This window comes from Kitasatospora azatica KCTC 9699 (assembly GCF_000744785.1).
GTDB classification, from domain to species: domain Bacteria; phylum Actinomycetota; class Actinomycetes; order Streptomycetales; family Streptomycetaceae; genus Kitasatospora; species Kitasatospora azatica.
On the sequence record NZ_JQMO01000003.1, the window covers coordinates 909,651 to 966,390 of the forward strand.

At 74.1% G+C, this 56,740-nt stretch carries 45 protein-coding genes and 2 pseudogenes (2 of these 47 only partly in view); 24 read left to right on the top strand and 23 right to left on the bottom strand.

Translation table 11 applies throughout. From position 1 onward, the window contains the following. Window positions 1-1,783 carry the 3' portion of a SpoIIE family protein phosphatase gene (locus BR98_RS15215; RefSeq protein ID WP_051969795.1) on the top strand. Its footprint begins 56 nt before the window's first position, so 1,783 of the gene's 1,839 nt are visible here — the last part of the coding sequence; its start codon lies off the left edge, out of view; it ends in the stop codon at window positions 1,781-1,783. A gap of 184 nt (window positions 1,784-1,967) precedes the next feature. Beyond that, window positions 1,968-2,789 carry a class I SAM-dependent methyltransferase gene (locus BR98_RS15220; RefSeq protein WP_035845149.1) on the top strand — a complete coding sequence of 274 codons (822 nt, stop codon included), beginning with the start codon at window positions 1,968-1,970 and terminating at the stop codon, window positions 2,787-2,789. 34 nt (window positions 2,790-2,823) lie between these two features. Here the strand turns inward: BR98_RS15220 and BR98_RS15225 are convergent, their stop codons facing one another. After that, window positions 2,824-3,342 (bottom strand): hypothetical protein, encoded by a 519-nt coding sequence (locus tag BR98_RS15225; RefSeq protein ID WP_035852337.1) that lies wholly within the window; start codon window positions 3,340-3,342, stop codon window positions 2,824-2,826. A 295-nt stretch (window positions 3,343-3,637) separates the two neighbouring features. On the opposite strand from BR98_RS15225, the pseudogene lnt reads away from it, so the two are divergent. Beyond that, window positions 3,638-4,987 (top strand): annotated as a pseudogene (lnt, locus tag BR98_RS37980) (apolipoprotein N-acyltransferase); the annotation flags it as partial. Between the two features lie 151 nt (window positions 4,988-5,138). On the opposite strand, the gene ligD reads toward lnt, so the two are convergent. Beyond that, the gene (gene ligD / locus BR98_RS15230) at window positions 5,139-6,149 is read right to left on the bottom strand and encodes a non-homologous end-joining DNA ligase (RefSeq protein WP_198042228.1); all 1,011 of its coding nucleotides are present in this window, start codon (window positions 6,147-6,149) and stop codon (window positions 5,139-5,141) included. Window positions 6,150-6,298: 149 nt separating this feature from the next. Between ligD and BR98_RS15235 the strand changes: the two genes are divergently transcribed. The 6 genes from BR98_RS15235 (at window position 6,299) to BR98_RS15260 (ending at window position 10,544) form a co-directional block, all read left to right on the top strand. Next, window positions 6,299-7,378: an ATP-dependent DNA ligase gene (locus BR98_RS15235; RefSeq protein ID WP_035845151.1), complete on the top strand. Its 1,080-nt coding sequence runs from the start codon at window positions 6,299-6,301 to the stop codon at window positions 7,376-7,378. Between the two features lie 43 nt (window positions 7,379-7,421). Next, window positions 7,422-7,655 (top strand): DUF3040 domain-containing protein, encoded by a 234-nt coding sequence (locus BR98_RS15240; RefSeq protein WP_035845155.1) that lies wholly within the window; start codon window positions 7,422-7,424, stop codon window positions 7,653-7,655. 115 nt (window positions 7,656-7,770) lie between these two features. Beyond that, window positions 7,771-8,385: a hemerythrin domain-containing protein gene (locus BR98_RS15245; protein WP_051969796.1), complete on the top strand. Its 615-nt coding sequence runs from the start codon at window positions 7,771-7,773 to the stop codon at window positions 8,383-8,385. 48 nt (window positions 8,386-8,433) lie between these two features. Next, the gene (locus BR98_RS15250) at window positions 8,434-8,727 is read left to right on the top strand and encodes a DUF6158 family protein (RefSeq protein ID WP_051969797.1); all 294 of its coding nucleotides are present in this window, start codon (window positions 8,434-8,436) and stop codon (window positions 8,725-8,727) included. Between the two features lie 60 nt (window positions 8,728-8,787). After that, window positions 8,788-9,429, top strand: a complete 642-nt coding sequence (locus tag BR98_RS15255) for a TIGR03086 family metal-binding protein (protein ID WP_051969798.1) — start codon at window positions 8,788-8,790, stop codon at window positions 9,427-9,429. A gap of 197 nt (window positions 9,430-9,626) precedes the next feature. Beyond that, the gene (locus BR98_RS15260) at window positions 9,627-10,544 is read left to right on the top strand and encodes an LPXTG cell wall anchor domain-containing protein (protein ID WP_232247970.1); all 918 of its coding nucleotides are present in this window, start codon (window positions 9,627-9,629) and stop codon (window positions 10,542-10,544) included. Window positions 10,545-10,701: 157 nt separating this feature from the next. On the opposite strand, the gene BR98_RS15265 is transcribed toward BR98_RS15260, so the two are convergent. Further along, window positions 10,702-10,917 (bottom strand): DUF2277 family protein, encoded by a 216-nt coding sequence (locus tag BR98_RS15265; RefSeq protein ID WP_035845162.1) that lies wholly within the window; start codon window positions 10,915-10,917, stop codon window positions 10,702-10,704. A gap of 86 nt (window positions 10,918-11,003) precedes the next feature. On the opposite strand from BR98_RS15265, the gene BR98_RS15270 reads away from it, so the two are divergent. After that, window positions 11,004-11,672: a helix-turn-helix transcriptional regulator gene (locus BR98_RS15270; RefSeq protein ID WP_051969800.1), complete on the top strand. Its 669-nt coding sequence runs from the start codon at window positions 11,004-11,006 to the stop codon at window positions 11,670-11,672. Next, window positions 11,669-12,808, top strand: coding sequence for an aminotransferase class I/II-fold pyridoxal phosphate-dependent enzyme (locus BR98_RS15275; RefSeq protein ID WP_035845167.1), 1,140 nt, complete (start codon window positions 11,669-11,671; stop codon window positions 12,806-12,808). Before BR98_RS15270 ends, BR98_RS15275 begins: the two co-directional genes overlap by 4 nt. Here the strand turns inward: BR98_RS15275 and argJ are convergent. Next, window positions 12,796-13,953: a bifunctional glutamate N-acetyltransferase/amino-acid acetyltransferase ArgJ gene (gene argJ, locus BR98_RS15280; protein ID WP_198042229.1), complete on the bottom strand. Its 1,158-nt coding sequence runs from the start codon at window positions 13,951-13,953 to the stop codon at window positions 12,796-12,798. The two genes, BR98_RS15275 and argJ, sit on opposite strands and share 13 nt — an antisense overlap. Window positions 13,954-14,048: 95 nt before the next feature. On the opposite strand from argJ, the gene BR98_RS15285 reads away from it, so the two are divergent. The 3 genes from BR98_RS15285 to BR98_RS36370 all read left to right on the top strand — a co-directional run bounded on the left by BR98_RS15285 (window position 14,049) and on the right by BR98_RS36370 (window position 16,860). After that, window positions 14,049-15,611, top strand: coding sequence for an ATP-dependent DNA ligase (locus BR98_RS15285; RefSeq protein WP_035845170.1), 1,563 nt, complete (start codon window positions 14,049-14,051; stop codon window positions 15,609-15,611). Between the two features lie 71 nt (window positions 15,612-15,682). Then, a complete protein-coding gene (locus tag BR98_RS15290; RefSeq protein ID WP_035845171.1) occupies window positions 15,683-16,333 on the top strand; it encodes an NAD(P)-dependent oxidoreductase in 651 nt (216 codons plus the stop codon). A 2-nt stretch (window positions 16,334-16,335) separates the two neighbouring features. After that, a complete protein-coding gene (locus BR98_RS36370) occupies window positions 16,336-16,860 on the top strand; it encodes a MarR family winged helix-turn-helix transcriptional regulator (RefSeq protein ID WP_051969801.1) in 525 nt (174 codons plus the stop codon). 57 nt (window positions 16,861-16,917) lie between these two features. Here the strand turns inward: BR98_RS36370 and BR98_RS15300 are convergent, their stop codons facing one another. From BR98_RS15300 to BR98_RS15310, 3 genes are all read right to left on the bottom strand, one after another. Next, the gene (locus BR98_RS15300; RefSeq protein ID WP_157537794.1) at window positions 16,918-17,562 is read right to left on the bottom strand and encodes an Rv1733c family protein; all 645 of its coding nucleotides are present in this window, start codon (window positions 17,560-17,562) and stop codon (window positions 16,918-16,920) included. A gap of 116 nt (window positions 17,563-17,678) precedes the next feature. Then, window positions 17,679-18,443 carry a VOC family protein gene (locus BR98_RS15305; RefSeq protein ID WP_035845176.1) on the bottom strand — a complete coding sequence of 255 codons (765 nt, stop codon included), beginning with the start codon at window positions 18,441-18,443 and terminating at the stop codon, window positions 17,679-17,681. A 116-nt stretch (window positions 18,444-18,559) separates the two neighbouring features. Further along, a complete protein-coding gene (locus tag BR98_RS15310; protein ID WP_035845177.1) occupies window positions 18,560-19,516 on the bottom strand; it encodes a helix-turn-helix transcriptional regulator in 957 nt (318 codons plus the stop codon). Window positions 19,517-19,606: 90 nt separating this feature from the next. On the opposite strand from BR98_RS15310, the gene BR98_RS15315 reads away from it, so the two are divergent. Continuing rightward, on the top strand, window positions 19,607-21,094 hold the full coding sequence (locus BR98_RS15315) for an MFS transporter (protein ID WP_232247423.1): 1,488 nt from the start codon (window positions 19,607-19,609) through the stop codon (window positions 21,092-21,094). 51 nt (window positions 21,095-21,145) lie between these two features. On the opposite strand, the gene BR98_RS15320 is transcribed toward BR98_RS15315, so the two are convergent. From BR98_RS15320 to BR98_RS42570, 3 genes are read right to left on the bottom strand one after another with little or no spacing between them, the layout of a single operon-like run. Further along, window positions 21,146-22,777, bottom strand: coding sequence for a SpoIIE family protein phosphatase (locus BR98_RS15320; RefSeq protein WP_051969803.1), 1,632 nt, complete (start codon window positions 22,775-22,777; stop codon window positions 21,146-21,148). A 10-nt stretch (window positions 22,778-22,787) separates the two neighbouring features. Beyond that, the gene (locus BR98_RS15325; protein ID WP_035852355.1) at window positions 22,788-23,246 is read right to left on the bottom strand and encodes a universal stress protein; all 459 of its coding nucleotides are present in this window, start codon (window positions 23,244-23,246) and stop codon (window positions 22,788-22,790) included. 10 nt (window positions 23,247-23,256) lie between these two features. Next, a complete protein-coding gene (locus tag BR98_RS42570) occupies window positions 23,257-23,688 on the bottom strand; it encodes a hypothetical protein (RefSeq protein WP_035845180.1) in 432 nt (143 codons plus the stop codon). 151 nt (window positions 23,689-23,839) lie between these two features. Between BR98_RS42570 and BR98_RS15335 the strand changes: the two genes are divergently transcribed. Continuing rightward, window positions 23,840-25,315: an MFS transporter gene (locus tag BR98_RS15335; protein WP_035845182.1), complete on the top strand. Its 1,476-nt coding sequence runs from the start codon at window positions 23,840-23,842 to the stop codon at window positions 25,313-25,315. 21 nt (window positions 25,316-25,336) lie between these two features. Here the strand turns inward: BR98_RS15335 and purB are convergent, their stop codons facing one another. Next, complete coding sequence (gene purB / locus BR98_RS15340) at window positions 25,337-26,767, bottom strand: adenylosuccinate lyase (protein WP_035845183.1); 1,431 nt, start codon at window positions 26,765-26,767, stop codon at window positions 25,337-25,339. Between the two features lie 48 nt (window positions 26,768-26,815). Beyond that, window positions 26,816-27,547 carry a sulfite exporter TauE/SafE family protein gene (locus BR98_RS15345; RefSeq protein ID WP_267886069.1) on the bottom strand — a complete coding sequence of 244 codons (732 nt, stop codon included), beginning with the start codon at window positions 27,545-27,547 and terminating at the stop codon, window positions 26,816-26,818. Between the two features lie 56 nt (window positions 27,548-27,603). On the opposite strand from BR98_RS15345, the gene BR98_RS15350 reads away from it, so the two are divergent. Continuing rightward, complete coding sequence (locus BR98_RS15350; RefSeq protein WP_035845184.1) at window positions 27,604-28,227, top strand: histidine phosphatase family protein; 624 nt, start codon at window positions 27,604-27,606, stop codon at window positions 28,225-28,227. A gap of 23 nt (window positions 28,228-28,250) precedes the next feature. Here the strand turns inward: BR98_RS15350 and BR98_RS15355 are convergent, their stop codons facing one another. The 3 genes from BR98_RS15355 to BR98_RS15365 form a co-directional block, all read right to left on the bottom strand. Then, window positions 28,251-28,682, bottom strand: coding sequence for a MarR family winged helix-turn-helix transcriptional regulator (locus BR98_RS15355; protein ID WP_051971074.1), 432 nt, complete (start codon window positions 28,680-28,682; stop codon window positions 28,251-28,253). Between the two features lie 96 nt (window positions 28,683-28,778). After that, a complete protein-coding gene (locus tag BR98_RS15360) occupies window positions 28,779-29,180 on the bottom strand; it encodes a DUF3037 domain-containing protein (protein WP_035845188.1) in 402 nt (133 codons plus the stop codon). After that, on the bottom strand, window positions 29,177-29,941 hold the full coding sequence (locus tag BR98_RS15365) for a HipA family kinase (protein WP_035845189.1): 765 nt from the start codon (window positions 29,939-29,941) through the stop codon (window positions 29,177-29,179). Before BR98_RS15365 ends, BR98_RS15360 begins: the two co-directional genes overlap by 4 nt. A gap of 134 nt (window positions 29,942-30,075) precedes the next feature. Here BR98_RS15365 and BR98_RS15370 point away from each other — a divergent pair, with 134 nt between their 5' ends. After that, window positions 30,076-31,434, top strand: a complete 1,359-nt coding sequence (locus BR98_RS15370) for an NAD(P)/FAD-dependent oxidoreductase (RefSeq protein WP_035845190.1) — start codon at window positions 30,076-30,078, stop codon at window positions 31,432-31,434. A 116-nt stretch (window positions 31,435-31,550) separates the two neighbouring features. Here BR98_RS15370 and BR98_RS15375 read toward each other — a convergent pair whose 3' ends face one another. Both BR98_RS15375 and BR98_RS15380 read right to left on the bottom strand, forming a co-directional pair. Beyond that, entirely contained in the window at window positions 31,551-32,735 is a 1,185-nt protein-coding gene (locus BR98_RS15375) for a GDSL-type esterase/lipase family protein (protein ID WP_083976606.1), read from the bottom strand. Between the two features lie 214 nt (window positions 32,736-32,949). Next, complete coding sequence (locus BR98_RS15380) at window positions 32,950-34,302, bottom strand: aminotransferase class I/II-fold pyridoxal phosphate-dependent enzyme (RefSeq protein WP_035845192.1); 1,353 nt, start codon at window positions 34,300-34,302, stop codon at window positions 32,950-32,952. Window positions 34,303-34,352: 50 nt separating this feature from the next. On the opposite strand from BR98_RS15380, the gene BR98_RS15385 reads away from it, so the two are divergent. From BR98_RS15385 to BR98_RS15395, 3 genes are all read left to right on the top strand, one after another. Continuing rightward, window positions 34,353-35,033: a pyridoxamine 5'-phosphate oxidase family protein gene (locus BR98_RS15385; protein WP_035845194.1), complete on the top strand. Its 681-nt coding sequence runs from the start codon at window positions 34,353-34,355 to the stop codon at window positions 35,031-35,033. Next, window positions 35,027-35,677 carry an FMN-binding negative transcriptional regulator gene (locus BR98_RS15390; protein WP_051969804.1) on the top strand — a complete coding sequence of 217 codons (651 nt, stop codon included), beginning with the start codon at window positions 35,027-35,029 and terminating at the stop codon, window positions 35,675-35,677. Before BR98_RS15385 ends, BR98_RS15390 begins: the two co-directional genes overlap by 7 nt. Before the next feature lie 114 nt (window positions 35,678-35,791). Next, window positions 35,792-36,475, top strand: coding sequence for a dienelactone hydrolase family protein (locus tag BR98_RS15395; RefSeq protein WP_035845196.1), 684 nt, complete (start codon window positions 35,792-35,794; stop codon window positions 36,473-36,475). Here BR98_RS15395 and BR98_RS15400 read toward each other — a convergent pair. Next, window positions 36,447-37,544 (bottom strand): hypothetical protein, encoded by a 1,098-nt coding sequence (locus BR98_RS15400; protein ID WP_051969805.1) that lies wholly within the window; start codon window positions 37,542-37,544, stop codon window positions 36,447-36,449. The genes BR98_RS15395 and BR98_RS15400 overlap by 29 nt on opposite strands. Before the next feature lie 132 nt (window positions 37,545-37,676). Between BR98_RS15400 and BR98_RS15405 the strand changes: the two genes are divergently transcribed. After that, window positions 37,677-38,990, top strand: coding sequence for an MFS transporter (locus tag BR98_RS15405; RefSeq protein WP_035845199.1), 1,314 nt, complete (start codon window positions 37,677-37,679; stop codon window positions 38,988-38,990). Between the two features lie 14 nt (window positions 38,991-39,004). Here the strand turns inward: BR98_RS15405 and BR98_RS41320 are convergent. Then, window positions 39,005-40,231: pseudogene (locus tag BR98_RS41320) on the bottom strand (MFS transporter); the annotation flags it as partial. 44 nt (window positions 40,232-40,275) lie between these two features. On the opposite strand from BR98_RS41320, the gene BR98_RS15415 reads away from it, so the two are divergent. Next, complete coding sequence (locus BR98_RS15415) at window positions 40,276-40,953, top strand: TetR/AcrR family transcriptional regulator (RefSeq protein WP_035845201.1); 678 nt, start codon at window positions 40,276-40,278, stop codon at window positions 40,951-40,953. 79 nt (window positions 40,954-41,032) lie between these two features. Then, window positions 41,033-41,272 carry a hypothetical protein gene (locus BR98_RS15420; protein ID WP_407639454.1) on the top strand — a complete coding sequence of 80 codons (240 nt, stop codon included), beginning with the start codon at window positions 41,033-41,035 and terminating at the stop codon, window positions 41,270-41,272. Window positions 41,273-41,277: 5 nt separating this feature from the next. Here the strand turns inward: BR98_RS15420 and BR98_RS15425 are convergent, their stop codons facing one another. The 4 genes from BR98_RS15425 to BR98_RS15440 all read right to left on the bottom strand — a co-directional run. Next, a complete protein-coding gene (locus BR98_RS15425) occupies window positions 41,278-41,976 on the bottom strand; it encodes a 4'-phosphopantetheinyl transferase family protein (RefSeq protein WP_035845202.1) in 699 nt (232 codons plus the stop codon). A 114-nt stretch (window positions 41,977-42,090) separates the two neighbouring features. Further along, window positions 42,091-43,221, bottom strand: a complete 1,131-nt coding sequence (locus tag BR98_RS15430) for an acyl-CoA dehydrogenase family protein (RefSeq protein WP_035845203.1) — start codon at window positions 43,219-43,221, stop codon at window positions 42,091-42,093. Window positions 43,222-43,275: 54 nt separating this feature from the next. Further along, on the bottom strand, window positions 43,276-50,106 hold the full coding sequence (locus tag BR98_RS36375) for a hybrid non-ribosomal peptide synthetase/type I polyketide synthase (RefSeq protein ID WP_051969806.1): 6,831 nt from the start codon (window positions 50,104-50,106) through the stop codon (window positions 43,276-43,278). Window positions 50,107-50,128: 22 nt separating this feature from the next. After that, window positions 50,129-56,740, bottom strand: the 3' portion of a protein-coding gene (locus tag BR98_RS15440) for a type I polyketide synthase (RefSeq protein WP_232247424.1). It continues 2,622 nt past the right edge of the window; 6,612 of the gene's 9,234 nt are visible here — the last part of the coding sequence; its start codon lies off the right edge, out of view; its stop codon occupies window positions 50,129-50,131.

Below are 56,740 nucleotides of genomic sequence, written 5' to 3' on the forward strand. Positions count from 1 at the left end.
TTCCCCGGACCCGCCCCGTTCCCCGGACCCGCTCGCCTTCCTCAGCGGCCGCGAGACCGAGCAGCTGCTCGATGCCCTGGCCCCCGGCCCCGACGGCCCGATTCTCGCGCCGCTGCTGACCGACTACCGCCTGATCCGCCAGATCCTGGACCGGGCCGGCCTCGGCATCGCCATCCTGGACACCCAGCTCCGCTACCGCTACGTCAACCAGACCCTCGCCGAGATCAACGGCGTCCCGGCCACCGAGCACACCGGCCGCCGGATCGCCGAGGTGGTCCCGGGCATCGATGTCGCCGCCGCCGAGAAGACCCTGCGCGCGGTACTCACCGACGGCTTGCCCCGGTCGCACACCGTCGAGGGCACCACCGCCTCCGGTCCCGCCGGCGAGCTGCGCTGGTGGCACAACTCCTACTACCGCCTCGACGACCCGGACAGCGCGGGCACGCCGAGCAGCACCCCGCTCGGGGTGGTCGCCATGGTCCTGGAGATCACCGAAGACCGCCGGATCCGCCAGGCCCTGGACCGGGCCCGCACCCGGCTGGCCCTGCTGGACGAGGCAGCCACCCGGATCACCACCACCCTGGACGTCGAACAGGCCGCCAAGGAGTTGACACGCCTGCTGGTCCCCCGGCTCGCCGACGCCGCCGTGGTGGACATCCTGGAACTCGATCCGCACCGCGCGGCCGAGCTGATGCTACGTCGGCTCGCCCTGAGCACGACCCCCGAGCTGATCCGGGCCGGCCGCTACGTCGGCGCGCCCGGCACCCTGGTCCGCCCGCAGGCCGGCTCCTCGCTCGCCCGCTGCGTGATCGAGCGGGTCCCGGTCGTGCTCAACCACCCCACCGACGAGGAGATCCGTCAGACCGCCGCCCATCCGCAGCGGCTCACCTGGTACCGCCGCCTCGGCCTGCACTCGGCCGCCTTCATCCCGCTCACCGTCGGCAGCACCGTGATCGGCGCCGTGACGCTCGGTCGGGCCGGCGCCTCCCCGGAGTTCACCCCGGACGACGTCGCGCTGATGGTCGAACTGGCCGATCGGGCCGGGCCCGGAATCAACAACGCGCAGCGTTACGCACACGAGCACGAGTCGGCGTTGGCGCTGCAGCGCGCGCTGCTGGCCGAGCCGATGACTCCGCATCCGAACGTCGAGTGTGCGCTGCGCTACCTGCCGGCCGGCGCCTCCGCCGAGGTCGGCGGCGACTGGTACGACACGGTGGCGCTGCCGGGCGGCCGCACCCTGCTGGTGGTGGGCGACGTGATGGGCCACGGCCTGGACGCCGCAGCCGCGATGAGCGAGTACCGCTCGCTGGTCCGCGCCCTGGCCCTGCAACGCCGGTCGCCGGCCGGGATCCTCAACGAGGCCGAGCGGATCGTCGAGGCGCTCGCCCCGGAACGGGTGGCGACCTGTCTGCTGGCCCTGGTCGACCCGGTCCAACAGCGCGCCACCTTCGCCAATGCCGGCCATCTGCCGCCACTGCACCTTCGGCCCAAGGCTCACAGCCACCTGCTCGACCTGCCGGTCGGCCCGCCGCTGGGCGCCGGCCTCGGCGACTACCAGCAGCTGACCGTGCCCTTCGCCCCCGGAACGGTCCTGCTGCTCTACACCGACGGCCTGATCGAGCGGCGCGGCACCGACATCGAGGAGTCGCTGCGCGCACTGCGCGACCTGCCGCTCGACCCGGCGGCCCCGTTGGAGCACCTGATCGACACGGCGCTGACCGGACTCGCCGCCGGCCATGGCGAGGACGACGTGGCGCTGCTCGCGGCCCGCCTCGCACTGTAAACACCCCCGACGCAACACCCCCGACGCAACACCCCCGACGCAACACCCCCGACTCAGCAACTCCTACTCAGCAGCCTCTACGTAATAACCCCTCAGCGCTCTTGCCACTTACCTCAGCATGCGCTTAGCTAGGTAATGCCTCCAGCGCCCAAGCACCCATTACATCCACCAGGAAGGCAGCGCCATGTCCGACCAGACCCTCACCGAAGCCGGCACCAACATCAACACCAACACGGAAGCCGACACCGGCGCCGACCCCGAGCGCGCCTACTGGGCCGGCTGGCAGCGCAGTTGGGACCGCCAGCAGGAGTGGTACCTGCCCGACCGCGAGGAGCGGTTCCGGGTGATGCTCGACCTGGTCGAGGCCGTCACCGGGCCCGCACCCCGGGTGCTCGACCTGGCCTGCGGCACCGCCAGCATCACCGGGCGCCTCCTGACCCGGCTTCCGCAGGCGAGCAGCGTGGGCGTCGACCTCGACCCGGCGCTGCTCGCGATCGCCGAGGGCCACTTCCGCGCGGAACCCCGGCTGACCCTGGTCACCGCCGACCTGCGCGAGCCCGACTGGACCGCCGCGCTTCCCGCCGGCCCGTTCGACGCTGTGCTGACCGCCACCGCGCTGCACTGGCTGAGCGCGGAGGACCTGCTGCGGCTCTACCGCGATGTGGCGGGCCTGCTCCGCCCCGGCGGGATCTTCATGAACGCCGACCACAGCCCGCACCCCGCCAGTGCGCTGCTGAACGCCGCCGACCGCGCGCTGCAGCGCCGCCGCCAGGCGGAAAAGCAGGCCTCCGGGGTGCCGGACTGGTCCCGGTGGTGGCAGCTCGCCGCCGCCGATCCCCGCCTCGCCGAGGCGGTGGCCGCCCGCTCCACGCTCTACCGCGACCACCAGGACGGCGCCACCCACTCGGCCGAGTGGCAGACCGCTCGGCTGCTCGAATCCGGGTTCAGCGAGGTCGCCGTCCCCTGGCGCTCACTCTCCGACGCCCTGGTCGCCGCGCTCCGCTGAAGACCCTCCCCGGACTCCGGCCCCAGCGCTCACCTCACAGCTCCCCCCGCTCCGCCCGCCCAGCCTCCTCCGCCGCGGTCTCCGCCGCCCGCACCTCCGCCGCGACCTCCGCCGCGGGGCGCCGGATCAACCGGCCCCCGTGGCGCGCCGCCAGTGCGTCCAGCGGCGCCGGGTCCGACTCGTGCGCCTCGACGATCAGCATCGCGTGGCCCTCGGCCAAGTCCTTGCTGTAGACCAGCAGCCCCTCGGCCCCGTCCTGGAAGTGCCGCAGCTCGGCCGCCCCGCCCAGCACCGTTCCGGCCGTCCAGCCGAGCAGGACGCCGACCGGCCCGCCGAACAGTCCGAGCAGGCCGCCGACGATCCCGGTCGCCACGGTGGGCGTGCCGGCGCCGCGCACCCAGCTCTCGGGTGTGTCGAGCAGGCCCTCCGTCGAGCGGGTCAGCACGGCGGCCTGCTGGACCCCGCGGAGTTCCTTCGCCTCACCGAAGGCGTCGAGCGCCGCCTGCGGGCTGTCGAAGGTGATGAACAGCATGTGCTGCGTCTCGTCCGCCATCGTCATTCCTCTCCGGAGCTCGTACCGCAAACCCGTACCGCAATCCCGTACCGCACACCCGTACCGCCATCCCCCACCGCACACCCGTACCGTGCACGTTAGGTGCCACGAGCTGAAACGGCGTCAGCACCGCGCCCAACCGTTGAAGAACTGAACCGGGGACGAACTCCGCGCGACACGCCCAAGCTGCAGCGCACGAGTCATGGTGGTGACGCCGGAAGAAGCGGAGAATCGGATCATGCCGCTCCGCCCCGCGCTCTCCGATCCCGCCCGGTACGGCTCGCTGGCCGCGGGCATGCTGCCGGTGCTGGCCTTTCCCACCGCCGATCTGGAGTGGCTCGCCTGGGTCGCCCTGGTTCCTGGTCTGCTGCTCTGCCAACGCGCGCCGCGGGCCCGGGAGGCGGTGGTGCGCGGCTGGTGGTTCGGCGCGGGATTCGTGCTGGCGGCGATGTACTGGCTGGTGCCCACGGTCGGCCCCGGCCTGGTGCTGATCGCCGTGCTGTTCGGCGCGCTGCAGGGCGCGGTGGGCCTGGCCGTCTGGCTGCTGCTGCGTCCCCCGCTGACGGCGCGTCGGGCGTTGGCGGCGCTGCTGGTCGTCCCGTCGGTCTGGGTGCTCACCGAGTTCGCCCGGTCCTGGCAGGCGCTGGGCGGGCCGTGGGCGCTGCTCGGCGCCACCCAGTGGCGCCATCCGACCGTGCTGGCACTGGCCTCGGTCGGCGGTGTCTGGCTGCTCAGCGCCGCGGTGGTGGCGGTGAACACCGCCGTCCTGATCGCCCTGCTGGCGGAGCGCACCGCCGTGCGCGCCGGCGCCGTCTGGGCGGGCGCCGCGGTGCTGCTGGCCGGCCCGGTGGTCTTCGCGCTCACTCCGGGCCCGGCCACCGCCCGCACCGCCACCGTCACCCTGGTCCAGCCCGGCCAGACCCCGGACGGCGCGGCCCGCCTGGACGCCTCCGCCGCGCTGACCACCCAGCTCGCCACCCAGCCGACCACCCAGCTCACCCCCCGCCCGCAGGACCGCCCCGACCTGATCGTCTGGGGCGAGAGCAGCATCACCACCGACCTGTCCCGCGATGCGCCGACCCTGGCCAGGCTGCGTGCCCTGGCCGCCACCACCGGCACCGACCTGCTGGTCAACGAGGACGCCCGCAAAGCCGACGGGCACATCTCCAAGGACGCCGTGCTGGTCGACCAGGACGGCATCCGGGCCCGTTACGCCAAGATGCGGCTGGTGCCGTTCGGCGAGTACATCCCGTTCCGCTCGGCGCTCGGCTGGCTGACCGGGATCAGCAAGGCGGCCGACGAGAACCGCACCCCGGGCCACGACTTCCACCTCTTCCAGCCGGTCGACCGATCCGGCCGCCCGCTGCCGACCGGGGTACTGATCTGCTTCGAGTCGGCCTTCCCCGACCTCTCCAGGACCGCCGTCCTGCAGGGCGCCCAGCTGATCGTCTACCAGTCGGCCACCTCCACCTTCCAGGACACCTGGGCCCCGGCCCAGCACGCCTCGCTGGCCGCGCTGCGCGCCGCGGAGACCGGCCGGCCGGTGGTTCAGGGGGCACTGACCGGCGTCTCGGTGGCCTTCGACCCGCAGGGCCGCGAACTCGCCCGGCTCGGCACCGGCGAGAAGGGCGCGCTCACCGTCCACCTCGCGCTGCCGGACCCGGGTTTTCGCACCTGGTACGACCGGCTGGGTGACGTGGTGCCCTGGACGGCGCTGCTGGTCACCCTCGCCGCGATCGGCTACGGCCTGCGCCCACGCCGCGCGGTCCCACCAGTGCGAGAAGTCGCAGCCGCGGCTACTCCTTCTGCTTCGCCCGGCTCGGCTGCACCCGAGCGGGCTCGCCTGGCATCTTCGGGTGGTCCGGCGGGTAGGGCATCTCGCCGAGTCCCTCGTCGTGCTCCTGACGGTGTGACAGCTCCAGCACCGCCTCCAGGCCGAAGGCGTGGTCGCCCAGCTCCGCCCACGGATCGCCCAGCTCGGCCAGCCGGTCCGGGACCGTCCGCAGGGTGAAGTCCCGAGGTGCGACCTGGTCCAGCTCCTCCCAGCGCAGCGGGGTGGAGACGGTGGCCTCCGGCCGGGCGCGCAGCGAGTAGGCGGAGGCGATGGTGCGGTCCCGGGCCATCTGGTTGTAGTCGACGAAGAGCTTCTCGCCGCGCTCCTCCTTCCACCAGGCGGTGGTGACCTGCTCGGGCATCCGGCGCTCGAGCTCCCGGCCGAGCGCGATGGCGCAGCGGCGCACTTCGGAGAAGGTCCAGTTCGGCGTGATCGGCACGTAGACGTGCAGGCCGCGCCCGCCGGAGGTCTTGGGCCAGCCGCGCAGCCCGTACTCGCCGAGCAGCTCGCGCAGCTGGTGCGCGGCGCGCACCGCGTCGGTGAAGTCGGTGCCGGGCTGAGGGTCGAGATCCAGCCGCAGCTCGTCGGGCCGGTCGGTGTCGGTGCGCCGGACCGGCCAGGGGTGGAAGGTCAGGCAGCCGAGGTTGGCAGCCCAGAGCACGGCGGCCGGCTCGCTGGGGCAGATCTCGTCGGCGAACCGTCCGCTGGGGAAGGCGATCCGGGCGGTGGGCAGCCAGTCGGGCGTGTTCTTCGGCGCCCGCTTCTGGTAGAAGAACTCGCCCTCCACGCCGTCGGGGAACCGTTGCAGCGTGGTCGGCCGGTCGCGCAGGGCGCGCAGCGCCGCTTCGGCGACGGCCTGGTAGTAGTGCGCCACGTCCAGCTTGGTGTAGCCGGGACCGGGGAAGTACACCTTGCTCGGATTGGTCAGCCGCACAGTGCGCCCGCCGACCTCCAGTTCCACCGCTTCGCCCATGGCTCCACGCTAGGCCGGGCGCCCCGGACCGGCACGTGGACGGGCACGCACCGGCATGTGGACGGCACGAACCGGCATGTGGACGGCACTCACCGGCACGCGGGCGGCACGCGGTGCGGGCGGCGGCCGGGTGACGCACCATCAGAGGCATGGACCTTCCCGTGATGCCGCCCGTCGAGCCGATGCTGGCCAAGGCGGTGGACGAGATCCCCGCGGGCATGCACTACGAGGCCAAATGGGACGGCTTCCGGGCCATCGTCTTCCGCGACGGCGCCGAGCTGGAGCTGGCCAGCCGCACCGGCAAGTCGCTGACCCGGTACTTCCCGGAGCTGCTGGACGCCTTCCGGGCCGAGCTGCCCGAGCGCTGCGTGCTGGACGGCGAGATCGTGCTGGCGCACGACGGGCGGCTGCACTTCGAGGAGTTGCAGGAGCGGATCCATCCGGCGGCCTCCCGGGTGAAGAAGCTGGCCGCCGAGAATCCGGCCTCGTTCGTGGCCTTCGACCTGCTGGCGCTCGGCGACCAGTCGCTGACCGAGCGCTCGCTCAGCGAACGCCGTCCGGCGCTGGTGGCGGCCCTCGCGCAGGCCGGGCCCTGCGTGCACATCGCGCCGGCCACCCGGGACCGCGAGCTGGCCCGGCAGTGGTTCACCCAGTTCGAGGGCGCGGGCCTGGACGGGATCGTGGCCAAGCCGCTGGAGCAGCCGTACCGTCCCGGGGTCCGGGCGATGTTCAAGATCAAGCACGGCCGCACCGCCGACTGCGTGGTGGCCGGCTACCGCGAGCACAAGGACGGGCAGGGCGTCGGCTCGCTGCTGCTCGGCCTCTACGACGCTGCGGGCGTACTGCAGCACGTCGGCGTCTGCGCCTCGTTCACCGCCGCCCGCCGCCGGGCGCTGGCCGAGGAGCTGGCCCCGCTGCGGCTGCCCGACCCGAGCGGGCACCCGTGGGCGGCCTGGACGGACGAGGCGGCGCACGAGGCCGGCCGGATGCCCGGTGCCCCGAGCCGGTGGAGCGGCGGCAAGGACGCGACCTGGGTGGCGCTCCGCCCTGAGCTGGTCTGCGAGGTCGCGTACGATCACATGGAAGGGACCCGGTTCCGGCACACCACCCGTTTCCAGCGGTGGCGGTCCGACCGGTCCCCGCGGAGCTGTGACTACAGCCAACTGGAGGAGCCGGTCGGCTACGACCTGGCGCAGCTGCTGGCCGAGGGCGTGTCGCCGGATCGCTGACGGCCACGGCAGCCTCCCGGATCGAGAACAGCAGGTGAGGATCATGGTCCTCTCACGGCAGGAAGCTCGCGAGAGCCGGCGGATCGAGGCCCGACTGGCGGCCGAGGACCCGCGGCTGGCCCGAAGGTTCGATCAGTGGCGGCGCAGCCGTGAACGAGTCGCCGAGGCCGCCGCCCTGGCCGCGGGCCGCGACCCGGCCGAGGACCCGAACGCGGCCCACACCCGCCTGCGCCGCCTCTGGCACGAGATCCTGCGCGGTCGCATCCCACTGCCCTGACAGCCCGCCTCCCGCCTGCTGCGTCACTCCAACGGCCGCGGGATCCCGTCCGGTGGGGCGGCTGGTTTGGCACCATCGAGTCAGGGGACACGCGAGGCCGAGAAGGTGAGAGCGGATGTCCAGCGACGCGATCGTGCTGCTGAAGCAGGACCACAAGGAGCTGCTGCGGCTCTTCAAGGCTTACCGCACGGCCCCCGCCACCGACCTCGACGCCCGTGGCGACCTGGCCCAGCAGATCGTGCACGACCTCACCGTGCACTCCTACCTGGTGGACGAGGTGCTGTACCCCGAGGTCAGCGCCCTGCTGCGGGACCCGGCGCACGCGGCGCTGCTCGGCTACCAGGACCACCTGGCGATCGACCGGCTCTGCGAGGAGGTGGCCGACCGCTCCCCCACCGACCCCGGCTTCGCAGCCGGGGTGGAGACCCTGCTGTCCGCCGCGGTGCGCCAGATGGAGCGCGAGGAGCGGGACTGGTTCCCGCTGCTGCGGGCCGCGCTCGGCCGGCGGGACATGCAGGAGATCGGCACCCGGCTGCTCGCGGTGCGCGAGACAGCCCCACGCCACCACCCGGACCAGGCCGAACCACGTGCGGTCGAACCCGGCGCGGTCGAACCCGACCAGGCCGAGCCCGACCGAGCTGGGCCCGACCAGGCCGAGCCCGGGCCGGTTGAGCCCGGGCCGGTTGAGCCCGGGCCGGTTTCCGGCGCCGCACAGGGGGCACCGGGGTAACGAGGGGGGTGGTGACCGGCGAGGTCGAGCATCCAGGAGGCACGGACCATGCGAGTGACCGCCACCACGGACGGGGCGCCCGAGGGCGTCGCCGCCGAGCGCCTGATCGACGAGCGGCTGCTGCACGAGCTGGAACAGCTCCACCGGACCCGGCACGAGACCTTCCTGTACGGCTCCGACGACGCCCTGCGACATCACACCGATCGCCTGGCGGCCCTGGAGGCGGAGTACCTGCGCCGCTTCCCGGACCGGCTGGTGACCGCCGGGCGGACCCGCTCGGGCGCCCGGGCCAGGGAGGCCGCCGCCCGGGCCGAGGCCACCCCAACCGAGAGCGCCCACTGAGCCCGGCCCACTGAGCCAGAGCGCCCACTGAGCCAGAGCACCCACTGAGGGAGCGCGCCGATGACCGAGGCCAGCGCCAAGGACCGCACCGAGCGCCGCGGGCGCGAGGTGGTACGGCTGTACGCCGAGGCGACCGCCTCCTTCGGGCGCCGGGTGCACCAGGTGGCCCGTAACCAGTGGCACTCGCCCACCCCGTGCGCCGACTGGTCCGTGCACGATCTGGTCAACCACCTGACCGCCGGCCAGCTCTGGGTTCCCGAACTGCTGATGGGCGCCACCATCGCCGAGGTCGGCGACCGCTTCGACGGCGACATGCTCGGCGCCGATCCGGTCGCGGCCTGGACCTCGGCCGCCACCGCCGCCCGGGCCGCCTTCACGGTGCCGGGCGCGATGGATCTCACCGTCCACCTCTCCTACGGCGACCGCGCCGCCCTGGACTACTGCGCGGAGCTGACGGTGGACCTGACCGTGCACACCTGGGACCTCGCCCACGCCACCGGCCAGGACGCCCACCTGGCACCCGAGCTGGTGGAGTTCGCGCTGCACGAGGTCACCCCCTACGCCGACCAGCTGGCGGCGAGCGGCGCCTTCGCCCCACCCGTCGCCACCCCGCCGCAGGCCGACCCGCAGACCCGGCTGCTCGGCCTGCTCGGCCGCCGGGCCGCCCCGCCGCTGCAGATCGACCCGGAGGCCACCGGCTAGCCCCGCGCCGCTGATGTTCCGTCAGGCCGCACGCCGACGGCCCGTCACCGCCATCGCCGCCCCGCATACAAACCGCTGTTCACCATCCGATATCGTCACCGCTCTCACGACGCCATGTCGTGGCCGGACCCCCACCAGGGCCCGGCCGAGGCAGTGCGCACACAGTTGTGCGCCTATGCTCAGGGGAGCAACATCACGTGCACCACAACCCACTGCGCCGGACTCTTCCGGCTCTTGCGGCGTTCGGCATAGCCGTGGCCGCACCGCTCGCCACCGCGGGCACCGCACACGCCCAGGGTGACCGCTGCGGGGACCTCGCCATCGAGTACTCGATCGACGGCGGCAAGACCTGGACCGACGACGGCCGGTTCGACACCCCCGCCGGCACCTTCCTGGTCAAGCTGGACGGCGAAGCCAACCGGGGCTGTGACTACCCGGTCTCGCTCGCCTCGTACAGCGCGGAGGGCCCGACCTGGGAGACCTCCGGCACCCAGGTGCTGCTCGGCTGGGCCACCGGCCTGCTCAACAGCGACCACCGCCAGATCACCCTGGACGTGAGCGCCCACCTGCCGAAGTGCTTCGGCCAGATCGACCTGTACAACGGCAGCGAGAAGTTCGCCGGCGACAACGCCCCGCACTACCCGCACGGGGTCTTCGGTGAGGACCTGATCACGGCCTGGAACGGCGGCACCGCCTGCACGCCCACCCCCACGCCGACCGTTCCGGTCCCGGGCACGCCCACCCCGCACCCGACGGCGCCCGGCACGCCGACGCCGGCCCCGAGCACCACCAAGCCGGCCACCGGTAGCCCGTCGCCCTCGGTGAGCTCCAGCACCTCGGCCACCCCGAGCCCGAGCGTCAAGCCGAGCGGCTCGACTCCGTCGACCAGCGCGACTCCGTCGGTCTCCGCCTCGGCGTCCACGCCTGCGGTGGCGAGCACGGTCGCGCCGAGCGGCAAGCCCTCGGTGAAGCCGGTCTCGGCCACGCCGACCAGCCTGGCCAGCACCGGCACCGACGGTGGCAAGCTCGCCACCATCGCGGGTGGCGGCGCCGCGCTGCTCGCCCTCGGTGCGGGCGCGGTGGTCTACACCCGCCGTCGGGCCGCCCAGCGCTGACCCGACAGCCCTGAAGCCCTGAGACGCCCAGGCGCCTGAGGCACCAACGCGCCTGTGGCACTCAGGTGCCGTCACGCCCGTGGCACCGGCCGACCCGGCCGGCGCCACGGGCGTTCGTCATGTCGCGTGACGTCCGGTCATGTCCTGCCCCGGCTCGTCACGTTCGGACGCCGCGCACTTCCAGGCCGGCCAGCAGTTCGGCGGTGGCCGCCGCGACGGCGGCGACCGCCTGCTCGAAGACCAGACGGTTGTGGGCGGCCGGGGCCCGGAAGCCGGAAACCTTGCGGACGTACTGCAGGGCGGCCGCGTGGATGTCCTCCTCGGTGACCTCGGGCATGACGGGCGGGCGCAGGGTCTTGATGCTTCGGCACATGCCTCCAGTCTGCTCCGCCGCACCGACAGCGAGCGGCGAGCAGCGAGACCTGGACATCCAGTCCAATCTGGACGTACTGTCCATACATGGACGACCCACGGATCCGCCTCTGGTCGCCGGTCGGCGAGGCCGTCGCCCGGCTGCTCGGCCCGTACGCCGAGGTGGTGCTGCACGATGTGGCCACCGACCGGATCCTGGCGATCTGGCAGCCGATGAGCGGCCGCGGCCCCGGCGACCCCTCGCTGCTCGGCGAGCTGGACCAGCTGGACCCGAGCGGTCAGGGCGTCTACGGCCCGTACCCGAAGCTGCTGGCCGACGGGCGGCAGCTGTCCTCGGTCAGCGCCGTGCTCACCGGTGCCGACGGCCGTCCGAGCGCGGTGCTCTGCGTCAATCTGGACCGCACCCCGCTGGAGCAGGCGACCCAGTTGCTGGCCGGCTTCGCCGCACCGCTTGTGCCACGCCCGCAGCCGCTCTTCGAGCAGGACTGGACCGACCGGGTGCAGCAGGTGATCGGCGCGTACGTGCGCGAGCACGGCCGCCCGGTGGAACGGCTGCGCCGCGAGGACCGGCTCGTGGTGCTGCGCGAGTTGGACGCGGCCGGCGTCTTCACGGTGCGCCGGGCCGTCCCGGTGGTCGCCACCGCGCTGCGGGTCTCCCGCTCCACCCTCTACGCGCTGCTCGGCGAGCTCCGCGGGGCCCCCCACCCCGCAGAAGACAGCGAACTCGCAGGAGCCCACGAAGGAGACCAGGAATGACCCGGCTGCCCGACTTCCGCCTCGAAAGCTACTTCTCCCGCTGGGAGTTCACCGCCCGCCACCACCTGACCGCCTCCGACGCGCAGACCATGCCGATGGCCGAGCTGCTCGCCCTGGCGGACCCCGGGGACCAGCGGGCCTGGGCCGACCTGGAGCTCGGCTACACCGAGACCTACGGCGACCCCGGTCTGCGCCAGGCCATCGCGGACAGCTACCAACTGGCCGGCCCCGAGCACGTGCTCTGCTTCGCCGGCGCCGAGGAGGGACTGTATGTGGCGATGCGCACCCTGCTCGGCCCGGACGACCACGCCGTGGTGCTGACCCCCAACTACCAGTCCGCCGAGACCGTCCCGCTCGCCCAGTGCGAGGTCACCGGGGTGGCACTGGACCCCGACCGTGACTGGGCGCTCGACCTGGACGAGTTGGTCGCGGCCCTGCGCCCGAACACCAAGGTGGTGTCGGTCAACTTCCCGCACAACCCGACCGGCAAGGTGATCGGCGCCGAGGACTTCCGCGCGCTGGCCGCGATCTGCGACGACCGCGGCATCCACCTGTTCAGCGACGAGGTCTACCGCGGCCTGGAGCGCGAGGAGGGCGCCACCCTGCCGCAGGCCGCCGACCTCTCCGAGCGCGCCCTGTCGCTGAACGTCACCTCCAAGGCGCTGGGGCTACCGGGCCTGCGGATCGGCTGGATCGTCTGCCGCGACCGGCAGTTGCTCGGCGAGCTGGAGCGGATGAAGCACTACACCACGATCTGCAACTCCGCGCCGAGCGAGCTGCTGGCCCGGATCGCGATGAAGAACCGGGATGCCCTGGTGGCCCGCTGCCGCTCCCTGATCGCCGCCAACCTGCCGGCTTTCGACGCCTTCTTCGCCGAGTTCCCCGAGCTCTTCGAGTGGTCCGCACCGGACGGCGGCTGCGTGGCCTACCCGCGCTATCTCGGCGCGGACGGCGTCGAGGAGTTCTGCACCACGCTGGTCGCCGAGGCCGGGGTGCTGCTGCTGCCCGCCTCGATCTACCGCTCCGAGCTGACCGCCAACCCCACCGACCGGTTCCGGATCGGCGTCGGCCGCGCGAATCCGGAACCGGCCCTGGCGGCCCTCGCCGACTGGCTGAAGAACCGTCAGGTGGTGTAGCCCGAGTTGAGCTCCACGTAGCCCGGCGTCAGATCGCAGCCGTAGACGGTGAACTCGCCCTCGGCCAGGCCCAGGTCGACCGAGATCACCACCTCCGCGTTGCCCAGGTACTCCCGCGCCTCGGCGAGCTGCGCCTCGTCCGGCTCGGTGGGGAACATCTCCAACTCGCCGTAGTGGATGGTCACCTTGGCCGGGTCGAGGTCGGCGTCGTCGTCGATCTTGCCGATCGCCATCGCCACCCGGCCCCAGTTCGGGTCGGCGCCGTGCACCGAGGTCTTCACCAGCGGCGAGTTGACCACCGACTTGCCCACCCGCTTGGCCTGCGCGGCGTCCCGGGCACCGGTCACCCGCACCTCGATCAGCTTGCTCGCACCCTCGCCGTCCGAGGCGATGTCCCGGACCAGGGTCAGCGCGGCCCGGTACAGCACCTGCTCGAACTCGGCCAGGTCCACCGGTCCGGCCAGGCCGTTGGCGAAGACCGCGGCGGTGTCGCTGGTCGAGGTGTCGGTGTCGATGCTGAGCGCGTTGAAGGTCCGGTCCATCACCCGGCGGAAGACGGCGTCCAGCCCGGCGGGCGCCAGCTCGGCATCGGTGAAGAAGAAGGTCAGCAGGGTGGCCATATTGGGCTCGATCATGCCGACGCCCTTGGCGATGCCGACCACCACCGCGTCGCCACAGGTCAGGTGGATGGACTTGGGGCGGGTGTCGGTGGTCATGATGGCCGCGGCGGCGGCCTGGAAGTCGGCCGGCGGCAGCGGGACGGGGAGCTGCGCGATGCCCGCCCGGATGGACTCCATCGGGTAGGGACGGCCGATCACCCCGGTCGAGCCGATCACCAGCTGCTCGGGCGCCAGCCCGGCCCGCTCGGCCACCAGTCGGCGGACCTCGGCGGCGTGCTCGGCACCCGCCCGGCCGGTCGCCACATTGGCGTTGCGCGAGATCACCACCATGCCGCGGGCGTCCTGCCGGGCGGCGTCGCCACGGCTGAGCTGCACGCTGGGCCCGGCGAAGCGCGAGCGGGTGAAGACCGCCGCGGACACGGCGGGCACCTGCGAAAGGACGACCGCGAAGTCGTCGGCGCTGTCCTTGAGGCCCATGTTGGCCGTGTGGCCGAGGAACCCCTTCGGCATCGGTTGGTCCGTCATCACTGTCCCCCTGAATGAATACATATTCCGTTAGGTGCATACAGTATCAGTAGCGACGACTCGCACAGCCGGGGACGCCGGGCGAGCATGAGGGCATGCTGCTGGCCGACCTCGCCCGGACCTCGCAGGAGGTTGCCGCCACCTCCGCCCGCTCGCGCAAGACCGCGCTGCTGGCCGAGCTGCTGGGACGACTACGGGGAGCCACCGAGTCCACCGAGGCGCCCGTGGTGGTCACCTACCTGGCCGGACGGCTGCCGCAGGGCCGGATCGGGGTCGGCTGGACCAGCTTCGCGCAGCCCGTCCAGCCTGCCGGCCGACCCACGCTGACCGTCCGTCAGGTGGACGCCGCACTCACCGCGATCGCCGCCGTCAGGGGCCCCGGCGCCCAGGCCGAGCGCCGCGCCCGGCTGACCGAGCTGCTGGCCGCCGCAACCGCGCCCGAGCAGGAGTTCCTGATCCGGCTGATCGGCGGCGAGGTCCGCCAGGGCGCACTGGACGCCGTGGCGGTGGACGCGCTGGCCGCCGCCGGCGGCGCCGAGCCGGCGCAGGTGCGTCGAGCGGTGATGCTCGGCGGCACGCTGGGCGCGGTGGCCGAGGCGCTGCTCGGCCACGGACCGGACGCGCTGGCCGAGTTCCGGCTGACCGTCGGCCGGCCGGTGCTGCCGATGCTCGCGCACACCGCCAAGAGCGTCGAGGAGGCCTTGGACCGGCTCGGCCCGTGCGTGGTGGACGAGAAGCTGGACGGCATCCGGATCCAGGTGCACCGCGACGGCCCCGAGGTCCACGTCCACACCCGCACCCTGGAGGAGATCACCGACCGCCTCCCCGAGGTGGTCGCGGCCGCCCGCGCGCTGCCGGCCCGGCAACTGGTGCTGGACGGCGAGGTGATCGCCCTGGACGCCGACGGCCGGGCGCTGCCGTTCCAGCAGACGGCCGGTCGGGTCGGCTCGCGGCTGGATGTCCCCGGCGCCACCGAGTCGCTGCCCCTAACGCCCGTCTTCTTCGACCTGCTCGCGGTGGACGGCCGCGAGCTGCTCGATCTGCCGACCGCCGAGCGGCACGCCGAGCTGGCCCGGCTGGTGCCCGAGCCGCTGCGGGTCCGGCGGCTGCCGGTGCCCGACCCCGCCGATCCGGCCGCCCGGCGCGCCGCCGCCGCGTTCACCGCCGAGGCACTGGCGCGCGGCCAGGAGGGCGTGGTGGTCAAGGCGCTGGACGCCGGCTACACGGCCGGCCGGCGCGGCGCCTCCTGGTTGAAGGTCAAGCCGGTGCACACCCTGGACCTGGTGGTGCTGGCCGCCGAGTGGGGACACGGCCGCCGGTCCGGACGGCTGTCCAACCTGCACCTCGGCGCCCGGCAGCCGGACGGCTCCTTCGCGATGCTCGGCAAGACCTTCAAGGGCCTGACCGACGCGCTGCTCGGCTGGCAGACCGAGCGGCTGGACGAGCTGGCCGTCGAGCGGCCCGCCTGGGGCGTGCGGGTGCGGCCCGAGCTGGTGGTGGAGATCGCCTTCGACGGGGTGCAGCGCTCGACCCGCTATCCGGCCGGGGTCACCCTCCGGTTCGCCCGGGTGCTGCGCTACCGCGAGGACAAGCCGGCGACCGCGGCCGACACCGTCGAAACCGTGCGTGCTTTCCTGCCAGCTGAAATATCTGACTAGTCAGTCACTGTTCTCTCAGATAACGATCCGTGCCAGGAGAACGCAGACCAGGAGAAGGAAGGAACCACCCCATGTCCAAGATCGCCGTCTTCGGAGCCAACGGCACCATCGGCAGCCGCATCGTCCGCGAGGCACTGAACCGTGGGCACCAGGTCACCGCCGTGGTCCGCGACCCTGCCAAGATCACCGAGCAGCACCCGTCACTGACTGTGGTCAAGGGCGACGTGTTGGAGCCGGTCTCCGTCCGCGCCGCCGCCACCGGACAGGACGTGCTGGTCAGCGCCGTCGGCGGCGGCGACGGCCCGGGCCACCTGGCCACCATCGAGCCCGCCGCCCGGTCCCTGGTGACCGGCCTGCGCGAGCTCGGCGACCAGGCACCGCGACTGATCGCGGTCGGCGGCGCCGGCTCGCTGCGCACCCCGGACGGCAAGCAGGTCTGGGACGCACCCGGGCTGCCCGACTGGCTGCTGCAGATCATGCACGCGCACGGCGACGCCCTCGACTACTACCGCACCGTCAGTGACCTGGCCTGGACCAGCCTCAGCCCGGCCGCCATGATCGAGACCGGCGAGCGGACCGGTCACTACCGCACCTCGCTGGAGGAGCTGGTCGCCGCCGACGACGGCACCAGCCACATCACCGCCGAGGACTACGCGGTGGCCGTACTGGACGAGATCGAGCAGCCCCAGCACCTGGGCGAGCGCTTCGCCTGCGGCTACTGACGGTGGCCGGGACCACGCCCGATCCGCTGGCGCAGCCGGTCGCTCTTCCCGCCCCGACCACGTGTGACGGCCCGCCCGACGATCCCCGGCTCAGGGCGGTCGGGGTGCTGCTCACCACCGCCTCCCTGATGGAGCGTCTGCTGGGCGCCGCGATCCAGCGCGAGGCCGGCATCAGCCACTCGATGTTCGAGGTGCTGCTGATCCTGTCCGAGCGCCCGGACGGCACGCCGATGAGCCGGCTCTCCGGCGGCCTGGTGCTGACCAGCGGCGGCACCACCCGGCTGATCGACCGGATGGTGCAGGCCCGACTGGTCACCCGGGAGCCCTCCGCGGACGACCGCCGGGTGCAGCTGGTCTTCACCACCGAACACGGTCGACGCACGCTGGCCACCGCGGCCGCGGCCCACACCCGGGAGACCGACCGACTGCTGCATGCCGCGCTCTCGCCCGCGGAGGCCGCAGCCATGGTGGACGCCCTGGACCGGCTCGGCCGCCAGGCCCGCGCCGAACTCCCGCCACTGCGTTGAGGTTCAGGACTGCGTTGAGGTTCAGGACTGCGTTGAGGTTCACGACTGCGTTGGGCTTCAGGCCGCCGGGTTGCCCGGTCGGCCGTGCAGCCGCCCGGACCAGTGCGGTTCGACGGCCGCCCAGCCCTCGGCCCAGCGCCGGTCCACCCGGCGGTCGAGGCTGCGCCGGCGCAGTAGGTACAGGGCCTGCAGCCCCAGACTCAGCACCAGCAGGCCGCCGGCGCCCATGCCGAGCGAGAGCAGGGCCAGAGCGGCGGCGCTCTGCGGTGGATCGGCGATCTCGCCACGGTCGGTGACCCAGATCGGCAGGCCCTGGCCGAGGTCGACCGGGCGCGGCAGGTCGAAGCGCCCGACCATGGTGTGTCCGTCCGGATAGGTCCAGGCCACCCGGACCAGCTCGCCGGTGTGGTAGTGGGTGGCGACGCCGGTGGCCCCCGGACCGGCCCGGCCGAGTACGGCGGCCTGGACCAGGTGCAGTCTGGCCGCCTCGGCCCGGGCCCGGGCGGGCGCGGTGGCCACGCCGTGCCCGGCCAGGACACCGTTGACCAGCAGCGCGAGGATCAGGCCGAGGCGGAGCAGCAGTCGGGCCCGGCTGCGGGCGCGGTCCACCGGCCGCCAGAGCGGGCCCATGCCGTGGCCGAACGCGCCGCGCAGCAGTCGCCGTTCAGGTCTGCCGTGGCCAGGCTGAGAGGGTCGCCGCACGGCCGCCTCCCTCCCATGCCACACCGATGATCCGACGATAACTCAGGAGCGGGCCCCGCAGAACAAGGGATTTGGACCAGAACAAGGGTCTTGGACCGGCCGGCCTGCACCGGCCCTCAGTCCTGTGCAGCGGCCTGGTAGACGCCGAAGGGAGCGCCCTGCGGGTCGCGCAGGACCGCGATCCGCCGGACGCCCCCGATGTCGGTCGGCGGCATCAGGGTGCCGGCACCGCGCCCGGTCGCCGTGCTGACGACGGCGTCCAGGTCCGCGACCGAGAAGTACGGCAGCCAGTGCGGCGCCACCTCACGCGGGAACTGCTCGCCCATCACCAGCATGCCGCCGAAGTCCGCGCCCTTGATGCCCCACTGGGTGTACCGCTCGCTCGGGTTGACGCTCCAGCCGAAGACCTTCGGGTAGAACTCGATGCACCCGGCCGCGTCCCGGGTGAGCAGCTCCACCCAGCCGAGCGAGCCCGGCTTGTTGAGGACGGCGGCGCCGGGGAAGGCGCGGGCCTGCCAGAGCGCGAAGGCGGCGCCGCTGGGGTCGGTGGCGACGGCGAACCGGCCCAGGTCGAAGACCTCCATCGGCTGCATCAGCACCTTGCCGCCGGCCTGCTCGACCTTGCTCGCGGTCACATCGGCGTCCAGCACCGCGAAGGAGACGCTCCAGGCGGTGCGCTGCCCCTCGGCGTAGAGCGGGACCAGCGCGGCCACCGGCCCCTCGGGCAGCGAGAGCATGGTGTAGCCGCCGGCCTCGGGGCGCGGATCGGTCTCTGCCTGCCAGCCGAAGAGCTCGGTGTAGAAGGCGGTGGCGGCGGCCGCGTCGGAGGTGGCGAGCTCGACCCAGCAGGGCCCGCCGGTGACCAGCTTCTCGTTCTTCACAGCGACACTCCCACGGTGACACTCCCTCGGCGGACGACCGTCTCGCGGGACGCTACCGGCCGCCCGTGCGAACCGCAGCGCAGCGCGCCCGCCGGGCCGGGGGAATCGCGCGGAATTCACCCGCCGGCCGCGCGGTTGATCCGCGCGCCCAGTTCGCGCAGGTGCTCGGCGAGCGCGGCCGGCTCCTCGACCTGGAACTCGCAGCCGAGCGCGAGCAGCCGGAAGGCCAGCCACTCCAGCGTGTCGGCGCTGGTCCGCACCCGGCAGCTGTCCTGGTCCACCGGCTCGACGGCCATTGGTGCGCCGCCCAGCCGGCGGGTCGCCTCGGCGGCCGGCAGCCGGAGCAGGGCGACCGCCTGGTGGGTCTCGGCACGCAGGCGCAGGCTGCGGGCCACGTAGGCGGCCGCGTCGGGGGCCGGCAGCTCGCGCGGCGCGACCCGGACACCGGTGGGCTGCGGGTCCGTCAGCCGGTCGACCCGGAAGATCCGCCAGTCCTCGCGGTCGTTGTCGAAGGCCACCAGGTACCAGCGCCGTCCGGTGGCGACCAGCCGGTGCGGTTCGACCAGGCGGCGGCTGCGCGCTCCGTCGCCGGCCTGGTAGCCGAAGCGCAGCCGCTCGGGCCCCGCCACCGCGCCGGCCAGCACCGCGAGCAGTTCGGGATCGACGCCGGGACCACCGCCGGGCAGCGGCACGGTGGCCGCGCCCAGCGCGGAGACCCGGCGGCGCAGCCGGGACGGCAGCACCTGCTCCAGTTTGGCCAGCGCCCGTACCGAGGCCTCCTCGATGCCGCTGACCGCGCTGCCGGCCGCCGTGCGCAGCCCGACCGCGATCGCCACCGCCTCCTCGTCCTCCAGCAGCAGCGGGGGCATCGCCTTGCCGGCCGCCAGCCGGTAGCCGCCGATCGCACCCATGCTGGCCTGCACCGGGTAGCCGAGTTCGCGCAGCCGCTCGATGTCGCGCCGGATGGTGCGGGCGCTGACGCCGAGCCGTTCGGCCAGTTCGCTGCCCGGCCATTCGCGCGGGGTCTGCAGCAGGGAGAGCAGACTGAGCAGGCGGGCGGGGGTGTCGGTCATGGGATCCAGGATGCCGGAGAACTGGGACAGGATCTGACCTACATGGCCTCTAGCCTCGTGCTCGTAGCCACGAGAGAGGGAACAGAGACCATGACCACCGCACCCGCAGCCGCCGATCGGCGGCGCTGGATCGCGCTCGCCATCGTGATGACGGCCTCCTTCATGGACCTGGTGGACGTCACCATCGTCAACATCGCCGTCCCGAGCATCCAGCGCGATCTGCACGCCTCGTTCAGCGCGATCCAGTGGGTCACCGGTGGCTATGCGCTGGCCTTCGCGATCGGCCTGATCACCGGTGGCCGTCTGGGCGACATCTACGGCCGCAAGCGGATCTTCCTGCTCGGCATCGGCGGGTTCACCGTGGCCTCCGCGCTCTGCGGACTGGCCGGCGACCCGTCCGTGCTGGTGGCCACCCGGGTGCTGCAGGGCGGCACCGCCGCGCTGATGGTTCCTCAGGTACTGGCGATCATCCACACCTCCTTCCCGGCGCACGAGCGCGGCAAGGTCTTCGGGATGTTCGGCGCGGTGGTGGGCCTGGGCGCGGTCAGCGGGCCGTTGCTGGGCGCGCTGCTGACCGAGTGGGACCTGGCCGGTCTGCAGTGGCGGCCGATCTTCCTGATCAACCTGCCGGTCGGGCTGGTCGGCGCGCTGCTCGGCCGCCGGTTCATCGACGAGTCGCGGGCCGCGCAGAGCCTCAAGCTGGACCTGGTCGGCATGGCGCTGGCGGCGCTGGGCCTGCTGATGCTGCTCTACCCGCTGACCCAGGGCCGGGAGGCCGGCTGGCCGCTCTGGGGCTTCGTCTCGATGGGCCTGAGCGTGCCGGTGCTGGCGCTGTTCGTCCGGTACGAGAAGTACAAGGCGCGCAAGGACGGCTCGCCGCTGGTCGAGCTCTCGCTCTTCAGGGTGCGCAGCTTCGCGGCCGGCATCGGCGTGCAGCTGACCTTCGGTGTGACCTGCGGGATCTTCTTCCTGGTCTGGACCCTCTACATGCAGCTGGGCCTGGGCTGGAGCCCGCTGCGGGCCGGCACCACCGGGATCCCGTTCTCGCTGGCGGTCTCGGCGGCCGCGGGGATGTCGGTGCAGCAGCTGGTGCCGCGGTTCGGGCGCAAGGTGCTGCAGGCCGGCGCCCTGGTGATGGCGCTGGGCGTGCTGCTCTACCTGTGGGAGGCCGACCGCTACGGCACCGGCATCCACTCCTGGCAGATGGCGCTGCCGCTGGTGGTGATGGGCGCCGGCATGGGTCTGATCGTGGCTCCGCTGACCGATGCGGTGCTCGGCGAGGTGCCCCGTGAGCACGCGGGTTCGGCCTCCGGTCTGATCAACACCACCCAGCAGCTGGGCAACGCACTGGGTCTGAGTCTGGTCTCGGTCACCTTCTTCACCGTGGTGGACGGCGCCGCGCCCGGGCAGCCGGCCGGGGTGGTCTTCGGCCACGCCTTCAGCCACGCGCTCTGGTGGCTGGTCGGCGCCCTGGCGGTGGTCTTCCTGCTGATGTTCGCCCTGCCCGCCAAGGCGACGAGCCGTCAGGAGCCGGTCGAGCAGCCGGTCCTGGACCGGGAGCCCGAGCCGGTCGGCTGATCCCCCTGCCCCCGCTGCACCCGCTGGACCGCGGCGCCGACCGGGCCCCGCTCAGTCGGCGTCGCGGTGCAGCAACAGCAGGGCGGCGTCGTCCTCCGCCTCCAGCCGCTCGCCCAGGGTGTCGCGGACGTGGTCGGCCAGTGCGGGCAGCTTGGCCGGCCCGGCCGCGAAGACCTCGGCCAGCCGGGCCTGGCCCACGTCCAGGTCTTCGCCGGGCCGCTCCACCAGACCGTCGGTGTACAGCAGCAGGGTGTCGCCGGGGGCCAGCCGGAACGGGGCGGCGGGGTAGCCGTCCGGGTTCCAGTCGGCGGGCAGGCCGAGCGGCAGTCCGACCGGGATGTCGATCCGTTCCACGCTGCCGTCGGCGTGCCGCACCAGCGGCGCCAGGTGGCCGGCGTTGGCCAGCCGGCACTCGCCGGTGGCCAGGTCGACCTGCGCGTACAGGCAGGTGGCGAACCGGTCGGCCTGCAGATCGGCGAGGAAGGCCGAGGCCCGGCCCAGCACCGCCTCACTGCGGTGGCCCTCGGCGGCGTAGGCGGTCATCGCGATCCGCAGCTGCCCCATCACGGCGGCCGCCTCGGTGTCGTGGCCCTGGACGTCGCCGATCGCCACCCCGACCCCGCCCTCGGCCAGCGGCACCGCGTCGTACCAGTCGCCACCGATCCAGGTGCCGACCCGGGCGGTGCGGTAGCGCACCGCCAGCGCGCCGCCGTGCAGCTCGGGCAGCCGGCGCGGCAGCATCGCGCTCTGCAGCCCGGCGGCGATCTCCCGGGACTGGTCGACCAGCATGGCCCGCTGCAGGGACTGCGAGATGGCGCTGGCCAGCGTGGTGAGCAGGGTGCGGTCCTCGCTGGTGAAGTGGCGCTTGCCCTCGTAGACCAGGGCCAGCGCGCCGATCGGGCGCCCCTGGGCGATCAGCGGCAGGAAGGCGCCGGCGGTGGCGATGCTGTCGGCCAACTGCTCGGCCAGGTCCGGGTAGCGGAGCAGGAAGGCCTCGCGCGAGGTGAAGAAGGCGGGCTCGCCGGAGCGGACCACGTCGTTCAGCGGCCAGGGTTCGGTCAGCCGGGCCCGGTGCATCTCGCGGACCCGGACGTTGACCTGGCCGACCGCACCGACCAGCCGGATCCGCCCCTGGTCGACCACGCCCAGGGTGATCCCCTGCGCGCCGAGCCGGCGCATGCTCTGGTCCCCCGTCAGCACCGCCACCACGTCGTCCACGGTGAGCGCCTCGCCGAGCGCGTCGGCCACCTCGCGCAGCGCCGACTCCTGGCGCTGGCGGTCGTCCTCGGCCATCAGCCGCATCGCCGAGTAGGACAGTTCCCGGGTGGCGTCGCGGACCACCCCGACCACCCGGCTGCCCACGCCGACCGCCTGGCCCTGGGTGTGGGTCCAGCGCATCGAGCCGTCCCGGCAGCGGATCCGGAAGTAGCTGCTGTAGGAGTCGCTGCGGCCGGCCCTGATCTCCTCGACCAGCTTGTGCAGCCGGATCAGCTCCTCCACCGGGATCCGCCGGGACAGGCCGGCCGCCATGCCGTCGTACTCGTCCGGGCGCAGGTCGAAGACCGCCAGGCCGCTCTCGTCCAGGGTGAACCGGCCGGTGGCGGTGTCCCATTCGAAGCAGCCGACCTGGTTGGCGGCCAGCGCCTCCAGCTGGTCGAGGTGCGGCTCGGGGAGCTCGGTCACGGTCGGCCGATCAGGGCGCGTGCTGGTCGGCCCGGGCGGCCCGGACCACCACGACCGGGCAGGGCGCGTGCTCGACCACATGCCGGCTGACCGAGCCGAGCAGCACCCCGGCGAACCCGCCCAGGCCCCGGCTGCCGACCACCAGCAGCTCGGCGCCGGCCGCCCGGTCGAGCAGCCCGGCCGCGGCCGGGCCCGGCAGCACCAGTTCCGTGATCTCGACGCCGGACTGACCACCTGTTACCTCGGTGACCGCCTCGCGGAGCACCTTGGCGGCCAGTTGCTCGGGGTCGAGGCCCTCCGCGGGCGGCGGCAGCATCCCGCCGGCCAGCGCGTAGTAGCCGGGCAGTTCCCAGGCGCAGACCGCCTCGACCTGCGGCGCGCCGGTGGCCGCCGCCTGGTCCAGCGCCCAGCGCAGGGCGGCCGCCGCGGCGGGCGAGCCGTCGACGCCGACCACGATCCGCCGCTCCATGACCGCCACCTCAGGCTCTCGGGGTGGCGGCCGAGGCCGCGGGGCGGGCCAGCGTGCAGAAGAGGAAGCTGCCGGTCGGACGGTCCGGGTCGCCCATGCCGGCCCGGCCGCGGCGCACCGCCTGGGCGACGGCGGTGACCGCCTCGTCCAGTTCCCGGCGTAGCTTGGCGATCCGGTCCTTGGTCCGTTGCGACTCACCGCTGGAGCCGAGGTCGCGCAGCCGGACCCGGGCGCCGGCTCGCCCGACCACCGGGTCGAGCCGGCCGGCCGTGGCCTCCACGGGGGTGGCGGCCCAGAGCAGGTGCCCGGTGTCCAGGTCGGTGCTGCCGTCCTCGGCGGCCCGCTGGGCGGCGGGCGGCGAGGAATGCGGACTGGTGCCGAAGAAGCGGCTGAACAGGTCGCCGAAAGGATCGCCGGAGCCGAAGGAGGACGGGAACGTCATGGCAGCAGCACCTGACTTCGCGGGGACGTGATCCGCCTCCACCCTCGCCCGGCAGTTGACGCCCCGCCACCGGAGTGCCCCCAGTCGGTCGGCGCGGGTCGGTCGGCGCGGTATGCCCGCGGCGGGCCGCGTGATCCAGCAGGATCGAGGCATGGACGGTGGACTCAGGCTGAAGAGTGCTCAGGGGCGGTGGGTGGTGCTGGCCGCCGCGCTCGGCTCCGGGATGGCGATGCTGGACGGCACGGTGGTGAACGTGGCGCTGCCGGCCATCGGCGCCGACCTCGGTGCCTCGCTGGCGGCGCTGCAGTGGACGGTCAACGCCTACCTGCTCACGCTGGCCGGGCTGATCCTGCTGGGCGGCTCGCTCGGCGACCGCTACGGGCGGCGCCGGGTCTTCGTGATCGGCGTCTGCTGGTTCGCGCTGGCCTCGGGGCTGTGCTCGATCGCGCCGACGGTCGGGGTGCTGATCGCCGCCCGCGCGCTGCAGGGCATCGGCGGCGCGCTGCTGACCCCAGGCTCGCTGGCGCTGCTGCAGGCGAGCTTCCACCCCGACGACCGCTCGGCGGCGGTCGGCGCCTGGTCCGGCCTGGGCGGGGTGGCCACGGCCGTCGGGCCGTTCCTCGGCGGCTGGCTGGTGAGCGGCCCGGGCTGGCGGTGGATCTTCGTGATCAACCTGCCGGTGGCCGTGGTGGTCGCGGCGCTGACGCTGCGCCATGTGCCGGAGAGCCGGGACGAGCGGGCGACCGGCCGCTTCGACGTGCCCGGCGCGGTGCTGGCCGCGCTGGCGCTCGGCGGGGTCACCTACGCGCTGACGGCGGCGGCGGAGGGGGTGTCGGCGGCGGTCTGGGTCTCGGCGGCCGCGGGGGTCCTGCTGGGGGTGGCGTTCGTGGTGGCCGAGCGGCGCAGCCCCCGTCCGATGCTGCCGCTGGAGCTCTTCCGCTCGCGCCTGTTCACCGCGATCAACCTGGTGACGCTCGGCGTCTACGGTGCGCTGAGCGGGGTGTTCTTCTTCCTGCAGGTCCAGCTGCAGACGGTGTCCGGCTTCGAGCCGCTGGTGGCCGGGGTGGCCTTCGCGCCGGTGACGGTGCTGATGCTGCTCTTCTCCGCCCGGTCGGGGCGGCTGGCCACCCGGATCGGCCCCCGGCTGCCGCTGACCCTCGGTCCGCTGGTCGCCGCGGCCGGGGTGCTGCTGATGCTCCGGATCGGCCCGGCCGCCTCGTACTGGACGGACGTGCTGCCGGCCGCCGTGGTCTTCGGGGTCGGGCTGACCCTGCTGGTGGCGCCGCTGACCGCCACCGTGCTGGCGGCCGTGGACGTGCGCCGGGCCGGGATCGCCAGCGGCGTGAACAACGCGGCCGCGCGGGCCGCCGGGCTGCTCGCGGTGGCGGCGCTGCCGCTGCTGACCGGCCTGAGCGGTGAGCAGTACCGGGTGCCGAGCGCGGTGGACTCGGCCTTTCGCACCGCCGTGCTGATCTGCGCCGGGCTGCTCGCGGGCTCCGGGCTGCTGGCCCTGGCCACCGTGCCGGGACGGCGGCCTGCGGTGGCGGTCGAGCCGGACACCAGTTGGTACTGCTGTCCGACCGGACCGCCGGTGGACCCGGGGCACCAGGCCTCCGAGTCCACCTGACGGCACGTCAGCGCCGGGGTGTCACAGAATGTCGCCCGGCGCGTACTTGGCGGCCTCCGGGTAGCGGGTGGCGACCGTCTCGATCCGGCGGACCAGCTCGGCCACCTGGGCACCGGCGGCGCCGGTGAAGGAGAGCCGGTCGGCCAGCAGCGCGTCCAGCCCGGCCCGGTCCAGCGGGATCCGCTCGTCGGCGGCCAGGCGGTCCAGCAGCTCGTTCTCGCGCGCGCCGGCCCGCATCGCCAGCGCCGAGGCGACGGCGTGCTCCTTGATCACCTCGTGCCCGACCTCGCGGCCAACGCCGGCCCGCACCGCGCCCATCAGCACCTTGGTGGTGGCCAGGAAGGGCAGGTAGCGGTCCAGCTCGGCCTCGATCACGGCCGGGAAGGCGCCGAACTCGTCCAGCACCGTCAGGAAGGTCTCCAGCAGGCCGTCGAAGGCGAAGAACGCGTCCGGCAGCGCCACCCGGCGGACCACCGAGCAGGAGACGTCGCCCTCGTTCCACTGGTCGCCGGCCAGCTCGCCGGTCATCGAGGCGTAGCCGCGCAGGATCACCGCGAGGCCGTTGACCCGCTCGCAGGAGCGGGTGTTCATCTTGTGCGGCATCGCCGAGGAGCCGACCTGGCCCTCCTTGAAGCCCTCGGTCACCAGCTCGTGGCCGGCCATCAGCCGGATCGTCTTGGCCAGGCTGGACGGCGCGGCGGCCAGCTGCACCAGGGCGGTGAGCACCTCGAAGTCCAGCGAGCGCGGGTAGACCTGGCCGACGCTGGTGAAGACGTTCTCGAAGCCCAGGTGGCCGGCCACCCGGCGCTCCAGCTCGGCGAGCTTCTCGGCGTCTCCGCCGAGCAGGTCGAGCATGTCCTGGGCGGTGCCGACCGGGCCCTTGATCCCGCGCAGCGGGTAGCGGGCGATCAGCTCCTCGAGCCGGGCGAAGGCGACCAGCAGCTCGTCGGCGATCGAGGCGAAGCGCTTGCCGAGGGTGGTGGCCTGGGCGGCGACGTTGTGCGAACGGCCGGCCATCACCAGCTCGGCGTGCTCGGCGGAGAGCCGGCCCAGCCGGACCAGGACGGCGACGGTGCGGTCGCGGACGTGCTCCAGGGACTGGCGGATCTGCAGCTGCTCGACGTTCTCGGTCAGGTCCCGGGAGGTCATCCCCTTGTGGATCTGCTCGTGCCCGGCGAGCTCGCTGAACTCCTCGATCCGGGCCTTGACGTCGTGCCGGGTGACCCGCTCACGGTTGGCGATGGAGGCGAGGTCGACCTGGTCGATCACCCGCTCGTAGTCGGCGACGGCGGTCTCGGGGACGTCGATCCCGAGATCCTGCTGGGCCTTGAGGACGGCGAGCCACAAGTGGCGTTCGAGAACCACCTTGTGCTCGGGGGACCACAGCTGGGCCAGGGTCGCCGAGGCGTACCGGGCGGCCAGGACATTGGGGATCTGGGGCTTCGCGCTCACGCTTCGCAAGCCTAACAGTCGAGGTCAGCGCCGCCGTACGGCGGGCCGTCAGAGCGCCGACAGGCCCTTCGCCAGGGTGGTCACGCCACCGGCCAGCGCCAGCAGCAGCACCACCCGGCGGGCCCGGTGCTCGGGGACCCGGTCGGCCAGCCAGTGCCCGATCACCGCGCCGCCGGCCAGTGCCGCCGCCACCGCCAGCCAGGCGGGGGCGGCCAGCCGGGGCGTGCCCTTGGCGGCGATCGACAGCAGGTTGACCAGCAGGCCGTAGAACTGGGCGTTGGGGACGAACTCGCGCACCGTCCAGCCGGCGTTGACGGCGTAGAGCGAGATGGCCGGGCCGCCGACCCCGGCGGCGGAGTTCATGAAGCCGCTGGCCGCCCCCGCCGCCAGCGCGCCGCCCCGGCCGCGCAACGCGGCCACCCGGGCACCGCGCATCACCAGCAGTACGGCGAGGCTGACCAGCGCACCCATCACGGCCAGCAGCGTCGGCTCGGGCAGCCGGGCGGCCACCCAGGCGCCGAGCGGCACGCTGCAGGCGGCCGCCGCCACCAGCGGGAGCATCGCGGCCGGCCGGACCTGGCGCCAGCTGGTCACCAGACCGATCGCGCTGATCGCGCCGGCCGCGCAGTTGGAGAGCACCACGCCCTCGGCCGGGCCCAGCAGCAGCGCCAGCGCGGGCGCCGAGACCAGCGCGAAGCCGATCCCCGCCATCCGCTGCACCGAGGCGCCGGCCAGCACCACGCCGCCCAGCAGCAGGTCGGCCTCCCACCCGTGCGGCACGCTGGACTCCCCCGAAGCTGGAACCGGACCGGTGCGGACGGTCGTCCACCGGTTCGATGACTACGACCGCCGCACGCTACCTCTACCTGGCCCGGCATGCCGAGCCCACCCCCGACGAGGCCGGGCTCACCGAGCGCGGCCGCCGCCAGGCGGCGCTGCTCGGCGCCCGGCTGCGCTCCGTCCCGCTGGCCGCCGTGCACCACGGGCCGTTGCCGCGCGCGGCGCAGACCGCCCGGCTGGTCGGGGAGCAGCTCGTAGGAGTTCCCGTGCGGGTGGACGAGGCGGCCGGCGACTATCCGCCGTATCTGCCGCGGCCCGAGGAGCTGCCCGCCGACAGTGCCGAGTACCTGCTCGGCTTCCTGGCCGGCTTCGAGCCGGCCGAGCGGGCGGTGGGTCCCGAGCTGGCGCGGCAGGCGTTGGCCCGCTTCACCGGTCCGGTGCCGGGCGAGCAGGCGCGGCACGAGCTGGTGGTCACCCACGCGTTCCTGGTCGGGTGGCTGGTCCGGGCGGCGCTGGACGCACCGCCGTGGCGCTGGCTGGGCCTGAACGCCGCGCACGCCGCCCTGACCGTGATCCGCTACTCCCCCGGGCGCCCGACCGCGGTGGTCTGCTTCAACGACCTCGCGCATCTGCCCGAGGAGCTGCGCTGGACCGGCTTCCCGCCCGAACTGCGGCCGTAGCCCGGTCCGTCGCGCGCCGGGGCTCAGCCCTGGAGCAGCGGGAGGATCTGGTCGCACATGGCGAGCAGGCTCTCGCGCTGCCCGGGGTCGAGGGACTCCAGCGCGCGGTGGGCGCGGGTCATGTCGGCGCGGATCTGCTCGAGCACCTCGCGACCGGGGTCGGTGATGGTGACGATCTTGACCCGGCGGTCCGTCGAGGCGGCCTCGCGCCGGGCGAAGCCGAGCGTCTCCAGCCGGTCCACGATGCCGGTCACGTTGGAGGCGTCGCAGCCGAGCCGCCCGGCCAGCGCCCGCATCGGAACCGCCTCGGTCACCACCCCGAGTGCCTTCGCCTGCGAGGAGCTCAGCCCGTGCCGCCCCGCCGCCCCCGCGAAGTCGATCCAGAACGCGGAGCTCACGGCCGACACCGCCGCCATCAGGTCGGCGGTGGTGATGCGGGGTGCAGCGGTAGTCATGGGGGCCATGAGATCAGGGTACGCATAAAAGCTTTATTAACTCCAGCTTTCATACGTTCAACCGGAGAATCCACCGCACCGGGCCCCGGACAAGCCCTACGCGACGAGCTGGGCGAAGAGGCGGGCCAGCTCGGCCTCGGGGTCGGCGGTGAGGCCGGTGTGGACGGGGCCGGGCTGGACGACGGCGCTGCGCGGTGCGGTCAGCCAGCGGAAGCGCCGGCCCGGGCTGTCGCCCGCCGCCGGGCCGGCGGCGGGGCCACCGGCGGCGACGGCCTCGATACCGCGCAGGGCGCGGGCCACCCCGGCCAGGTCGATCGCCGGGTCGAGGGCCAGCAGCTTGGACTCGGGCAGCAGGGTGCGGGCGAGCAGGCGTTCCTGCCAGCGGCAGTAGAGCAGCACGCCGAGGTTGACGCACTCCCCCCGCTCCACCCGGGGCACCGCCCGGACCAGCGCGTACTCGTAGTCGTGCCGTTCAGTCGGCTCGGCCGGCTCGGTCATGCCGTCACCTCCAGTGCGGGCAGCCAGTCCCGCGGTCCGGCCAGCCGTGCGGTCAGCTGGGCGACATAGGCGGCGCGCACCGCGTCGGGGCTGTCGAAGCCCGGCTCGTCCACCAGGAACTCGTCCGGGATCGCCGCGGTCGCCCGGCCCAGCAGTTCGGGCGTGGCCAGCGCGGCCAGCGGCCCGTCCACGGCCGCCAGCTCGCCCGCGAACCGCCCGAGCGCGTGGTCGCCCGCGTCGTAGGGCCGCCTGGTCCAGCCGGCCGCGCCCGCCCAGTGGTGGTGGAAGATCAGGCTGGCGCCGTGGTCGATCAGCCGCAGCTCGCCGCCCACCACCAGCAGGTTGGGGTTGCGCCAGGAGCGGTCCACGTTGCCGATCAGCGCGTCGAACCAGAGCACCCGGGCCGCCAGTTCGGCCGGCACCTCGAAGCAGAGCGGGTCGAAGTTGAGCGCCCCGCTCTCGAAGGCGAGGCCCACGTTGAGCCCGCCGCTGGCCCGCATCTGCTCCTGGATCTGCTGCTCGGGTTCGCTGCGCGCGAGCACCGGGTCGAGCTCGATCCGGACCAGTTCCGGCACCGGCAGTCCCAGCCCGCGCGCCAGCTCGCCGGCCAGCACCTCGGCCACCAGCGCCTTGCGGCCCTGGGCCGCGCCGCTCCACTTGAGGGCGTACAGCCGGTGGTCGTCGGCCTCCACCAGGCCCGGCATCGAGCCGCCTTCTCGCAGGGGCGTCACGTACCGCACCGCCGTCACTTCACGAAGCACGCGCCAACCCTACCCATCCGACGTGTTGCGGTGGCGCCGCCCCAGGGCCCGTGCGAGGGTGACCAGGGAGTTGGCACCCCGTCATACCGGGCCGTCACGCCCGGCGAAGGACCTCACCCAGCGAAGGAACAGTGATGGAACGTCCTCGGATCCTGGTGGTGGGCGGCGGCTTCGCCGGGTTGGAGTGCGCCCGCCGGCTGGAGCGCAAGCTCGCCGCGACGGAGGCCCAGATCACACTGGTCGCCCCGTTCAGTTACCAGCTCTACCTTCCGCTGCTGCCGCACGTGGCCGCCGGGGTGCTCACCCCGCAGTCGGTCGCGATCTCGCTGCGCCGCTCGCTGCGCCGCACCGACATCATCCCGGGCGGCGCGATCGGGATCGATCCGCGGGCCAAGGTCTGCATCATCCGCAAGATCACCGACCAGGAGATCGCCGAGCCGTACGACTACCTGGTGCTGGCGCCCGGCAGTGTCACCCGGACCTTCGACATCCCGGGCCTGAGCGACCACGCGCGCGGTATGAAGACGCTCGCCGAGGCGACCTACGTGCGCGACCACGTGATCGCCCAACTCGACCTCGCCGCAGCCACCCTGGACCAGGCCGAGCGCGCGGAGCGGCTGCAGTTCGTGGTGGTCGGCGGCGGCTACGCCGGCACCGAGACGGCCGCCTGCCTGCAGCGCCTCACCACCGCCGCGCTGGACCGCTACCCGCGGCTGGACCCCCGGCTGATGAAGTGGCACCTGATCGACATCGCCCCCAAGCTGATGCCCGAACTCGGCGAGCACCTGGGCACCCGGGCGTTGAAGGTGCTGCGCGAGCGCGGCGTGGAGGTCTCGCTCGGCGTCTCGGTCTCCGAGGTCGCGGAGAAGAGCGTCACCTTCACCGACGGCCGGGTGATCCCCTCGCGCACCCTGATCTGGACCGCCGGCGTGGCCGCCAGCCCGCTGATCGGCACGCTGGACGCCGAGACGGTGCGCGGGCGGATCGCGGTGACCGCCGAGATGCGGGTCCCGCAGTTCGAGGGCGTCTTCGCGCTCGGCGACGCGGCGGCCGTACCGGACCTGGCCAAGGGCGACGGCGCGGTCTGCCCGCCCACCGCGCAGCACTCGGCCCGGCAGGGGCGCAAGGTGGCGGACAACCTGGTGGCGGCGCTCCGCAACCAACCGCTGGAGCCGTACTACCACAAGGACTTGGGCCTGGTGGTGGACCTGGGTGGCAAGGACGCCGTGTCCAAGCCGGTCGGGGTGGAGATGACCGGGGTGCCGGCCCAGCTGGTGGCCCGCGGCTACCACCTGATGGCGATGCGCACCAACGTCGCGAAGTTCCGGGTCGGCTGCAACTGGCTGATCAACGCGACGGCGGGCGACGACTTCGTCCGCACCGGGTTCCTGGCCCGCCAGCCCGCGACGCTGCGCGACTTCGAGTACACGGACGCGTACTTGACCAAGGAGCAGGTCCGCGAGCACACCCGGGCGCTGCACGCCAAGCACTGATCGAGCCCGGTGCCGCGCTCGTCCCCCCTCGGGACGAGCGCGGCGCTGTGTCGGTCCCAGCTGTGTCGGTCCCAGCTGTGTCGCTCCCAGCTATGTCGCTCCCAGACCGACCGGACTCAGTTCAGGTACATCCCCGAGGCGTCCTGGCCCGGGGTGTTGCGGCAGGCGTAGGTGCCGGTCGGCTTGGCCCACAGCAGGCTCAGGCAGCGGCCGAGCGCCAGCTGACCGTAGTAGTTCGGGTGCATGGACTCCTGGACGGTGCCCTGGCTGGCGGACAGCCCGGTGTCCACGAAGCGCGCCCACTCGCTGGTGGTCGCCGACGGCGCGCTGCCCGAGGTGGCCAGCCGGGTGCTGGTGGAGCAGACCTCGCGGCCCTGCAGCACGTCGCGCAGGTCGAGGAACTGCACGCCCCTGCTCGCGGCGACGGCCGCCAGGTTGTCGGAGACCTCGGGGACCATCGAGTCCCGGGCCCAGTCTGAGTCGGCGTCCCAGAACGGGCAGCCGCCGTAGTCGGCGCGGTCCCAGCCGCTCTCCGAGTAGCGGTTCTCGCTGCTGCGCGGGATCGGCGAGGGGTAGGACTGCAGCACCAGGCGGTAGGAGCCGGCCGCGTACCCGTCGGCAGCCATCACCGCCCGGATCTCGTCGATCGCCTTGCCGACCCCGGCCATCGCGGCCGGCATCTTGGCGTCGATCGCGGCCTGCTGGTCGTCGTGGCAGTAGGAGTACCAGATCAGGTAGTCCTTGGCGCAGGTGGTGATCACGTCGGCGAAGCCGAGGTCGTTGCCGCCGATCGAGAGGGTGACCAGCTTGACGGTGTGGGTGGCCGCGATCGAGGCGAGCTGGTCGGCCTGCGGGGCCTCGCCCTTGAAGGCCTGGCCGCCGTTGGCGGCGCGGAAGACGTTGGCGGTGGTGGCGCCGGAGCAGGCCAGGTTGATGGTGGTGGCGGCGATCCCGGTGGCGCTGTTGACCTCGGCCGAGTCCGAGCGGTCGCACCCGCTGGCGTAGGTCGAGCCGTACACGGCGGCCGGGTTGTAGCTGCTGCCGGTCCAGGCCCGGTCGGTGCCGGCGCGGCTGCCGGAGGCGGTGTCGCTGTTTCCCTGCCAGCGACCGGCCTCGCCGGAGATGTAGGAGTCGCCGAGGGTGACGCTCGCGGTCGGGCCGGCACTGGCCTGGGCCGGAGCGGCGACGGCCAGCAGGCCGGTGGCGGTGAGCGGGAGGGTGAGCAGGGCGGCGAGGAATCGATTCCTTCGGGGCCGCGTGGTTCTGGGGACGCGCGTGGTGCTGTTGCAGCTTTCGAGCACGGCGGAACTCCTGCGGTCGGCGACTCCCCGCTGAGTGGGGTGGGGAGTCGCTGGAGGTGAGGGTTGGCCGCCGGCCGGTGGCGCGATGAATGTGACATGCGCGCGATAGTTACCGCTAGGTAGCTGCAGGGACCTTTCCCGCTCTGTTACCGATGAGTTTCATAGCCGAGTTGCGAAACTCTGCGTAGTCAAATGCGACTGCCCGACCGCGAGCTCAGATCTGCCGCGCGGCCGCCCCCGCCGTCCCCAGCACCGCCGCCAGGTCGGCCGCCAGCCGCGGCGCCTCGGCCGGGTCCAACTGGCTGACCGTGACCCGGATTCCGGTCGGCGACTCCAGTCGGAAGGCGGCACCGGGAGTGACCGCCCAGCCACGCTGCAGCAGGCCCACCACGGCGGCCGTCTCCTGCGGCACCGGGATCCAGACGTTCAGCCCGCTCACCCCGTGGCCGCGGATGCCGTGCCCGGCCAGCGCCGTCAACAGGGCCTCGCGGCGCTCCCGGTAGGCGGCGGCCACCCCCGGCGGCGCGGCGCCGACGGTGCGCCAGAGTTCCAGGGCGGTGCGCTGCAGCAGGTGGCTGACCCACCCGGTGTCCAGGCGCTGACGGCCGAGCAGCCGGTCGACGGTCTCCGCCTCGCCGGTCAGCACCGCGAGTCGCAGGTCGGGGCCGAACGCCTTGGCGGTCGAACGGATCACCGCCCAGCGGGAGATGACGGGCCGTCGGTCCGGGCCGCAGGCGATCGAGTGGAACGGCAGGTCGGTGATGCCGTGCCCGTGGTCGTCCTCCAGCAGCAGCACCCCGGGGTGCTCGGCCAGCACGGCGCGCAGCTGAGCGGCCCGTTCGGCGGTGAGTGAGGCGCCGGTCGGGTTCTGGGCGCGGTTGGTGACGATCAGCGCGCGGGCGCCGGCCGCGCAGGCGGCGGCCACCGCCTCGGGGCGCGGACCGTGGTCGTCGAGCGCGACCGGCAGCGGCCGCAGGCCGTGTGCGGGGAGCAGGTCGAGCAGACTGCCCCAGCCCGGGTCCTCGATGGCGACGGCGTCGCCCGGGCGCAGTTGGGTGGCGAGCACCCGGTCGATCGCGTCCAGCGCGCCGGCGGTGACCGCGAGCGCGCCCTCGGGCACGCCGTCGGCCCGGAAGCCGTCGGCGGCCAGGGCCAGCAGCTCGGGCTCGGCGGCGGGGTGGCCGTAGAGCACCGGCGCCCGGTCGGCGGCGGCGCCGGCGGCGGCCAGCGCGGCGCTCAGTGGCGGCAGCAGGCGCGGGTCGGGGTTGCCGGCGGCCAGGTTGCGGGCGGTCGGCGGGACGTCCAGCCGGATCTGGTCGCGATAGGTGGTGACCGGGCGGGGGCGGATCCGGCTGCCCTTGCGGCCCGCGGTCTCGATCACCCCCCGGTCGCGCAGCAGGCGGTAGGCGGCGGCGACGGTGTTGGGGTTGACGCCCAACTCCTCGGCCAGCTCGCGCAGTGGGGGCAGCGCCTGCCCGGGCTCGAGCGCGCCGGCGGCGACCGCGCGTTCGACGTCGGTCGCGATCTCCGTGGCACGGCGGCCCTGAATCCGATAGTCTCCTAGCACAAACATGATTATGCACTAGTACATAGCTGAATGCCACCCAGGAGAGTGTCATGTCGGACGTCCCGGAGAGCTACGCCCGCACCGCCCGGACCACGCCCACCCGCTACAAGGATCGGGCCACCTGGGAGCAGGCCGAGATCCACGCCGTCCTGGACTCCTCCTGGGTCTGCCACCTGGGCTTCACCGACGGCGAAGGCCGACCGGTGGTGCTGCCGACGATCTTCGCCCGGGTGGACGACCGGCTCTACCTGCACGGCTCCACCGGCAGCCGCCCGCTGCGCGCGGCCGGGGCGCCGGCCGGCCTGCCGGTCTGCGTGACGGTGACCCAGGTCGACGCCCTGGTGCTGACCAAGTCCGCCTTCAACCACTCGGTCAACTTCCGCTCGGTGGTGGCGCACGGCACGGCCGAACAGGTCACCGACCCGCAGGAGCTGGCGATCGCGCTCGACGCGCTGGTCGACCAGGCGGTGCCCGGCCGCGCGAAGGACTGCCGGCCCGGCAACCCCAAGGAGCTGGCCAAGACCGCGGTGATCCGGCTGGTGCTGGACGAGGTGTCGGCCAAGACCCGGGCGGACGGCGCCGACGACGACCCCGAGGACGCGGGCCTGCCGTACTGGTCCGGCGTGGTCCCGGTGGCGACGGTGTACGGCGCGCCCGTCCCGCACCCGGGCACCGAGCGCGAACTGCCCGCGTACCTGCGGGACTTCCAGCCGGCCGGTGCGCCGTGCTGATCCGCAGCTGGGACCGGGGCAGCGAGGCCGAATGGCGCCAGTGGCTGGCCGGCCGCGACTTCGGGGTGCTGGCGGCCAACAATCCGGACGGCGGCCCACTGCTGGTCCCGACGCACTTCCTGCTGGACGCCGGGGCCGGCCAGATCCTGCTGCACCTGGCCGCCCCCAACCCGCTGCTCGCGGCGGTGCGCGCCGATCCACGGGTGACCCTGGCGGTGACCGACGACTACGCCTTCGCCCCCGGCCACTGGCGGCCCACCCAGGTGCCGACCAGCTACTACGCCTCCGTGCAGTTCGACTGCCGGGCCGAGGTGCTGGACGATCCCGCGGCCAAGGCCGAGATCCTCAACCGTCAGCTCGCCCACTTCCAGCCCGAGACGCCCGAGGCCCGGGTGGTGCCCGGCGAGCATCCCTACGGCCCGCAGCTGAGCGGCCTTCGCGGGCTGCGGCTGACCGTGTCTCAGGTGCGGGCGAAGTTCAAGTACGACGACAAGCTGACTCCCGAGCAGCAGGCGGCGGCGGGCCGACGGCTCGCCGAGCGGAACGGCCCGGGCGACCCGGGTGCCCGCGAGCAGCTGCTGCGCCGGCTCGCCCGGCGCGGCGACTGCCCGGCCGGTCTTGAGCCGACCGGGCCGCCGAACTGATCACGACACGCAGATGACGGGCCGAAGAACTGACCGACCGTCGGCTCCCGCCCCGCATAGCATCGTCCCCGCGGGCCGCCCGGCCCCGTCCGCGCGGCCGACCCGGAGATCCCGATGACGCAGAACGTCACCTTCCCCAGTAACGGGGGCCAGGCGCACGGCTACCTGGCGCTGCCGCCGCAGGGGCGCGGGCCCGGTCTGGTGGTGGTCCAGGAGTGGTGGGGTCTGACCACGCACATGACCTCGATGGTCGACCGGTTCGCCGCCGAGGGCTTCCTGGCCCTGGCCCCGGACCTGTACGGCGGCGCCACCACGCACGACCGGGTCGAGGCCGCCGAGCTGCTCGCCAAGCTGCCGGCGGAGCGCGCGGTGCGCGATCTGCGCGGCGCGGTCGACTTCCTGCTCGAGCATCCTGCGGTCGCCGGTGACGCGGTCGCGGTGGTCGGTTTCTGCATGGGTGGCGGCTTCGCGATGCGGCTCGCGGCGCTGGAGGGCGACCGGGTGGCGGCCGTGGTCCCGTTCTACGGGCTGCCGCGCGAGCCCGACTACGACTACCGCGGCCTGACCGCCCATGTGCTGGGCCACTTCGCCGAGCGCGACCACGGCCTGCCGCTGAAGACGGTGGACGAGGCGGCGATCCTGATCGGCGAGGCCACCGACCGGCGTCCCGAGATCCACTTCTACCCGGCCGGGCACGCCTTCATGAACGACGAGAACCCGGCGGGCAACTACGACCAGCTGCAGGCCGCGATCGCCTGGCGGCGCACCCTCAGCTTCCTGCGCGGACACCTGGGGTGAGTGGCAGCGCCGGGTAGCCGCCGAGCGGCGGCAGGTCCCAGCCGTCGGCGACCTCGCGCAGCAGCCGGCGCATCGTCTCGGCGAACGCCGGGTGCCCGGTGAGCGTGGCGGCCTGCTCCCAGCGGTGGCGCAGCAGCTGACGCATGGTCGGGACCGGGCGGCGGGTGGGGTGCCGGAGCCAGTCCTCGGTCAGGGCGCGCGACAGCGCCCGCACGGTCACGTCCACCGTCCAGACCGCGATGGCCTGTTCCATCCCGGCTGACCAGAGGGCGTCCTCGGCCAGCTCGGGATAGGCCTGCACCACCTCGGCGCGGTAGGCCTGCTCGGCCTCGGCGGCGAGCTCGGGCGGCAGCTCGAAGACGCACCAGCAGGTGGCGAAGGGCATCCGGCAGTAGGCGGCGGTCAGGAAGACCGAGACGTAGCCGGCCCCCTCGAAGTCGATCAGCCGCAGGCCGTCGGGGGTGATCAGGTTGTTGTCCGGGCACGTGTCCCCGGGGGTGAAGGCCGGGTAGCGCTCGCCGCCCGCGGTGCCGATCCGGGCCAGTTCCTCGGCCAGACCGGGCGCCGGGTCGAGGCCGGCCATCGCGAGCACACCGGGCAGCCGGGCGGCGTTCTGCTCGACCCACGGGTCCTCGTCCCAGCTCGGCATGCCGGGGTCGTAGCGCGCCCAGTGCTCGGCGAACTCGGCCCGGTGGGCGACCGAGCGGACGGCGAGCCGGCCCAGACCTCGGCTCCACTCCAGCAGGGCGCGCTCGGCGGCCTTCGGATCGTCACCGAGCAGCAGGTCCGCCAGCGTCGGCACGGCGCCGAGGTCGGCCATCACCAGCAGCCGGGCGTCCGGGTCCACGGCCAACAGCTCGGGGCCGGCCAGTCCGAGGCTCAGGCCGGCCGCCTCCCCCGCGAAGGCCCGGCGGGCGTCGGCCTGCTCGTCGAACGCCTTGACGATCACGCTCGCACCGTCCGTGGTGCGGCAGCGCAGCACCGCGCTGCGGCGGCTGCCGCCCAGGTCCACCGGTTCGGTCAGCTGCCGACCCAACAGATCACCGGCCAGGCGAAGGATCTCGTTCATCGGGGCATCCTGTCATCGACCCTCCGACCGCCCAACCCTTTTTCCCCGGTTTCCGACCGCCGGTCAACGGGTACCTCCCTCTACCTGTCCGTAGCGTGGACAGCCACCCTTGCCAACGTCATAGTCGGGCGAATGCCGAACCGAACCGAGGAACGTGCCCCGCGGGCCGGGCGCAGTTACCAGATCCAGACCGCCGCCACCGTGGTCAGCGGGCTCGGCAATGCCGGTGCGCCGATCGCCACCGCCTTCGCGGTGCTGCGGATCGGCGGCGGCGCCGCCGAGATCGGCTACGTCACCGGGGCCAGACTCGCCGCCACCGTGCTCTTCCTGTTGGTCGGCGGCGCGGTGGCCGACCGGCTGCCGCGGCACCGGGTGATGGTCGCCGCCAATCTCGGCAACGCGCTCGCACAGGCGTTGCTGGCGGTACTGGTGCTGACCGGCACCGCCCGGCTGTGGCAGATCGTGCTGCTGGCCGCCGCCAACGGGATCGGGCTGGCCTTCTTCGCACCGGCCGCCGAGGGCATGATCATGGAGTCGGTGGACCAGGAGCAGGCCGGCCGGGCCTTCGCGCTCTTCCGTACCGCGCTGAACTCCTCGCAGATCGTCGGCGCCGCGCTCGGCGGGGCGCTGGTCGCGGCGGTGGGTCCCGGCTGGGTGCTGGCACTGGACGCCGCCGGGCTGGCCGCGGCGGCGGCGATGCGGCTGCGCCTGCGGGCGCCGGCGCCGGTGGCGCCGCAGGGCGGGCCCGGGATGCTGGCCGATCTGCGGGTGGGCTGGCGGGAGTTCACCTCGCGGCGCTGGCTGTGGGCAGTGGTGGTGCAGTACGGGGTGGTGAACGCCTGCCTGATCGCGGCCGAATCGGTGCTCGGGCCGATCGTGGCGGACCTGCGCCTCGGCGGGCCGCGCCCGTGGGGCCTGGTGAACGCGGCGATGGGCGCCGGGCTGGTGGCCGGCGGGCTGCTGATGGTGCGTTGGCAGCCGCGCCGGCTGCTGCTGGCCGGCACCTTCGGCATCCTGCTCTTCGGGCTGCCCGCCGCCGCGCTGGCGGCCGGCGCGCCGCTGACCCTGCTGGGCGCGGCGATGTTCGCCTCCGGGGTCGGCGGCACGGTGTACGGGGTCAGCTGGATGGTCGCGCTGCAGCAGGAGATTCCGGCCGCCAGCTTCTCCCGGGTGGCCGCCTACGACTGGTGCGGCTCGGTGGCGCTGGCACCGGTGGGGACGGCGGCGGCGGCGCCACTGGCCGGCGGACTCGGGCTGAACGGGGCGCTCTGGGCCTGCGCGGGCGTGATGACGCTGCTGTCACTGCTGGTGCTGGCGGTGCCCGAGGTGCGGCGGCTGGCCCGGGCGGCGGTCCCGGGCGGCGCAGCGACGGTGTCGGGCAGCGCGGCGACGGTGTCGGAGAGCGCCCCGGCCGCGCCGTCCGTCCGCTTGGAGACGGCGGCCTGACGATCTCTCAGCACCACCATCAGCACCGGCGCGACGGCCAACAGCAGCACCGCGCCCGCCGTCATCGGCGCCCGCAGCCCCCAGGCGTGCGCCACCAGGCCGGCCAGTGCGGCGCCCACGGCCGTGCCGCCGTTGGCCACCATCTGGTACGCCATGCTGACCCGGCCGAGCAGCGCCTCCGGCACCAGGTCCTGACGCAGCGACACCGCCGTGACACCCCAGGCCAGGCTCAGCGCGCCGTAGACCACGGTGGCGCACCCGGCCGGCAGCCAGTGCCCGGACAGGCCCGTGCTGCCGAGCGCGAGCGCCGAGCCGACCAGGGTGGTCAGCAAGGTCCACCTGGTCCCCAGCCGCCCGGCCAACCAGGGCCCGCCGAGCGAGCCGAGCACCCCACCGAGCGCGAAGGCGACCACCAGCAGGCCGAATCCGACCGAGCCCAGGTGCAGCACCTCGCGCGAGTAGAGCACCAGCACCGCGATCACCCCGCCCAGCACCAGGTTGGCCGCGGTCGCGGTCAGGCAGAGCGCCCGCAGCAGCTGGTGCCGGGCCAGCCAGCGCACCCCCTCGGCCGCCTCCGCCGCCAGCGACCGGGCCCCGGCCCGGGTCGGCCGCTGTGGTGCACCGTCCCGGGCGGGCCGCTCGCGCGGCGGCAGCCCGCCGGGGATGGTGCACACCAGCAGCGCGGCCACCCCGAAGGAGAGCGCGTCCACCGTGAAGGGCGCGGCCGCGGCCAGTGTGAAGAGCACGGTGCCGAGCGGCGTGCCGAGCAGCGAGTCGGCGACCAGCACGCCGGCCTGCAGCCGCCCGTTGGCCCGCGGCCGGTCGGCGGGCTCGACCACGGTCGGGACCACGCCGGCCCAGCCGCCGTTGTAGAGGGTCTGGCCACAGCCGAGCAGGAAGCCGACCAGCGCGAGCAGCCAGATGCTGACGGCGCCGGCGGCCACGGCGAGGGCGAAGCCGGCGGCGAGCACGGCTCGGACGGCGTCCACCGTCCAGAGCAGGCGCCGACGGTCGACCCGGTCGGCGAGCGCGCCGGCCGGCAGGCTGAGCAGCAGCCAGGGCAACTGCTCGGCGGCGGCGACCAGGGCGAGGTCACGCGGGTCGCCGGAGATCCTGGCCGCGAGCAGCGGCAGCGCGACGAAGCGCATGCCGTCGCCGAGGCTCGACACGGTGACCGACGCCCAGAGCAGTCCGAAACGGCGTCCCAGCGGCGCGGCGGCCGCTCCCCCATGGGTAAACATGAACTAGACTCTGATTCGAATCTGATCCGTTGTCAAGGAGTCCGATGACCACCGACCTGCCGCCCGGCACCCCGGCCGCCACCGCCCCGGTCCCCGCCGGTGTGCTGCGCGCGCCGCAGCAGCAGCGCAGCCGGGAGAAGGTGGACCGGATCCTGCAGGCCACCGCCCGACTGCTGGAGGAGCACGAGTACGAGGAGATCGGCACCAAGCTGATCGCGGCCGAGGCCGGCGTCTCGATCGGCGTGCTCTACCGCTTCTTCCCGGACAAGCACGCGATCGTCAGCTCGCTGCTGGTCAGCTGGCTGGACGAGTTCACCGCGGTCACCGAACAGGTGCTGGCCGGCCCGCTGCCGGCGCGCCCGGGCGAGCTGGCCGAACTCCTGCTCGCGGCGCACGTCCGGATCCGCCGCGAGCAACCGGGCTTTCGCCGGCTCTGGTTCGGCGGCCCGCCCCACCCCGAGCTGCGCGAGTACGACGAGGCGACCGACCGCGCACTGGCCGCCTCGATCAACGCCGTCCTGGTCCGCGACTACGGCTTCCCGGACACGGCGGACTTCCTGCTGCGCACCGAACTCGCCGTCACGATGGCCGCACAGTTGCTCAACCTGGCCTTCAAGCAACACGCCGAGGGCGATTCCCGTATCCTCGCCGAAGCCCAACTGATGCTGGACCGCTGGCTGTTCGACGAGCCGGGCACGTCTTCGAGCAGCGCAGCCGGCTGAACTTGCCCGGCAGGCACAGCCTTCCGGCCACAGCGACGGTCCGACTTCCTGAGGGCTGCCGTCCCGGGAGGGAGACCCATTGCCACGACCAGCCCAGAGGTTCGTCTTTGACGATCTGTCAGACCAACCCCCGACCGACGGCTGCTGGCTGGTCGAACTGGCCGGCGTGGACGGCCGCCGCTACGCCTACCGCGTCTACGCGGCCAGGAACGCACTCCCCGGCGACCTCTTCTGGTCGGCCCTGCACCACCACGACGAGGGACCGCTGCCACGCGCCTTCGACCTCTTCGACACGGCCCTGATCCGCCTGCTGGCCTGAGCCGGTCACCCGTCAGGTGACGACGCGAGGTGCGGAACCGTCACCGCGGTGGCGACCAAGCCCTGGCCGACCGTCCACCGTCCCTCGAAGTACCCGAGCCGGCGGCCGCCCACGACCGGTCCGGGAACCAGGAGTTCGGCACGGAAGCGGCCGTGCGAGGCCGTGCCGGGCGCCATCTCGATCTCGATGTCCGCCTCCTCGAAGTCCAGCCACTCCCCGGTCAGCGGGAACCAGGCCTTGTAGACGGACTCCTTCGCGCTGTACAGCAGTCGATCCCAGTGAACCGCGGGCCGCCGGGCGCCCAGCAGCGTCAGGCGCTTGCGTTCGGCGGGCAGCGAGACGGAGGGCAGGATGCCGTCCGGCAGCGGGCCGTGGGGTTCGGCGTCGATGCCCAGGGAGGCCAGGTCGGCGGCGCGGGCCAGGGCGGCAGCGCGGTAGCCGTCGCAGTGGGTCATGCTGCCGATCAGTCCCTGCGGCCATCGCGGGGCACCGCGCTCGCCGGGCAGCACGGGAACCGGCGCCACCCCGAGCTTCGCCATGGCGCGACGAGCGCAGGCGCGCACCGCAGCGAACTCACGGCGGCGCTTGTCCACCGCCCGCGCCACCACCTCCTGTTCCTCGGGGTAGAGCGGGGCCCGGTCGGCCTCGTCGTCGCCGTAGCTCTCCACGGCCACCACCGAATCGGGGAGCAGCTCATCGATCACCAGTCCCGACCTCCGTCGGCGAATTCGGCGTACCAGGCGTACCAGAGATACCACGCATACCAGAGGTACCAGACGTACTAGGGGTACCAGAGGTACCAGACGTACCGGCGGAGATCAGAGGAAGGGTGAGGTGGGGTGGCCCCCGAGCCGCAGGTCGCCGACCCCGTCCAGGATCTTCTCCGAGGACGCGACATGGCGGCCCGCGGTGATGAGGTCGCGCAGGCACCGGTCGAGCGGGGTGCAGTCGGTGAAGACCGCGCACAGTCCGACGGCGTCGTACAGCAGCTGGACCGCCTCCCGGCAGGCCCGGTGCGCGAACTGGCGGGCCAGCGCGGCCGTGCCGCGTTCGGGCGCCAGGCCCGCCGACTGCGCGGCCCAGGCGTCCTCCAGCGTGGCGTACACGTAGGCGTCCGCCGCGCCGATCAGCGCCTCGGCGTGCGCCAGGTCGGCCGGGACGCCCGGCCAGGCCAGCGCGGAACGCCTGGCGGTGAGGATCTCCCGGGCGGTGTTCAGCGCGGACCTGCCGATGCCCAGCGGCACGCCCGCCATCTTGAGGGCGAGGTTGTCGGCGCGCAGGTGGAGCGGCTCCTGCCGGGTGCCGGTCGGCGCGAGCGCGAACGTGTGCCGTTCCGGGACCAACAGGTCGGCCACCTCGAAGTCGTGGGAGCCGGTGCCGCGCAGACCGGTGGTGTGCCAGGTGTCGAGCACCCGCGCGTGCACGGCGTCGAAGACGGCGATCCTCGGGGTGCCTTCCGGGGTCTGGAACCCGGCGATCACCCGGTCGGCGTGGGTGATCCCGCTGCCCACGGTCCAGCGGCCCGACAGCAGGTAGCCGCCGTCCCGCCGGACCGCCCGGCCGGCCGGCGGCAGCACCGTCGCGGTGATCAGGTCCGGGTCCGGGAACAGCTCGGTGAACACCTCCGTGGGCAGCGAGACCACGGCCAGCGCGGCGTTCAACGCGACGGCCGCGCACCAGGCGACCGAGGCGTCCCCCTCGGCCAGCAGGTCGACGGCCCGGGTGATCTCCGGCACGGTCATCTCGACACCGCCCAGCTGCGGTGGCAGGGCGGCGCGCAGCAGCCCGGTGGCCTTCAGGCCGTCGAGGACGTCACCGGGAATCCGGCCCAGCCGCTCGATGTCCGGCGCGGAGGCCGGGAGGCCGGAGGCGTACGCCCGTACCCGGTCCATGACCGATGCGGCGGTGAGGCCCGGCTCGGTCCGGGGCGGCAGTTCCATGGCGGTCATCCGGTCCTCCTGGGGCGGCGGGTTGACGGTTTCAGCGGGTCGCGCGGGTCCGGGTCACAGGTCGTTCAGGGCCTTGTCGAGCTCGGCCGCCAGCGTCTGGAGGTTCGGGGAACGCATGACGCTGTAGTGGTCGCCGGGCACGTCGACGCTCTCGGCCTGGTCGCCGAGGAGGTCCAGCCACTGCCGGGTGGTCGCGGCGGTGGCCCCGTCGATGGCCCGCAGGAGCACGACCCTGCCCCGGTACGCGACGGGCTCGTGGTCGGCCAGCGCGCGGCTGAGGTGCAGGAACCGGCCCGCGAGCCGTTCCAGGGTGGCGGCGTCGATCTCCTCGGGCAGGACGGCGGCCTGCTGGGCCCGGGTCAGCAGTTCCTCGATCGGGGACCGCTCGCCGGTGGGCTCGAACTCGGCCGGCCCGGGGTTCCAGTCGCTGCCCGCCAGCCCGGCCAGGTCGTGGGCGAACCGGGCCAGCAGTGCCGCGTCGGCGGCGGGTTCGGCACGGCCGGGCGGTTCGAGCAGGTCCACGGCCGCGACGAGCTCGACCGTCCGGCCCCGCCCGGCGAGCAGGCGGGCGATCTCCAGGGCGATCACGCCGCCCATGGACCAGCCGCCGAGCCGGTACGGGCCGTCCGGGAACCGTTCGGTGATCGCGTCGGCGTAGTGCGCGGCCAGCTCGGCCACGGTCCGCGGCGCGGGTTCGAGGTCGGGGTACTGCAGCGCGTGCAGCGGCTGGTCCTCCTCCAGGAGGGCGCCGAGCCCGGCGTAGCAGAGCACGTCGCCGCCGACCGGGTGGACGAGGATCAGTGGCGGCCGGGTCCCGGCCCCCCGGACCGTGACGAGCGCGGCCCGGCCTTCCTCGCCCCGCTGCTCGCCCGGCTGCTCGCGCAGCGCCTCGGCGAGCGACTCGACGGTCGGCCGGGCGAGCAGCGTGGCCACCGGCAGCGACCGGCCGGTGCGCTGCCGGATCCGGGCCATCATCCGCACCGCGAGCATCGAGTCGCCGCCGAGGTCGAAGAAGTTCGCGGTGACGTCGAAGAAGTCCGCGGTGCCTTCGGCAGGCCTGTCGGTCGGCTCGAAGAACTCGGCCCAGATCCCGGCGAGGAGCTGTTCGGCGGCATCGCGCGGGGCGACCGCCGCACCGGAGCGCGGGGCCGTCTCCGCAGGCGAGGGCAGGCGGCGGCGGTCGACCTTGCCGTTGTCGGTCAGCGGCAGCTCGTCCAGCAGGACGATCCGGGCGGGCACCATGTAGCCGGGCAGTTCCCGGCCGAGCGCCTCGCGCAGCTCCTCCTCGGAGGTCCTCGAGACGGCGTACCCGACGAGCCGCCGGGGGCCGCCCCGCTCGCCCTCGGCCACCGCGGCCGCCGCATGGACGTCCGGCCGGCGCAGCAGCGCCGCCTCGACCTCGCCGAGCTCGATCCGATGCCCCTGGATCTTCACCTGGGAGTCCGCGCGCCCCAGGAACTCGATGTCGCCGTCCGGCAGGTAGCGGCCGAGGTCACCGGTCCGGTAGAGCCGCTCCCCCGTCACCGGGTGGCGCAGGAACGCGGCGCGCGTCTTGGCCTCGTCGCCGAGGTAGCCGCGGGCCAGGCCGGTCCCGGCGATGTACAGGTCGCCGGGGACCCAGGTCGGGCACGGCCGCAAGGCCTCGTCCAGCACATGGAAGCGCTGGTTCCGCATCGGCCGGCCGTACGGGATGCTCGTCCAGTCCGGGTCCACCCGGGTGATCGGGTACATGATCGACCAGATGGACGCCTCGGTCGCGCCGCCCAGGCTCCAGGTCCGCGCGTTCGGCAGCACCGAGGCGATGGCTCCGGGGAGCGTGACGGGGATCCAGTCGCCGCTCATCATCACCACGCGCAGCGAGGGCGGGCCGCCGAGCGCCCGCACGTGTTCGACGAACATGTCCATCAGCGCGGGGACGCTGTTCCAGACCGTCACGCCGTGCCGGTTCACCAAGCCCAGCCAGGCCGCCGGTTCGCGCAGCGCCGACGCGTCCGGCAGGACCACCGCCCCGCCGACCGTGAGCAGGCCGAACACGTCGTAGACCGAGAGGTCGAAGTTGAGCGCGGACAGGGCCAGCACACGGTCGCTCGCGGTCACGCCGAACCGGTCGTTGATGTCCTGGATCGTGTTGACCGCGCCGGTGTGCTCGATCATCACGCCCTTCGGGACCCCGGTGGATCCCGAGGTGAAGATGACGTAGGCGAGGTCGTCGGGCTTGGCCGGGGACGGCGGCAGCGGGCTGCTCGCACCGGTGTCCGCCGGCTCGGTGTCGACCTGCAGCGAGCTCGTGCCGTCCGGCAGGTCGAGCCCGTCCGCGACCGCCGACCGGGTCAGCACCAGCTCGATGCCGGCGCTCTCCATGATCATCCGGAGTCGGCGGCCGGGCGTGGCGGCGTCGACCGGCACGTAGGCGGCCCCGGCCTTGAGGATGCCCAGCGCCGCGACGACCTGCTCCCAGCTCTTGTCCATCACGATGCCGACGAGCACGCCCGGGCCCGCGCCGCGGTCGATCAGCCAGCGGGCGATCCGGTCGGAGCGGCGGTCCAGCTCGCCGTAGCTGAGGGTCCGGGCGGCGGTGATCACGGCGGGCGCCTCCGGCCGGACCTCGACCTGGCGCAGGAACGCCTCGTGCAGCAGTTCGGCGGGGACCGGGGCGTGCGTGGCGTTGGCCGCCTGCCGGACCTCCAGGTCGGCCACCGGGGTGAGCACGGACGGCGGACGGCGCCACGCCCCCTCGCCGCACAGGTCCCGCACCAGGTCCAGGTAGGCGTCCCACATCCCGTCGACGACGCCCTCGGGGAACATCTCCTCCACCACGTCCCAGTTGAGGACCAGTTCCCCGGCCTCCTCCAGGGCCTGGTGGTCGAGCCACACCTGCGGCGTCCGCACCGAGCTGGACGCCAGCCTGCCGGAAACGCCGAGCGAGGCCAGGGCGGTGAGCGCGCCGCGTTCGGCCTCGCTCCGCCCCGCGGAGTCGCCCTGGCCGGCGAAGCCGATCGTGCTGGTGAAGACCACCGGCATGCTCGCCAGGCCGGTCCCGGCGCGGGTGCGGTTGAGCTCGCGCAGCACCTCGACGCCGCTGACGTACCCGTGGTCGAGGTCGGCCAGCAGCTGGTTCTGCAACCGCGTGGCGCCCGAGGTGAAGTCCTCGGCGGGAGCGGCGTCGACTTCCAGCAGGGTGGTCGCGCTGAGGTTTCCGATCACCCTGCCGATGTCCTCGTGCAGCGGCCGCCGGTTGTACGCCAGCAGGTTGAGGGTGAAGCGCGGCGAGGCGCTCCAGACGCCCAGCACCTGGGCGTACGCGGTGCACAGGGCGGCCGAGGGCGAGATGCCCGCCGCGGCGGCGTTGTCCTTGAAGTGCTGCCACGCCTCGGCCTCGATCCGGGCCGTGCGGTGGGTGAACACCGGTCGCCGTGGCGCCGGTCCCGGTCGCAGCGGCAGGGCGGGTGCGGGCGGGAGGGCGGAGACGCGCGCCTGCCAGTAGGCGAGCGACTTCTCGCGCTGCACCGCGTCCGGCTCGGCGGCGGCGAGCAGGTAGTCGCGGTAGGTGACGGCCGGGGCGGGCAGTGCGGGCGTCCCGGAACGGTAGGCCTGGGCCCACTCCTGGAACAGCAGCCCGCAGCTGCGGCCGTCGATGATCAGCGCGTCGAAGTTGAGGTGCAGCCGGGTGGTGCGCGCGTCGAGCAGGGTCGCCCGGACGTCGAACAGCGGCCAGACCTCGGTGTCGAAGACCTGGTCCCGCATCTCCTCGTGGATCTCGGCCAGACGGCGGGCCCGTTCCGCGTCCTCGCAGGTCCGCAGGTCGACCGTGGCGATCCGGTAGTCGGGGACCTCTGCGAGCACCCGCTGGTGCCCGTCCCGGGACACGACCGCGCGGAGCATGTCGTGCCGGTCGACGAGCTGCCGGAAGGAGCCGGCGAGCCGGTCGAGGTCGGTCTCCACGAGGTCGATCTCGACCAGGAAGGAGGTGGAGATGTTGCCGAGCTCGAAGGCGTCGGTCCGGCCGACCAGGTAGGCCTGCTGGAGATCGGTGAGCGGGAACGGCTCGTGGCGGGCCGCCGGGTCGGCGACCAGCACCGCCCCGGGCACGGCGGGCTCTGCGGGCCGGCCCGCAGCGCCGCCGCGGGCCGCCTCGACGGTCCGGACGATCTCCGCGACGCTCCGCCCGTCCAGCAGGTCGGACAGCGGAAGGTCGACGCCGAACCGCCGGGCGAGCGCCTGCCGGATGTCCATCGCGATCAGCGAGTCGGCGCCCAGGCTGCGCAGCGGCTGGTGCAGCTGAAGGTCGTCGTGGCTGACGGTCGCACCACAGCCCGGACAGATGATGCCGAGCACCAGCTCCGCGACGTCCTCGGTCTCCGGTGCGGCGGGTTCGTTCTCGAGCGCCCGCGGTTCGGGAGCGGGCGTGCCGGTCACCGCCTCCAGGCGCACGCCGTCGGCGAGCGCCACGGGCGTGCCGTCGGCGCCGATCAACCGTACCTGCGCGACCAGCGCCCCGCCGTGGACCGGTGCCTGATCCCTGCGGGGGCCTCCCGTCCAGAGCCAGTAGCGCTGGCGCTGGAACGGGTAGCCGGGCAGCAGCGCGGGCGGCCCGGCGGGCTCGCCGTGCACCCGCGTCCAGTCGACCCGGACCCCTCGGGTGTAGAGCGCGCCGAGGCTGTCGAGGAGCGTGCGCCGGGCGTCGGACCCCGGTTGGCCCTCGGGCAGCGACGGCAGGAACGCCGTGTGCTCGGCCGTGCGGACCTGGTCGAGGAGCGGCCCGGCGGGCCCGATCTCCACGAAGGTCCGGTGTCCGTCCCGCAGCAGCGCGGCGATCCTCCCCCAGCCTTCGGCCGGGGGTACCCCCATGGTGAACCGCTCCGGCTCGGCGGCGTCCGCCGGCCTCCGGGCCGCCTCCCGCAGCGCGTCCGCCAGGCTCATCGTGCCCGTGACGCACGCGGCCACCAGCTCGCCGACGCCGTGGCCGAGGACGGCGGCCGGCTCCACGCCCCACGACCGCCACAGCTCGGCGAACGCGTACCCGACGGCGAACGGCGAGGGCCGCCCGCCGGACGCCTCGGCGCACTGGTCCAGGGCGTGGCGGAAGACCGGCTCGGCCTCGGCCAGCTCGGCGGCCGCGTCGGCGTACCGCGCGTCCAGGCGGCCGGTGAAGAGGAACACCGGGCCCCGACTGGTCTCCGGGGTCCGCACGCCGACCCGGACGCCGGGCGGCGGCTCCTCGCCCGGGCGCGTCCGGGTCAGCAGGTTCCGCAGCTCGGCGCGCGAGGACGCGACGGCCGTGAGCCGGTGCGTGAAGTGCGCCCGCCGCAGGCTCGTGGTCCGGCAGATCGACGCGAGCGAATCGCCGCCCGCACCGCCCGCACCGCCCGCACCGTCGGCGAGCAGGTCGGCGTAGCGCGCGGTGAGTTCGGCGAGCGCGGCCGGTGTCTTGGCCGACAGGGTCAGCAGGCGTGGCCCGTCCTGCTCGGCGGGTCGGTCCTCCCCGTCGGCCGGCGCCGCCGCCGGGACAACCGGAGCTTCTTCGATGATCACGTGTGCGTTGGTGCCGCTGATGCCCTGCGAGGACACCCCGGCGCGTTTCGGCCCCGAGGTCTCGGGCCACGCGGTCTCCTCGGCGACGAGCTCGACCGCGCCCGCCGACCAGTCGATGTGCGGGGTGGGCTCGTCCACGTACAGGGTCGCGGGGAGCGTGCCGTGGCGCATCGACAGCACCGTCTTGATGACCCCGGCGACGCCCGCCGCCGCCTGGGCGTGCCCGATGTTGGGCTTCAGCGAGCCGAGCCGCAGCGGCCGGTCCCGATCACGCCCGTAGGTGGCCTGCAGGGCGCGCGCCTCGATCGGGTCGCCGAGCGGGGTGCCGGTGCTGCTGGCCTCCACCACCTGGACGTCACCGGGCGACAGCCGCGCGTCCGTCAGCGCCTGCCGGATCACCCGCTGTTGCGCGGAGCCGCTCGGTGCGGTGAAGCCGTTGCTGGCGCCGTCCTGGTTGACCGCGCTGCCGCGCACCACGGCCAGTACGGGATGGCCGAGCCGCTGCGCGTCCGAAAGCCGTTCCACCAGCAGCAGGCCCACGCCCTCGGAGAGCCCGCTGCCTGCGGCGGCGGCCGAGAACGGGCGGCTCCGGCCGTCCGGTGACACGCCCTCCATCCGGGTGAACTCGGTGAACAGCTGCGGTGTGGACATGATCGTCGCGCCGCCCGCCAGCGCCATCGTGCACTCGCCGCGGCGCAGCGACTGGACGGCCAGGTGCAGCGCGACCAGCGAGGACGAGCAGGCCGTCTCCACGCTGATGGCCGGGCCGCGCAGGCCGAGCGTGTAGGAGATCCGCCCGGAGGCGGCGCCGCCCACCGACCCGGTCGTCAGGAAGCCCTCGGCCTCCTTGGGCACTTCGCCGTTCCCCATCGCGTAGTCCAGCCCGGACAGCCCGGTGAACACGCCGGTCTCGCTGTCACGCACCGACTCCGGATCGATCCCGGCGTCCTCGAAGGCCCGCCAGGCGGTCTCGAGCAGCAGCCGCTGCTGCGGGTCCATGGCCAGGGCCTCGCGCGGGCTGATGCCGAAGAAGCCCGCGTCGAAGTCCGCCGCGTCGTAGAGGAAGCCGCCGGAGCCGGTCAGGCTCCGGCCGCCGTTCTCGGGGTCGTGCAGGCCGTCGTCCCAGCCGCGGTCGCGGGGGAACGCGCCGACGGTCTCGCCGCCCGAGGCCAGCAGCCGCCACAGGGCGGCGGGCGAGTCGATCCCGCCCGGATAGCGGCATGCCATGCCGATGATCGCGATCGGCTCCCGCTCGCCCTCCTCCAGCTCGCGCAGGCGCTCGCGCGTCTGGTGCAGGTCGACGGTGACGCGCTTGAGGTATCCGAGCAGCTTCTGATCCGATTCTGATGCCATGACGGATCGGTCCTCCGTGGGGTCAGGAGCCGGAGAGCTCGCGGTCGATGAAGGCGAGGAGTTCCTCGGCGGTCGCGGCTTCGACGAGCGCCGTCACGTCCGCCTCGGTGTCTCCGGCGGCGCCTGCCGCGGCAGTCGAGGCGGGCGGGGCGGGCGGCGCCGTCGAGGCGGGCGGGGCGGGCGGCGCGAGTTCGGTGTCCAGTGCGGCGACGAGCTCGGGAAGGGTCGGCGCCTCGAAGAGCAGGGTGACCGGGAGCTTGAGGTCCGTCGCCGCGTTGAGGCGGTTGCGGAACTCGACCGAGGTGAGGGAGTCGACGCCGAGGTCGCCGAACGGCCGGTCGTCCGGGATCGCCTCGGGCCGCGAGCCCAGCACCGCGGCCATGTGGGTCCGGATCAGGTCGGCCAGGATCCCGGCGCGTTCATCGGCGGTCAGGCCGGTCAGCTCCTCCCGCAGCGGCCGGCGCCTGCGGTGTTCGGGGAGGTTCCCGGGCCGCCCCGCGCCGGCGGCTGCCACGACCTCGCGAAGGACCGGCGGGAGGTCCGTGCCGAGCTCGCGCAGGATCTCGCGGTCGAGCCGGGCGGCCGCCAGGACGGCGTGCGGTGACGGCAGTGCCGCCGCCAGCAGCGCCAGGCCGTACTCGGGAGCCATCGCCACCAGTCCGGCCCGGGCGAAGCGGGCGCGGTCGGCGTCGGTGCGGGCGCCGGTCATGCCGTCCGGGGTGTCCCACAGGCCCCAGGCCAGTGCCAGGGCGGGCAGGCCCTGCGCGCGGCGGCGCCGGGCGAGCGCGTCGAGGAACGCGTTGGCGGCGGTGTAGCCGCCCTGGCCCGCGCCGCCGAAGGTCCCCATGATCGAGGAGACCAGGACGAACGCGGTGAGCGGGTGGCTCGCGGTCAGCTCGTGCAGATGCCAGGCCCCGTCGGCCTTGACGCGCATCACCCGGTCGATCTGCTCGGCGGTGAGCGAGGTGATCGGCGCGTCGTCCACCACGCCCGCGGTGTGGATCACGGCGGTCAGCGGGTGCCGGTCGGGGACGGCTCCGATCATCGCGGCGACGGCGGCCCGGTCGGCGACGTCCACGGCCGCGAAGCTCACCTCGGCGCCGAGCCCGTTCAGCTCGGCGGCCAGCTCGGCCGCTCCGGGCGCGTCGGCGCCGCGGCGTCCGGCCAGCAGGAGCCGTCGGGCGCCGTGTTCGGTGACCAGGTGGCGGGCGACGGCCCGGCCGATGGCGCCGGTCCCGCCGGTGACCAGGACGGTTCCGTCCGGGTCGAGGACCGGCGGGACGGTGAGCACCACCTTGCCCACGTGGGCGCCTTGGCGCAGCAGCCCGAAGGCTTCGGGTGCGCGCCGAACGTCCATGTCGGTGACGGCGGGCCAGCCGAACGCGCCCTCGGCGAACAGCTCGACCGTGCGGTCCAGCAGGCGGGCGAGGTGCTCGGGGGGCAACTGGAGGAGGTTGAACGCCTGGTAGCGCGCACCGGGATGCGCGGCGGCCACCTCGGCGGGATCGCGCGGGTCGGTCCGGCCCAGCTCGACCAGGAGCCCGCCAGGACGCAGCAACCGCAGCGACTCGTCGACGAGTTCGCCGGTCAGCGAGTTCAGGACGACCGCCATCGGCCGGCCGGCCGCGCCGAAGCGCTCACCGAATCCGGGCTCGCGGGAGGAGGCGAGGTGGTCGTCGTCGACGCCGAGGGCCCGCAGCGCGGGCCACTTGGCAGGGCTCGCGGTCGCGTAGACCTCCGCGCCCAGGTGCCGGGCCAGCTGGACGGCGGCCATGCCGACGCCGCCCGCCCCGGCGTGGATCAGGACGGGGTCGCCCGCGCGCACGCCGCCCAGCTCGATCAGCGCGTGCAGGGCGGTCAGGTGGGCGACCGGCACGGCGGCGGCCTGGGTGAACGACCAGCCGTCGGGGATCCTGACCAGGGTGCGGTGGTCGGCGTGGGCCTGCGTGGCGAACGCGCCGGGGATCAGGCCCATCACCCGGTCGCCGGCGGCCAGGCCGGTGACTCCTGGCCCGGTCGCGGTGACCACGCCGGCGCCTTCCAGGCCGAGCGGGCCGGGGTCGCCGGGGTGCATGTCGAGCGCGCCCAGGAGGTCGTGGAAGTTGAGCCCGGCGGCGCGTACCGCGATCCGGACCTGGCCGGGGCCGGGTTCGGCGGCGGCCTCGGGGCAGGGCCGCACGTCCAGGGCAGTGAGCGTGCCGCGTTCGGGAATGTCGAGGCGCCAGGCGGCCGCGTCCTCGGGCAGCCGGAGCGCGGAGTCACCCGCCGCGGACACCAGCCGGGGCACCAGGACGGCACCGCCCCGGACCGCCGCCTGGTTCTCGTCCGGCACCAGTGCCGCCGCCACCGCCTCGACGGTGTCGGGGGCGAGGGCCGTGTCGGGCCCGAGGTCGACCAGGGCGAACCGGCCCGGGTGCTCGACCTGTGCCGTCCGCACCAGACCCCAGACCGCCGCCTGGGCGAGGTCCCGGACCGGCTCGCCGGGCCGCACGGCAACGGCCCCACGGGTGACCAGCACCAGGCGGGACCCGGCGAGCCGGTCCTCGGCGAGCCAGCGGCCGAGCAGTTCCCGCGTCCGCTGGACCGCCTGCCTGGCCGCCGTCGCCGGGTCGGTGCCGTCATCCGCGGCCGGGCACAGCACGACGGCGTGCCCCGGTGGCTCGGCCGATGCGAGCAGCGCCGCCAGGTCGCGGCCGTCCCACCGGACCGGCGGCTGCCCGGTCGGCGATCCGGCCGTCGGCTCGGGCAGCGGTTCCCAGCCCAGCGCGAACAGGGAGTCGCGCGCCACGACGGCGGGATCGGCCGGGCGGCCCGCTGCGACCGGGCACAGCTCCACCGACTCGACCAGTCCCGCCGGCTCTCCCGAGGCGTCGAACAGGGTCAGCGGGAGGCCCCCGTCCACGGCGGCCCCCGCGTGAACCCGCAGGAACGCGCGGCCACCGGCCCCGAACAGGGACACCCCGCGCCAGCGCAGCGGCTGCATCCGCTGCCCCTCGCCGCCCCGGGCATCGGCGATCATGCCGTGCAACGCGGCGTCGAGCAGGGCGGGGTGCAGGTGGTAGGCCTCGGCGTTCGCGGCCTCCGGCTCGGGCAGCACGGCCTCGGAGAACTGCTCGCCCGCGCGTCGCCAGGCGGCCCGCAGCCCGTCGAACACCGGCCCGTACTCGTACCCCTGCAGACCCAGGTCCTCGCCCATCCGGGCCAGCGGGACCGGCGTCGCGTCCGCCGGCGGCCAGGCCGTGGTGGCCGCGACCGAGGCCGGGGCCGGGGCCCGGTCGGGGCCGAGGGTGCCGGTGGCGTGCTCGATCCACTCCCCGCCGCTCGCCCGGCCCGATATCCGGCAGGTCCGCAGCCCGTTGCCGTCCGCGGCCCCCACCCGGACGCGCAGGTCGACGGCGCCGTCCTTCGGGAGTTCCATCGGCGTGGAGATCGTCAGTTCCTCGATCCTCGCCCAGCGTTCGGCCGGGAGTGCGCCCGTCGTCCCGGCCTTGGCGCCCGCGTGCAGTGCCATCTCCAGGAACGCGGTGGCCGGCAGGACGATCGTCCCCGAGAGGGCGTGGTCGGCCAGCCAGGGGTGGGCGCCGGTGGACAGCCGCCCGGTGAACACCGTCTCGCCGTCGCCGAGTTCGACGGCCGCGCCGAGCAGGGGGTGGTCGGCCGGGGCCTGGCCGAGGTCGGCCGTGCCGGCCGGCCCGGTGGTGCCCGTGAGCCAGTAGCGACGACCTTGGAACGGGTAGGTGGGCAGCTCCACCGGGCCGGCGGCCGTTCCGGTGAGCCGTTCCCACGCGACGGGCAGGCCCTGGACGTAGGCCTCGGCGGCGGAGCTGAGGAACCGGCGCAGGCCCCCGTCCTCGCGGCGCAGCGAGCCCGTCACGATCCCGTCGGCTCCGGCCTGCTCGAGGATCTCGCCGATGCTGCCGACCAGCACCGGGTGCGGGCCGACCTCGACGAAGGTGGTGTGGCCGGAGGCGATGAGCGCTTCGACCGCCTCCTGGAAGCGCACGGTGTGCCGCAGGTTCCGGTACCAGTAGGACGCGTCGAGCTCGCCGCCCTCCTGCCAGTCGGCGGTGACCGAGGACATCAGCGCGATCTCGCCGGTGCGCGGCGCCAGCGGCGCCAGCTCGGCCAGGATCCTCTCGCGGATCGGTTCGACCGCCGCGCTGTGCGAGGCGAAGGCCGCCGGGATCACCCGGGCGTTGACGCCCTCGGCCCGGAACCTGTCGACCAGCTCGGCGATCGCGTCCGGGGCTCCGGCCACGGCGGTGGTGGTCGGTCCGTTGATCGCGGCGATGCTCAGCGTGCCGAGTCGCTCCCGCACCCGCTCCGCGGGCAGCGGGATCACGGCCATCGCCCCCTTGCCCATCAGGTCGATGGCCACGCTGCTGCGCAGGGCGATGGCGCGGGCGCCGTCCTCGAGGGAGAGCGCCCCGGCCACGACGGCGGCGGCGATCTCGCCCTGGGAGTGGCCGACCACGGCGTCCGGGACGACCCCGGCCGAGCGCCACAGCTCGGCCAGCGACACCATCACGGCCCACAGCGCGGGCTGCACGACGTCGATCCGGTCGAGCAGCGGCGCGCCGGCCAGGACCTCGGCCAACGACCAGTCGACGTACGGCGCCAGCGCCCGCTCGCAGTCGGCCAGGCGGGCGGCGAAGACGGGGTTCTCGGCGGCGAGCGCCGCTGCCATGCCCTGCCACTGGCCGCCCTGTCCGGGGAAGACCAGGACGGTCCGGCCGGGCTCGCCGGCGCGGCCAGTGACGAGGCCCGGGGCCTCCTCGGCGCGGGCCAGTGCGTCCAGGGCCCGGTCGGCCTCCTGCCGGTCGCCGGCGATCACCACGGCGCGCTGGTCGAGGAAGGTCCTGGCGGTCAGGGCCGGCGCCGCCTCGACCGGGTCGAGCGGCGCGGCGGCCAGCTGCCGGGCCTGCTCCCGCAGCGCCTCCGGTGTCCGGGCCGACAGGACGACCGGCACCACGGGCGGCCGCACCGGCTCCTGCGCGGGTCCGGCCGCGGCCGGCGGCTGCGCCAGGATCACGTGCGCGTTGGTGCCGCTGATCCCGAACGAGGAGACGCCGCCGCGCCGGGGCTCGCCGGTGTCCGGCCAGGGACGGGCCTGGTCGAGCAGGGCCACCGACCCGGCCGCCCAGTCCACGTGCGGGGACGCCTCGTCGACGTGCAGTGTGGCGGGCAGGGTCGCGTTCCGGATGGCCTGGACCATCTTGATGACGCCGCCGACGCCCGCCGCCGCCTGCGCATGTCCGATGTTGGACTTGAGGGAGCCCAGCCACAGCGGCCGGTCCCGATCGGATCCATAGGCGGCCAGCAGGGCGTTGGCCTCGATCGGGTCGCCGAGGGCGGTGCCGGTCCCGTGTGCCTCCACCGCGTCGACCTGCTGCGGCGCGAGCCCGGCGTCGGCGAGCGCGTCCTCGATGACGCGCTGCTGGGCGATGCCGCTGGGTGCGGACAGCCCGTTGGAGGCGCCGTCGGAGTTGATGGCGCTGCCCGCGACGACCGCCAGCACCGGGTGGCCGTGACGGCGGGCGTCCGAGAGCCGTTCGACCACGAGCATGCCCGCGCCCTCGCCCCACCCGGCGCCGTCCGCCCGGGCCGAGAAGGCCTTGCTGCGGCCGTCGGCGGCCAGCACCCGCTGGCGGGAGAGCTCCACGAACATGCCGGGGGTCGACAGCACCGAGACCCCGCCGGCCAGGGCGAGCGAGCACTCGCCGGCCCGCACCGCCCGCACCGCCTGGTGCAGCGCGACCAGCGAGGCCGAGCAGGCGGTGTCCACGGTCAGCGCGGGCCCGTTCAGGCCGAGGACGTAGGCGATCCGCCCGGAGATCACGCTCGTGCTGGTCCCGGTCAGCAGGTGTCCCGCGACGCCCGGCCCGGCCGCCGCCATGCTCGGCCCGTAGTCGGAGTGCATCGCCCCGGCGAACACGCCGGTCCGGCTGCCCGCCAGCGCCGTCGGGTCGATCCCGGCGCGCTCCAGCGCCTCCCAGGCGACTTCCAGGAGCAGCCGCTGCTGCGGGTCCATGGCCAGGGCTTCGCGCGGGCTGATCCCGAAGAACTCCGCGTCGAAGTCCGTCACGTCCCGCACGAAGCCGCCCTGGCTGACGTAGGACGTCCCGATCCGCTCCGGATCCGGGTGGTGGAGCGTCGCCAAGTCCCAGCCGCGGTCGTCGGGGAAGTCGCCGATGGCGTCGGTTCCGGTGTCGACCAGCTGCCACAGGTCGTCGGGCGAGCGCACCCCGCCGGGGAACCGGCAGGCCATGCCGACGATGACCACCGGGTCCTGCTCGTCGGCCCGCTCGCGCACCAGGGCCGGGGAACCACCGGTGGACGCGCCCTCCGTCAGCCGGCCGATGGCGGCGGCCAGGGCGGCCGGGCTCGGGTGGTCGTACAGGACGGTGCTCTCCAGTCTCAGCCCCGTCGCGGCCGACAGCCGGTCGCGCAGTTCGAGCGTCATGGCCGAGTCCAGGCCCATCTCCCGGAACGTCCGGCCGGGCCGGACCTCGCCGGCCGACCCGGCCCCCAGCACGATCGCCGTGAGGCTCCGGACCAGCTCCAGCACCGATCGCCGGTCCACGGCCGGGGCCGGTGCCGGGGTCGCGTCTGGCGCCTGCTCGGTGCCGCCGGG

What these genes read in the sequence shown, in the direction of transcription:
- BR98_RS15315 (WP_232247423.1), top strand. Translation starts at nt 19,607, where the DNA reads ATGACCACCGCACCCGCAGCCGCCGATCGGCGGCGCTGGATCGCGCTC.
- BR98_RS36375 (WP_051969806.1), bottom strand. Translation starts at nt 50,106, where the DNA reads ATGGCATCAGAATCGGATCAGAAGCTGCTCGGATACCTCAAGCGCGTC.
- BR98_RS15395 (WP_035845196.1), top strand. Translation starts at nt 35,792, where the DNA reads ATGACGCAGAACGTCACCTTCCCCAGTAACGGGGGCCAGGCGCACGGC.
- BR98_RS15285 (WP_035845170.1), top strand. Translation starts at nt 14,049, where the DNA reads ATGCTGCTGGCCGACCTCGCCCGGACCTCGCAGGAGGTTGCCGCCACC.
- BR98_RS15350 (WP_035845184.1), top strand. Translation starts at nt 27,604, where the DNA reads ATGACTACGACCGCCGCACGCTACCTCTACCTGGCCCGGCATGCCGAG.
- BR98_RS15385 (WP_035845194.1), top strand. Translation starts at nt 34,353, where the DNA reads ATGTCGGACGTCCCGGAGAGCTACGCCCGCACCGCCCGGACCACGCCC.
- BR98_RS15220 (WP_035845149.1), top strand. Translation starts at nt 1,968, where the DNA reads ATGTCCGACCAGACCCTCACCGAAGCCGGCACCAACATCAACACCAAC.
- BR98_RS15360 (WP_035845188.1), bottom strand. Translation starts at nt 29,180, where the DNA reads ATGACCGAGCCGGCCGAGCCGACTGAACGGCACGACTACGAGTACGCG.
- BR98_RS15235 (WP_035845151.1), top strand. Translation starts at nt 6,299, where the DNA reads ATGGACCTTCCCGTGATGCCGCCCGTCGAGCCGATGCTGGCCAAGGCG.
- BR98_RS15275 (WP_035845167.1), top strand. Translation starts at nt 11,669, where the DNA reads ATGACCCGGCTGCCCGACTTCCGCCTCGAAAGCTACTTCTCCCGCTGG.
- BR98_RS15325 (WP_035852355.1), bottom strand. Translation starts at nt 23,246, where the DNA reads ATGGAGCGGCGGATCGTGGTCGGCGTCGACGGCTCGCCCGCCGCGGCG.
- argJ (WP_198042229.1), bottom strand. Translation starts at nt 13,953, where the DNA reads ATGACGGACCAACCGATGCCGAAGGGGTTCCTCGGCCACACGGCCAAC.
- BR98_RS15335 (WP_035845182.1), top strand. Translation starts at nt 23,840, where the DNA reads ATGGACGGTGGACTCAGGCTGAAGAGTGCTCAGGGGCGGTGGGTGGTG.
- BR98_RS42570 (WP_035845180.1), bottom strand. Translation starts at nt 23,688, where the DNA reads ATGACGTTCCCGTCCTCCTTCGGCTCCGGCGATCCTTTCGGCGACCTG.
- BR98_RS15400 (WP_051969805.1), bottom strand. Translation starts at nt 37,544, where the DNA reads ATGAACGAGATCCTTCGCCTGGCCGGTGATCTGTTGGGTCGGCAGCTG.
- BR98_RS15245 (WP_051969796.1), top strand. Translation starts at nt 7,771, where the DNA reads ATGTCCAGCGACGCGATCGTGCTGCTGAAGCAGGACCACAAGGAGCTG.
- BR98_RS15255 (WP_051969798.1), top strand. Translation starts at nt 8,788, where the DNA reads ATGACCGAGGCCAGCGCCAAGGACCGCACCGAGCGCCGCGGGCGCGAG.
- BR98_RS15370 (WP_035845190.1), top strand. Translation starts at nt 30,076, where the DNA reads ATGGAACGTCCTCGGATCCTGGTGGTGGGCGGCGGCTTCGCCGGGTTG.
- BR98_RS15430 (WP_035845203.1), bottom strand. Translation starts at nt 43,221, where the DNA reads ATGACCGCCATGGAACTGCCGCCCCGGACCGAGCCGGGCCTCACCGCC.
- ligD (WP_198042228.1), bottom strand. Translation starts at nt 6,149, where the DNA reads ATGGGCGAAGCGGTGGAACTGGAGGTCGGCGGGCGCACTGTGCGGCTG.
- BR98_RS15265 (WP_035845162.1), bottom strand. Translation starts at nt 10,917, where the DNA reads ATGTGCCGAAGCATCAAGACCCTGCGCCCGCCCGTCATGCCCGAGGTC.
- BR98_RS15310 (WP_035845177.1), bottom strand. Translation starts at nt 19,516, where the DNA reads ATGACCGACACCCCCGCCCGCCTGCTCAGTCTGCTCTCCCTGCTGCAG.
- BR98_RS15240 (WP_035845155.1), top strand. Translation starts at nt 7,422, where the DNA reads ATGGTCCTCTCACGGCAGGAAGCTCGCGAGAGCCGGCGGATCGAGGCC.
- BR98_RS15355 (WP_051971074.1), bottom strand. Translation starts at nt 28,682, where the DNA reads ATGACTACCGCTGCACCCCGCATCACCACCGCCGACCTGATGGCGGCG.
- BR98_RS15405 (WP_035845199.1), top strand. Translation starts at nt 37,677, where the DNA reads ATGCCGAACCGAACCGAGGAACGTGCCCCGCGGGCCGGGCGCAGTTAC.
- BR98_RS15270 (WP_051969800.1), top strand. Translation starts at nt 11,004, where the DNA reads ATGGACGACCCACGGATCCGCCTCTGGTCGCCGGTCGGCGAGGCCGTC.
- BR98_RS15290 (WP_035845171.1), top strand. Translation starts at nt 15,683, where the DNA reads ATGTCCAAGATCGCCGTCTTCGGAGCCAACGGCACCATCGGCAGCCGC.
- BR98_RS15415 (WP_035845201.1), top strand. Translation starts at nt 40,276, where the DNA reads ATGACCACCGACCTGCCGCCCGGCACCCCGGCCGCCACCGCCCCGGTC.
- BR98_RS15250 (WP_051969797.1), top strand. Translation starts at nt 8,434, where the DNA reads ATGCGAGTGACCGCCACCACGGACGGGGCGCCCGAGGGCGTCGCCGCC.
- BR98_RS15225 (WP_035852337.1), bottom strand. Translation starts at nt 3,342, where the DNA reads ATGGCGGACGAGACGCAGCACATGCTGTTCATCACCTTCGACAGCCCG.